This window comes from Streptomyces sp. NPDC045022 (assembly GCF_056432605.1).
The window spans coordinates 1-40990 of record NZ_JBWKIR010000044.1 but is presented as its reverse complement, the minus strand read 5'-3'; the positions used below and the strand labels follow the sequence as shown (position 1 = coordinate 40990).

Below are 40990 nucleotides of genomic sequence, written 5' to 3'. Positions count from 1 at the left end.
CGATCCACGCAACTACCTGGCCTTTCTCGGCCTCGCCGCCGCCCTGTGCTGCTACAAGCGACTTATCCGGCTCACGACATAGGACACGGTCTTAGCAGCCTCGTGCAGCTCATTCAATGCAAACTCGCAGGTCAGACCACGTGAATGGGTGCACCGAGTAGTGAAGTCTGGCAGCGCATCACCGGCCGCTGCCGAAAATTCGCGAGAGCTCGCACCGGCACGATCAGCGGTCCACTCTTCTCCGTGTCCCGGGAGGCGCCCCCCCGGGGCGGATCGGGGCTTGCGCGGCTATCAGCCCTGCAGGCCAGAGTTCGACCGCCCGTCCACGTGTGACTCCGTCACGCCCGAATCAAGGAACTGTCATGTCCCCAACATCCCCTCGGGGTGCCGCAAGCCCTGCCCAGGCACCGTGGAGGAAGCAGTGAGCCGTCCCCATCTCACAGCGCGGGTCACCGGCTTCATCGGGGGTGGCGCCGTCCTCGGCCTCTCGACGTTCGTCCATGCTCCGTGGTGGGTCTACCTCGGCGGGACACTCGTGGCGCTGGTGCCAGCGGCGCTGCCGCAGGAGTCCGAGCACCGACGCGACTTCTACCGCGACTACTTCCGGCACCGCGAGCAGATGGTGCGGATCCGGCGGAAGTCCCTGCGAAAGCCGGTGAGCCTCCCCACTCGTAGCAAGGAGTCGGACAGACCCGAGCCGCCGGCAGAACGCATGCCCGACGGGTAACCGCGAGGGTGATGCGCCGGTACACGGAGCGGCGCTTCCTGCGGCAGCACATCGGCCGCTGACGGGTGCCCCGGCGGCGGAGTATCGACCGGACGAAGGGCGGACCGTCGGGCGGTCCAGTCTCTCCCACGGCCGACTCGGCCCGGCGGTGCGCGCGCACATAAAGGGGGGTCCAGAAATCCAGCCGTCTCCCCGAACGGGCCGGGCCCGGTGCGCGACAATCGCGGCGTGCAGACGTCGAAGTTCCCCTCGGTTCGCGCGCTCGACCAGCTCCTCGACGGCCTGGGCACCAGCGTGGCCCGTCGGCGTCAACTAGACATGTTGCGCGGGGAGGTGGAGCGGGCGCTGGACCGGGGCGCTCTGCCGGTCCCGGCTCGGCGCAGCCTGCAGCGGCTCCTGGAAGAAGGGGCGATCCGCCCGTACGTGCGGATCGCGGAGTCCGGGGCCCTACGGCACCGGCGGGTGGATGGCGGTTTCCCGCCCACGTCGGAGGCGACCAACGAGATCCGCCGTAAGTGCATCGACCTGCTGCGCGAGGCGCTGGGGATGATGCCGCTACGCCTGGGCTGCGGCGGGGAGATCCCGCTGCAGCCCGCACCGGAGGCGGCCACACTGTCCGCGCTGGCCCGTCAGCTCGACCGGTACCTGGGCGGTGCGAAGTCCCCGGCACAGACCCGGTTGACGGCCCTGCTCGCCGTCGAGCTGGACACCGCGGCACGCAGTGGTGAGCTGGTCGAGCTGCGCACCACAGACCTGGGCGAGGACAACGCCGCGGTGTAGGTCGAGCGGCGCCCCCAGGGCGGCGGCACTGGCGAGGGGGAGTGGGTCGAGACCTCGGCGCTGACCCAGGCCGCGCTGGAGCGCTGGCTGGACGTGCGCAAGGACCTGGTGCAGCGGGCCCACGGGACCTCGAAGTTGTGGGTGTCGCTCTGGATGAACCACGACGGCGTCCTCGACGAGGAAGGGCGCACGGTGATCCGTCCGCCCGGGATGCCGCTGGAGGAGAACGGGCTGATCACCTCGTACCGGGTCGGCCGACTGCGGTACGACGGACTGCGCCAGCTGCTGCCACTCAAGTTGGAGGCCCTGCGGCGCACGGTGGAGGCCGAGCGTCGGCGGACTGCCGCGTAAGTCCTTCTCCCCGACAGCTGTGGGAATTTGACGCTCAGAAATTAAGCGAGGGTGCTACATTAGCGGTCGTTCGGTAAGCGCCTAGCCCCTTGGGGGGAATCATGGCTGGTGAGGTCACGCCGTCACGGTGGGCCGCCGAGCAATTCGGTGAGCATGCCGCAGAAGTGATGCGGCATGTGGTCACGGGTTTGGATCGTGGTCAGAAGGCGGCACGTCTGGTTCAGGTGGCGGCGGAAGGCGTCGGGGCCAAGGACAAGCGTCCTTACGGCAGCATGTGGGCCACGCGCTACCACCTCGTCGTCTCGCAGTTCGACTTGGCTTCGCTGCCCGGCTACGAGCCCCACAAGCCCAAAGGCGCCTCGTACAGCCTGGCGGTGGTCAACGGACGGGTACTGATCCCCTTCCGGCATGCCACCTCGCTGGCAGAGCCGATCTCCCGGGCGAAGGTGAGCACGAAGATCCCTCATCAGGTGTCCCGTGACAATGGCGTCGATCCCGCACCGACTCTGTTCGACACTCCCGAGGCTGCCGGCGCGGAGGCAGACCCGACGGTGGCCGAAGCCGCCGCGGCGGCCACCGCGGAGAAGCTGACAGTGATCTACGTCGCGTATGTGGCCAACGCTGACAGCGATGAGATTCTGGCCGCCTGGTGGGGCACGCCCCATTCGCTCGAAGACGACGGCACCATGCTGTGGGAGCCCGAGCGGCTCGACATGAGCATCGCCACCGCGCAGGACTCCGGTGGCTCTCGCCGCGATCTGCACGATTCGGGCGCCGCTATCCCCACGCAGAGATGGGCCGGGGGCGAGGTGCCTTCGCTGGATGTTGCGCCGCGCATCGAGCCCGTCAAGGACCCGTCCGCCGAACAGGAACCGACAATCCCCGAGATCGAAGACGGCAATGAGTAGAGAAACCCAGCCATCGCTGTTCACCGCGCCCGGCAGTCGCAGCGCTCGCAAAGGCCGCGCGGGTTTGGAACAACCTTCCCCAGCCGCAGTGCACGAAGTGTTCGATCCCGCCCGGCTGGCCCAGGCGCGCTGTCTGCTGGGGATGACGAAGAGGCGTCTGGCCGACGAACTGGGAGTGACCCCGGCCGCAGTGAGTCAGTACGAGATGGGGACCAACCGGCCCCGCCCTGAACTCCTCCCGCGGCTGGCAGAAGTTCTGGAGGTGCCGTTGGCGTACTTCTTGTCAGGGCGCCCCCACGCACGGCTGGATCCCTCGGCCGCGCATTTCCGCAGCCTGCGCAGCACGCGGTCCTACCAGCGCGCCAAAGCCATCGCGTTCACCGAACAGGTCTGGGAGCTGACTTACGCACTGGAGAAGCGTGTCCGGCTCCCGCTGGTCGACCTGCCCGGCTTCGCCGGTGGGGAGGTCCTCTCGGGTACCGAACTGCCCAGCGACCCGGCTGCTGCCGCCCGAGCGCTGCGTATCGAGTGGGGCCTAGGTGCCGGCCCGGTCACGCACCTGATCCGACGGTTGGAAGCACGCGGAATCGTGGTGATCACCCCCCAGCGCGACGAGGATCTGCGATCCGTCGACGCCTTCTCCACATCGCTACTTCCCCGGCCGCTGATCGTGTTGACTCCGAATAGGACCGACGACGTCTACCGGCACCGCTTCAGCGCGGCCCACGAGCTGGGCCATCTGGTCCTGCACGGTGACGCCAGCCCTGGTGACGTCGCCCAGGAGCGTGAAGCCGACACCTTCGCAGCGGAGTTCCTCACCCCCCGCGAGTCGATCCTGTCCGAACTGCCCGCACGAGCCGACCTGCACAAGCTGTCGCAGCTGCGCGACGTGTGGGGGGTGTCGGTGCACTCCCTGCTGTACCGCTGCCGAGAACTCGGTCTCCTGTCGGACTCTGCGGCAAGCCGCGCCTATCAGCGCCTGCACGGCCTTAAGGGGCAGCCCGGCTTCGCTCCTGACCCGCTGGCTGGCTACCCCGGCGAGCAACCCGCTTTGCTCTCCCAGGCGTTCGCCCTTGCCTGTGATCACGGGCTGACGATCACAGAACTTGCACGTGAACTGGCCTGGAGCGTGCCCCAGGTCCGTCGGATGCTCGGCGCTGAGGAGGACCGGCCGGCTCTCCGGCTGGTTGGAAGCGCCCCCTAAGTGCTGTCCTGGACCTATGGGCTTGTTATCAGCAGATAAAGGCAATTGCGACTGTACTGGCAGCCCTCCAGGCCGGCGGCGTGGACCAGGCCCGCAGGACTGGATCACCTCCTCGCTGAGGCTGCCGACGGCCCCGAAGGACCGCGAAGTACTCCGCGAGGTGCTGCGAGGCTCGATGCTGTAGCCCTCTGCGTCAACGCCTCAATGCCATATGGACGGAGCGGCAGCGCCAGGCGTTACACCTGAGGCGAAAGATGTTCCAGGTCACGGCAAAGCCCCGCTCATCCGCCACGGGGGGGGGAGCGGACGGGCGGGGCCGACTGGGGGCCGGCCGGTGGGCCGTGCGGCTACTACCAGCCGTGCTGTGTCAGGGCGCCGGTCGGGCCGAGGCAGCCGAGCAGGCCTGCACCGGGGTACTCGATGATGTCCTCGGGGAGGTCATGGTCGGCGAACCACTGGAGCGTGAGGCACTTGTCGGGCTCCTTGTTGGTGGGCGTGCCCTTCCACTGGGTGGCCTCGAAGAAGAAGCCGATGCGGTCGGAGCCATCTTCCTGCCGGTGGTGTACGACGTGCCGGAGCTCCAGGTGCTCGGGGTCGACGTGGACATCGGTCTCCTCGAACAGTTCGCGGGCCGCCCCCACGGTGAGGGGTTCGCCCTGGTCGAGCTTGCCGGAGGGCAGGTGCCATCGCCCGTAGCCGTACGGTCCACCTCTCTGCGAGAGGAGAATCTTCTCGCCGTCGCGGAGAAGGACGTGGGTGTCGATGGTGGGCTGTGCCGGCTGTCCGCTCATGATTCCTGGGGGGTCGGGGTGGTCGCTGAAGTATCTGACGGTAGTGGGACGGAGGGGAGCGCGTCGGCGATTCGGCGCGCGACCTCCGAAGGTGGGATGGCGGTGCTGTCGACCACGAGCACCTTCGATTGAAGGTCTTCGATGATGTTCGCGGCGTCGCGGTACAGCTCGACTTCCCGGGCGGGTGCGTCGGGGTCGGCTCGGAAGCGGTGCGTGATGCCGGCCCGGGTGATGCGGTCGGCGATCGTGTCGGGGGCGGCGGTCAGGATCACGGCCAGATCGGGCTTGGGGGCGTGGTCGTTGAGCATCAGCAGGAAGTCCAGCGGTACGCCGTCGAGTCGCTGGAGCACGAGCGTTGATGCCAGGTACCGGTCTGATACGAGCAGGTGGCCGGCGCTGAGCGCGGGGTTGATGGTGGTCTCGATGTGCCGGTAGCGGGCGGCTGCGACGAGGCAGGCCAGTGCCAGGCAGTGCAGTTGTCCGCCGTGGGTGCGGGTGAAGTCGCCGAGGAAGTCCCCGCGGGGCGGCTCGACGGTCCACTGAGCGGGGACACCCCGCGCGGCGAGAAGACCTTGCAGCTCCCGGATCGTGGTGGACTTGCCCACACCGCTCGGCCCGTCGATCGAGACGAAGAAGCCTCTGCGGTGCTCGCTCATGCGGCCGCCCCCATACCGGTCTGGTTCCGCTCGTGCTGTTCCCGGGTGAGCATCGCGAGCGTGGACCGGACCTCGGTCAGGGGCACGTCGCCGAACTGGATGCCGACGGAGAAGTTGAACTCATCGCGCTGGCGCATGGACTCGTCGGCGCCGTCCTGGGTGAGGTCGACGTCCCCGTAGGCGAGGAGGTCATCCGGGTTGTAGCCGCCCTCGTCGGTGAGGGTCTTCCACACGGGCGTGCCCGGGTAGGGGCGGAACTCGAAGACGCTGGCGCGGACGTCGCCGGGGTGCTGGTCGGAGATGGCCCACAGGTTCCGGATGTGCTGCACGGTGGCGTCCAGGTCGGTCTTGGTCTCGCCGGGGAACCCGAGAATGAAGTAGCCCTTGACGCCGATGCCGTGGGCGACCAGGCGGCGGGCGACGCGCTCCGTCATCTCGGCGTCGATCCGCTTGTCCATCGCGGCCAGGATGCGGTCACTGCCAGACTCGATGCCGAGGGCGACCTCGCGCAGCCCGTTGGTGACGAGACGGTCCAGGTCGGCGTCCGTGAGCCGGTTGAGGACGTTGATCCGGCCGGTGGCGTCCCACACGTACCGCTCCCCGATTTTGTGCCGGGTGAAGGCCTCCATCTGCTCCTCGATGACCCGTCCCGCGCCAAGGAACAGGTCGTCCACGAACCGGAAGGCGGTCACGCCGTGGCGCTCGTGGAGCTGGTCGAGCTCGCCGATGATGTTCTCGGGGGAGCGCACGCGGATCGAGACGTCGGGGTTCGCGGAGACGGCTGCGCCGCAGAACGTGCAGTTGTAGGGGCACCCACGGCTGCCGACGATGTTGGCCTCCCAGTGCCCGGCGGGGCTGAGCCCGGCGAGCCATGGCCGTTGGCCGGCCAGGCGGCGGTCTGTCGCGGTCGGCGCGGCCTGGTAGGGGTCCTGGGGGAGGAACGCGCGGTTCACGTACGGCAGGCTGTTGATGTCGGGGCCGATCAGCGCCGCGCTGCGCTTCGGGTCCGGGATGCCGGCGGCCCGGGTGTCGAGCAGGGGATCGCGCCACAGGACGCCGGGCAGGGTGCGCCGGTTCTGCTCGTCCTGCAGGAGGGCGGCGACGCGCAGCTCTCCCTCGCCGAGGACCAGGGCGCGCAGGTGGCGCATGCGGGGGTCGGCGAGGACTCGGTCCGGCATGGCCTTGGCGTGGTGTCCGCCGACCATGAGGGCGATGCCCGGGTCGAGCTGGGCGGCGATCCGCGCGGACATCTCGTAGGTGGGCGCGAGCAGGTTCATAGCGGCCCAGCGGGGCGCGGCCTCGTTGACGATCCGGGCGGCCTCCTCGATGCCCAGCCCGTGGGCTTCGGCGTCGAGGGCACCGACGTTGAAGCCGTGTTGCTGGGCGTAGGTGGCGATGTACGCCATGCCGAGCACGGGCAGGGTGTAGTCGTTCGTGCGGGGCCGCGCGGTGTAGTCACGCAGCGGAGCGTTGATGAACAGGGCGTCGAGTGTGTGACGGTCGTCGGCGCCCGCGATCAGCGGTAACGGCTGCATGGGTCCTCCATGTCATCTGGCATGCGCCCCCCAGGTGAGGGTCGCCAGGGTGAGGGTGTGCAGAGCGGTGCGGTCGCCCTTGGCCCAGCCGGTCCACAGGGGACCGAACGCCTTGTCTTTCTTGGGGGGCCAGGCGTAGTCAGGGGCGATCTTGGCGGCCCAGGTGCGCACGGCCAGGTCGTCGTGCGGGTAGGCGCTGAAGTCGCCGGTGTAGTCCGCCGCGGCGGCCGCGGCGGTCCACGGACCGACGCGGGGGATACGGGTGAGCCCGATGGCCAGGTGGGCGGCGTGCAAGACTTCCCAGTCGCGGTGGATGCGCTCGTACTCCTCCGCGGCCGCAAGCAGGGTCGTGCGGTGGAACTTCGCTCCGACGGCGGCGAACTTCTCGTCGGGCAGGTCGAGGACCACGTCCGGCGCGGGCGCGACGGAGAGCGGACCGTGCGGGCCTTCAACGGTGGTGCCGTAGGCGCTGCACCAGGCGCGGTACACCTTGCGGGCCTGGTCGGCTCGGATGACCTGCCGCAGGATCGCCGTTGTGATCGCGTCCCACAGCCACGGGTTCGCGAGCCGCTGGGTGACGCCGAGCTCGGTGAGGCCGTCCAGGAGGGTTTCCGGGACGCAGGGAAGGTGCGCGGGGTCGGTGGCGACGAACTCGGGCTTGCTGTCCTCGGTGCCGTCCACGCACTTCAGGTGCAGGCCGTCCCGGTCGTGGGAGGCGATCCAGATGCCGGAGGCTGTGCGGACGGCACGCGCGCGTGTGCCGTCCTCGTACGCCTGCCAGGCGGGGTGATCGGTGGTCAGAACGTTGCTCATCGGTTCTCCTCGGTGTGCCGGTAGTGCTTGCCGTAGCCTCTCGCGTCACCGCTGTGCGACGCGCCGCGACCACGGAACGACGCGGCTGATGAGGAGCAGGGGTCATGGGGTGGGCTCAGGCTCAGCCGGGAGGTAGGCCAGGAACACCCCGCGCTGGTGAAGGCGCTCCAGCACGCTCGCGTAGGAGTCGTTGTCGGTGGTGGTGGCAGGCCGGGCGATGGCGACGATGCCGTGGGCAAAGCCCTGCGCCGCGTACCGGCAGGCCGCCACGAACCCGGGCCGCTGGGCGAGGGGGAGCGGCTGCCCCAGGTCGGCGAACGTGCTCCGCGTGACCTGCCAGCCCATCTCTGCGGCTTAGCGGGCGATCAGCTCGACGTCCGCAGCACGCTCGCGGCCAGGCTGCGCGAGCACGTACGGGGCGACGCGCAGCGGGCGGCCTTGCCGGACTGCGGTGGCGGTGATCTGGCCCATGTACTCCCTGCGCAGCACTTCGAGCCGGGCGGCACGGGCCTGGGGTCTGAGAGGAGTCAACACGTCGAGTCCTTGAAGGTGGTGGCCGCGTGTGGCGCGAGCTCGGGAGGTGTAAATGCGCGCAGCACGCGGAGATCAAGAGATCGTGCCGAGCATGGATCCGAGGAGCATTTCGTGCGGTGCGGGGCCCGGCCGGAACTGGTCCAGGAGCTGGCGCAGCGCCGTCGGCGGGACGAGCCGGTCACCGCGGCAGGGGCGCAGCCAGTACGGGCCGGGCGGCTCCGTCATCGTCATCGGCGGCAGCGCTATGTGGTACGGCCGGCCGAGGCACAGGGCGTCGCGGTGCGCCGCCCACTGATCGCTGGTGCCGGGCGGGACGAGCCAGATGAGCCAGGACCGTTGCGGGTCCTCGATGACCGGGCCGCACGCGTCGGGCTGGTCCGGTCGGGTCTGCTGGATGCCGTCCATGACCTTGACGGCGGCGTAGGCCTGCGGGCCGCTGGCCGTGACCACGATGTCGAAGAATTGCCCGCCGAGCGGGAGCTTCAGCACGTCCCGTCGCTGGAGTGCCATCAGTTGTCGCACGCGGGCGGCGAGGTCGGCCATGTCGGGGGCGACGCGCTGCGGGTCGACGGCCACGCTGGTCTGGGTGAAGCCGACCGGGGCCGCGTCCGGCAGGTCCCGGTTGGGGGCGACTTCGCGGCGGGGCAGCTGCTCGGTGGCGTTCACGCCGACTCCCTCCAGCCGACAGGCTTCATCACCGCGGTGACCGTCTTGCCCACCACCCGCCCGTCGTCGTCCCGTTTCAAGTCCCACGAGAGACGGCCGCCGTAGTTCTGCACCCACCACAGGCCGCGGCCGTGCGGGTGGGAGCCGGACACGATGGCGTCGAAGTCGGGGAAGGCGGCTTCAGCGTCGTCCACCTCGATGCAGAGCTCTTCCGTCTCGTTGAGCACCGTCAGCTGCACGATTACGCAGCCGTCGCTGAACGGCTTGCCGTGCCGGGCCGCGTTGTCCACGAGCTTGTCGATGATCTGCCCGGCGAGGTCGACATCCCCGGACCAGCGGGCCACGGTGAGGCGGGAGCGCGCTCTGAACCGGGCGTTGGGGCCGGATGCCTCGTTGGCCAGGAGCTTGGTGTTCCAGTAGAAGCGGGGCGTCTCGGGTTCCGTCATCAGCGGTAACAGGGCAACCGTGGCGCTGACCGGGTGCGGTTGGGTGCGCTCGTCACCCGTCTCGGGCGCCGAGACGTCGGCGTCCGACGGAGTGGGGCACTGCTGCGTTGGGGGCGCGTTCACGGGGGGACTCCCTGGTTTCTGTGCTCGGTCACGCACTCTCGGCTTCGACGGTGGTGCGCTGGTCACCTTTGTGCTCAAGGCCTGGAGCGGCGCCTTGACTCGTAAGAGGTAACCGCGCGGTCACTGTCCGCGGGTACCGTTGATAAGAGGTGGGACCGTGAACACCGTGAACGCCATGGAGCTGTCGGGAGTTGAGAACATGGCCACGAAAAAACGCACGCCCAACCCTGCCCTAGACAGGCTGCTTGAGCAGGCACGATGGACGCGCACGCAACTAGCCCAGCAGGTGAACAGGCTCGGTCCGCAGGCCGGGCTGCAACTGACGTACGACCGAACGGCCGTTTCGCACTGGATCGCCGGTACGCCGCCAAAGCCCGAGGTAAGGCCCCTCATTCTTGAGGCGTTGTCCGCTCGGTTAGGGCGGCCGGTGACTCACGCGGAAGCTGGCCTTCAACCCGCGGTGTCCTCCGATGGCTCCGAACCGGTCGACACTGTTGAGGAGTTGATCGACCTAGGAAGGGCGGATATGGACCCATCCCGTCGTGCCGTCGTGGCCGCGACCCTCTTCTCCGCTGCACTTTCGGTTCCCGCGTTCCAGCAAGCCGCGCGTGCCGCCAGTGACCCGATCACGCCCGGTAAGGCCACAACCCGAATCGGTGCCTCACAAGTCGCCTCTGTACGCTCCATGACGGCAAGGATCGCCGACATTCTGGACGAGTTCGGCGCAGGCCACGCGCGCCCCATGGCGGCCGCGTTCCTCGTCAACACCGTCGGCCCATGGCTCAAGGCGCAGGCCTCCGAGTCGGTGAAGCTGGATATGCTCGCCGCCGCGTCGGACCTTACGTATCTGACGGGCTGGATGGCGATGTACGAGAAGGCTCACGGCCTGGGACAGAAGTACTACGTGAGGGCGCTCAAGCTCGCCGACGAAGCGAACGACCACGTCACGTACTGCCGCACGCTGCGCGGCATGTCCCTGCAGGCGGCAAACCTCCGACAGGGGCGCATGGCTCTGGAGCTGGCAGATTCCGCGGCCGAGGCGGCACCGTCTGCCGGCCCCCGTCTGGTGGCGTTCCTGCGGGGTCAACAGGCTCATGCGGCGTCGATGGTCGGTGACCGCCGCCAGGCCCACGCCCGGCTTCGCGAGGCGGAGGTGGCACTCTCAAAGGCCGACAATCGGCGTGACGCGATCGGCGGCTACGACCAGACCGCCTACCTCTTTCACGTCTCCCACGTGCTGATGGAGGAAGGCAATCTCGCGGGCAGTATCGAAGCAATGAAGCAATCCATTCGGGTTCAGCCGGCCAACGAACGGCAAGGCCGCGTGCATGCTCACGCGGTGCTGGCGCAGCGTCAACTGCGATACGGGCACCTGGACGCGTCGTGCGAGTCGTGGGGGCGGTTCCTGGACGAGTACGAGCATGTCTCGTCCGTCCGCGGTGACGACCACTTCGCCACGATGCGCGCTGAACTTGCCCCGTACGCGGGCTCCCGCTCGGTGCGGGAGCTGTCCGGCCGGGCGCGTGAGGTCGCAGCGGCCAAGGCCTGAAAAAGGGGCGCCTCCGGGGGAGCTGTCGGCATACCCCGGAGGCGCCATCCACGATACGGCTATCACGACCCGCACGGACAAGACAGGCCGAGATTGACCTCTCAGCTCTCGGTCGGTTTGGTGCCACCCGCCTGGGCGCGGGCATGCGCCACCGCGGTGGCGGCGGCCCCGCCGTACAGCGGCACTGCGGCGAGCGGGTCACGCTGCCCGACGCCGTGGGTGCGGTCGTAGACGGTGTCGGCGGTGGTGGAACCTTCCGCCCACCGGCCGGCCTGGTTGCGCTCCTGGAGGGAGACGCCCGCCTTGATCATGTCGGTGTTCGCCCCGGCCCGCCAGGAGTGAGAGGTGACCTTCTTGCCGTCGATGTAGGGCACGCCCGCACGAGCGGCGAGCATCTGAAGCCGCTCGTTGAGGGAGCCCTGACGCATCTTCGTCCCACGCTTGCGGTCCTCGGGGTACTTCCGCAGCTTTCCCTTCTTCGTGAGGGCGCGGAACAGTGGGTCGTCGGGGCCGTCCGCGCCGAGCTCGCGCAGGACGCCGAGCCACGCCCGGGCGCGGCGCACGAGTTGGAGGTCTTCCCGGTCCTGGATGAACCGGCCGGCCCCCTTGCCCGTCTGGTCGGTCTTGGACATGGCCGTCTTCACGAACAGGCCGGTGGGGTGGACCGTCAGGCGCTTGACGAGCTGGTCGGCGAGCTCCATCTCGCGGTGCAGGTTCACGTAGGCCAGGGCCGCGAGGAACGCGTCCCGCTTGCCGATGTTCGTCGTCTCGTCAATCGCGTCGATGATCCGCAGGTTGTAGCCGATGGTGACGGCCGGGGCCCGCTTCACCTCACCGCCGGCCGCCACCCAGTCCCTGCGCCAGGCGCGCAGGCGGGCCTTGAAGTGGCTGGGGTCGGGGCGCAGGTCGACCGGCTGCCAGTTCCAGATCCGGGACATGTACTTGCCGACGCTGTCCGGCACGTACTTCCCCGCCTTGCCCTGGCGGATCAGGTGCAGGCCGTAGCGGGTGTAGGTGTTCGTGGTGCACGGGTGCGGCAGGGGCGGCGGCTTCTGCTGCGCGCACCATGCCTTGAAGGCGCGCACCGTGGAGTCCCGGTTGATGACGGTGTTCTCGGCGAGATCCGGCTCGTCCAGGTCGGCCATGTCCTCGTCGGTCAGCCGGAAGTCGTGGTCACCCCATGCCGGGCGTTCGTCGGCGCGCGGCGGGAGCTCCCCGGGCCTGAGCATGGTGTGCTGGGTGACCAGGTAGCGCACCGGCGCCGCGGTGTCGGCGGCGGGCAGCAACTCGCCGTCGTAGACGACCAGGTCGGCCGCGCCCTCTTTCTCGGGCTCCGGTCGCTCCAGTCGCTCCACGTCCCTGGCGGGCTGCTCACTCTCTCTCACAAGGTGCCTCTCCGGTGGTGTTGTGCCCAGTCAGAAGTTCTTGGAGGCGGTGTCGACGCAGTCTCCGCACAAGCTCTGTTCTGAGTCGGTGCTCAGTACGTTCCCGCAGCCGCCTTCGCAATCGCGCAGGCCGTCAAAGTGCGTTCCACAGCCGAAGCACAGCGGCTGGGCGGCAGGCTTCGAAGCGGCTGTGATGGCGTCGAGTACCAGGGCTGTGTCCCCGCATTCAGGGCACTCGCGCACCGGCGGTTGCCCGCCGTTGGCCACCTCAAGCCACTCCAACTGCCCTAGCACCATGAAGGCGTAGTTCGCCGCGGCGCTGGTAGGTCCGCCCCATACCTGATGGCAGAACCGGCAGGTGGGGCCGTCCTTTGCGCCGTCGGCGACCATGGCCCACTGACGGCAGTCTGGGCACTCCACCGTGGTCTCGCGGTGGGGGTCGAGTTCGGCCCTCAGTGATTTCATCCGTGCGGTGACCAGGGACTGGATGGCCACGAGCTTGAGCCGCAGAGTGTCCATCGTCCGCTCGACGCCCAGCTGCTGGGCCTCTTCGAGTTGTGGCACGAGGTGGAGATGGATGAAGGGCAGCAGGAAGTTCAGGACCCGGGCCGCGCCCGCTTCAATGGCGTAGGCCGTCTGGGTCAGCCCGAAGTGTTGGAGGGCGTTGCGCGCTTCGGCGAGCTTCCTGATGTCTTTCTTGTCGCGCTCGCTGACGATGATGCCCGCGATGTTCTCCAGACGCTCGATCGCCTCCGTTGTGGTGCAACTGACGAAGGTGCCCTTCTCCCATGCCTCGCGGGTGGCCTTGGCCGGGTCAGCGAAGACGAGACTGAAGTGCTCGACCACGAGACGGGCCTTGAGTAGTACCTCGGTCGCCGCTTGAAGGTGGAGGACGGTGTACTTGAGGTCCCGGGGTCCGGGCGGGACAGATCCCTCGGTGAGGTGCTTGAAGACGCTCACCAGGTAGTCCATGCCGTTGTCGACGGGCGGGAAGGCGACGTCGGGCCGCGGTGAGCGGCGGGAGGCCGGCGGCGGGGTGGTGCTCTGCGCCGGCACCTTCGCCGCGTCGTCCGCGCCCGCCGTCACGCTGTCTGGTTCCCTCGGCCCTTCTTCTTCGTCATCCGGCGTGCTTCCAGTTTGCTCGTCGTTCACGGCATCGCCCGTCCATCACCCGTAGTTACCGGCTATTCCAAGGGACAATTAGGCCTGAACCTCCTGACGACCGATGACGACCCCGACGATGCCTCGAACAGGAAAGGAAAGGGTCTGATGCAGGTTCGGGTGACAGGTTCGGTCACGCGGCCTGGAGGGTCGGCGTGGTCATGACGGGCCTCGAATCCGATGGGGGCCAGCCGGCCGAGTGAGGCTTGTCTGCGGCGTCGGTGGTAGGTCCGCTCGATCCAGGTCACGATCGTGATCCGGAGTTCTTCGCGGGTGGCCCAGACACGGCGGTCGAGGACGTTCTTCTGCAGCAGGCTGGAGAAGGACTCCATGGCCGCGTTGTCGCCGGCAGCTCCGACCCTCCCTATCGATCCGGCCATCCGGTGGCGGTCGAGTGCCCGGACGAACCTCCGGGAGCGGAACTGCGACCCGCGATCGCTGTGCAGAATGCACCCGTCGACGTCTCCACGCCGGGCCACGGCGTTGTCCAGGGCGGCCACGGCCAGGCGGGACTTCATCCGCTCGTCGATGGAGTAGCCCACGAACCTGTTGCTGAAGGCGTCCTTGATCGCGCAGAGATGGAGCTTGCCTTCGCCGGTGGCGTGCTCGGTGATGTCGGCGAGCCACAGCCGGTTCGCGCAGGTCGCGGTGAAGTCACGGTGGACCAGGTCGTCGTGCACTGGTGGGCCGGCCTTCTTGCCCTTGCCGCGCTTCTTGCCGAACACGCTCCACCAGCGGTTGTCCCGGCAGATCCGCCATGCAGTCCGGTCCGCCATCACGGCCCCGGCGCCGCGCGCTTCGTCGGCCAGGAAGCGGTAGCCGAACTCCGGGTCGTCACGGTGCGCGTCGAACAGCGCGTTCGCGCGATACGCCTCCTCCAGCATGGCATCGGTCACCGGCTGGTCCAGCCAGCGGTAATAGGGCTGTCTGGCGAGCTTCAGCACCCGGCACGCAACCGTGACGGGCACCCCGTCCACGGCCAGCTCCCTCACGAGCGGGTAGATCCTTTTCCCGGCAGATGAGCCTGCGACAGATAGGCCGCGGCACGGCGCAAGACCTCGTTCTCCTGCTCCAGCAACTTGATCCGCCGACGGGCTTCCCGCAGTTGTGCGCTCTCCTGGCTGGTCGCCCCGGCCTTGGACCCGTCATCGACGTCCGCTCGACGCATCCACTTCCACAACGTCATCGGGTGGACCCCGAAATCGGTGGCCACCTGCTCGACCGTCACACCCGGCCCGCGGTTCCTCGCGACCCGCACGACGTCCTGGCGGAACTCCTCCGGATAAGGCTTGGGCACAGCGACATCCGTCCCATCCGCCCCACAGGGCAAGCCAGTTCAGATGTCACCCGATCGTGCAGCAGACCCCTGCCCCCACACCGAGGATGTGCGCCGCTACGTCGCTGCTGGCCACCGGCTGCGCTGCCTTCGCGTGCGCCTTGAACCGGGCGACGGCTACATAGTCCCACGGAACTTCTGCCACACGATGGATCCAGGCTCGCATGGATTGGAAACGTAGTCGCTGACGCCTCCAGGCGGTGATGGTTGCGGCAGGTTGCGAAATACCGTGCGATCAGGCGCTGAGAGGCCCGGTGAGTTGTGCACGCGGTCGGCGCTGGTGAGGGCGTCGCACAGTGCTTCGGCCCGTGTCTATACCAGCCCGGCGTGCGAGAGATAAGCGCCAAAGCCGCCAGTTGTTGATCTTGAAGCCCTGAAAGGTGAGGGAGTTGGCTGTCCGGCGGAGCAGCGGATAAGTTCTGCGGCACGACCAGATGCGGGTATGCCGGTATCTCCAGGCAGATCGCGCGTCGGTGAGAGGAGCGTGCCGCCCGGGGTGACGTACGAACGGCTCGTCGGGGAACCTTGCCGACAGGAGCCGGACGACGGTACATGGCACGAGGGGGAGGCGCCCGTCTGATGAGCAGCTCGCCAACGCCTGCGTTCGAGCCGGGCGGTGCCGACCGCGCACCGCTGCCCCGCTCCGAAACAGAGCCGCCTGCACACAACTTGCAGACACGCCAGGCAGCCAAAGCGCCCTTGCCGCCCCCGACGTACGCGCGCGACCTGCCGGGCTGGCAGCACATCGGTACCGCTCTGCGGCGGACCCCCGCCTCGGTGTGGAACGACAACGTGACCGACTTCGCTGCCGCCCTCACCTATTACGCGGTGCTCGCGCTCTTCCCGACGCTCCTTGTCACGGTCTCACTGTTGGGAATCGTCGGCGCTTCGACCACGGACAACCTGATCGGTAACGTGATCGCTGTCGTGCCGGCCGAGTCCCGCCCCGTCATGCAGAGCACGTTGCAGGGCATGGCGGAGCAGCACACAGCTGCTTGGACGCTGGCCGTCTTCGGCATGATCGGCGCTCTGTGGTCCGCCTCCAGCTATCTGGGGGTCTTCCGCCGGGCCCTGCACGTCATGCACGGCGTTGAGGATCTGCGCCCGGCGTGGAGGACGGCACCACGGCTGGTGATGACCGCCGTGGTGCTGCTGATGCTTCTGGTTTCCAGTGCCCTGGTGCTCATCCTGACCGGCGAAGCGGCCCACACCGTCGGCCGGCTCGTAGGCATGGGCAGCATGGCCGGCACCGCATGGAACGCGCTGAAATGGCCGCTCCTGCTGTGCCTGGTCGCCATCATGGTGCTGGTGCTGTTCCGCTCGGGCCCGGCTGGGACACGTGGGGTGCGGCAGAGGCTTGTGGGAGACGCTCTGGCCGTGGCCCTGTGGCTCGTCGCCTCCGCCAGCTTCGCTCTCTACGTCTCGCACGTCGGCACGTACAATCGGCTGTACGGATCGCTCGCCGGGATCATCGTCTTCCTGGTGTGGCTGTGGCTGTCCAACCTGGCCCTCCTCACCGGGGCCCAGTTCAACGCCGAACTGGCCAAACTCCGCCGTCGATGACCGACAGGGCATAAGCTGCCCAGCTCTCGTCGCGATCGGCCAGCCACTCCATTCCCTGGCCCCCAGGCACCCCCCCGGCCGGCAAAGCGACGACCAGTACGCCAGGCACCGTAGCCAGTGCCGCTGACATCAACCGCTGCCCGGTCGCGTCACGTCGCATGCCACAGAAGACCCGCGTCGGCACTCGTGAGGGTGGAAAAGGCTGAGAGCGTGACACACTCGACCGGTCCGTCGGCGGCCAGTTGCCCGCCCCGGTCGCTGAGGAGCCTGACGACGCGTTGCTGAGTCGCATGCTCATCCAACTGCCTCTGGGCACGACGACATCTTCGGACCGGACCGAACCCCGCGCAGCGCCTGCCGCTTCACGACGCGGGTATCGGAACGTCCAAGCAAACCAATGTGGCTAGGAGCTTGTAATGGCGCGGATGGTCCTTCGTGACAAGACCGCGACGGAACCCGGGGACCGGGTTCCCGGAAAACCTCCCCTGTCCGTGCTCGGCCGGGTACTGGCCATGCTGCTGGCCTTCGCGGCGATGGTGGGATTCGCGGTGGTACTGGCCCGGCTCACGCTGGAACCGTCGGCGGCATCCGTGCCGTTGACGCACAGTAATCTGCGCCCTGGTGACTCCATCCGTGCCTATCTCGCTCAGCCCGCGTCCCTTGACACGGTCAAGCAGCTCGGCGGCAATATCGTGATGGGTGTGCCGTTCGGTGTGCTGCTGCCGGTGCTGGTGCCCCGAACGCGAGGGCTGGTCCGGGTAGCGGTGGTCACCGCTCTCGTGATGCTCCTCGTGGAACTCGTCCAAGGCGCCCTGATCATCGGGCGTACCTTCGACATCGATGACGTTCTGCTCAACACCACAGGTGCTCTTCTGGGTTATCTGCTGCTCGGCCTCCGGCTGGGCTGTGCAGTGCATCCTCGGCGCCGTCACTGGTGGCACCGATTCACCAAACGTCCGGTGACTGCTACGGATCCGACATAACTCTTTTGAAGCACACCCGGCACCCCTGGGCGGGTCAACCATACGGAGGGCTCACCATATCCCGCAGAACAACGTAGGGAGCCTTTTCAGCCGCCCCTCCGGTGGGTGAGGTATCGCGCGGTGTTGACGAGGTCGGCGAGCAGGGCGGCCACGACAGTGCTGGTCCGAGCTGCCATCCATGACGTCAGTGGTGATGCTGGAGCCGCCCGGGCCGCCGGACCCGCCGCCGGTCGATGAGGCGGCGGTTCCGGCGGCCCGGGCTCGGGCTGCGGCCGAGGCCCTGGGGCGGCAGAGGAAGGTTTCCGGGGCAGTCGGCGCGATGGTGATTCCTTCGCAGCGCGGGGGTGCTGGTGGCGGTCGGCGGCGTCGACGGGGAGCTGTACGTCAACGGCCAGGTTATGTCCGAAGGGTGGGCGGCCCGGCTGCGCGAGGAGCTGCCCGAGCTCGCCTCGGACGTGACCAGGCTCCAGGAGAGGCGGGCGCAATGGCAGGACGCGCCGCCGGCGGACCGCTCCTTCGAGCTGGGTGGGTGCACCGATTGGGTCCACTGACCTCGCGCGCCTCGGCGACGGGGTGGCCCTCCCGTCGGCGGACGGTGTACGGGGGCCATGTCGGACGCGGCTGCGTCCGGACGGGGCGTTGGGGGAACCGGTTTCGGGGCACCCTTCACGGGGTGAGCGAAGACGATCGGAACAGGCAGGACGTCGAGGGCCCGGCCGCTGCGGCGGCGGGGCCAGAGGATGTGGGCAGGCTGCCGTAGCCAGCTCACCGAAGCGATCACCGCGATCCGTTCCCAGGGGGCCATGCTGATGGGCTGACGCCTGCCCGTGCCGGCAAGGGCGAGGGTGACGAGGCTGTGCTGACCGAACCAGATGACAGAGCAGAGTGAGACGGACAGACCATGATCCATGCAGCCGATATCCGTGAGTGGCGCAACCGCAGCGTCGTCGACCCCAAGGGCCGCAAGATCGGCGTGCTCGAAGCCATCTACGTAGACACCACCACCGACGAACCGGCCATGGCCACGGTCCGTATCGGACTTCCCACCCGTCACCAGCTGGCCTTCGTGCCCCTCGACGAGGCGATCCTGGGACCGGACTACGTCAAGGTCTCCTACGACAAGGCGCTGGTGAAGAAGGCGCCCACGGTCGGCATGGACGACATCCTGCCCGCCGAGGCCGAGGAAGCGATCTTCCAGCACTATGACCTGACCTACCAGCCGGGCGCGGGCGGCGAGAGGCAACTCGCGCGCCGCTGACCGTCGCGTGCTCATTCCGAAGGAGGTGTTCGTGTCATGGCTCTGTTCCTGTTTCTCGTTCTGGTCGCCGTCGTGCTGGGAATCGTCGGCGTGGTGGTGGAGGGGCTGGGCTATCTGCTGATCATCGGCATCGTGGTCCTCGTGGCCGCTGTGGCCTTCATCGCGGTGCGCTGGTCCCGGCGCTCCGGCCGCCGACCCATCCGATAACGCCAGATAGCCCAGGATCCCAACCGCTACGGCGTTCACCGTGTTTGAGGTCGTTCTCTTTCCGAACCTCGTGTGCGGTTTCTACTGTTCAGGCATGGGATGGCAGCTGTCACGGAAGTCTTGGGCCGTACTGGCCGAGATGTTGTGGGGGAGGCGGATGCCGCCGATGCGGGCGGTTTTGGAAGCACGGCAGAAGGCTGCAGCAGTGCGGGTGGAGGAACTCGGAGCCGAGTTGGAGCGGGTGCAGGCGTCTCTGGCTGATGCGGAAGAGGTGCTCAGCCGCCGGGTGATCGGCTTGGAGCAGTATCTGGAGGCGCTGGCCGAGGCGGACGTGGCCGCCGCGTTGGCCGGCGGGTTGAAGCAGATGAAGGCGGTGGGGCCGCGCCGGGCGGTGCCTGCGCGGGACAGTGCGGTCGGGGTCGAGGGTTTGTCGATGGACTACCAGGCGTTGATGGACGCTGCTGTGGAGGCCGGCGCCGAAGGGCTCGGCGCTCGGCGGGCGGCCGTGGTGCTGGGCTGGGACAGCGCGTCCGCCTCCCGCGTCGAGGGAGCGAGGGCACGGCTGAAGCGGCTGGTGGAGCGGGGCTGGCTGGTCGAGGAGAAACCGGGCCGGTTCACGCTGCCCGCGCCGGAACAGGTCGGGGGTGGGCGGCCAGGCGGCGTCTCGCACGAGCCGCGCCATGTGAGCGTCGGCTTCTGCCTCCGCCACATGAGTAAGACGCGAACTGGTTCAAGTCGCAGCTGCGTCGCGCATACCTGAAAGCGGTCGAACGGGGGGAGGCGCCCCCCTTGCCCCCCGGTGACCTGGAAAGACTCAGCTCTGCCGACTTGGCCTTGGCCGTCGACCGTCTAGCAATTCGGGAATTGGAGGTACAGCGCTCCAGCACCCTCGAGGAGTGATGATCCGGACATTTCGCCCGGGGTGTCGTTACGTACTCGGGGGGAGCGCCGTCGCGGGCGAGCCCATCGACGCGGACCACTCCAGTTCATCCCTCCCCTTCAGCGACCGGGTCCGGCTACCGTGGGGGCATGGCCAGGGAAATCCGCATCGAGATCGATGACGAGCAGTACGAGCAGCTGAAGCGCGAGGCGCACCAGCGGCACGAGGATCCGGATGTGTACGCCGGCCGCGTCCTGGCCGACGGCCTGAACAAGGCGCGGTTCCTTCAGGGCTGCGCTGAGTTCCTGGCCACGCCGGGAATGCGCGAGGAGTTCGCCAGCCGGTTCGGCCCGCAGCCCGGGCCCAGCGCAACCGCTGCGTGAGGGTGGACCTGCCGCAGTGGACCTGACCATTGATCTTCCGTGGCTGCTGGAGCTTGCCCGCACTCAGCTGGGCGACCCGGACGTGACGGATTGGGGAGCCCTGGAGGCTGCCCGCGCCCGGCACTGTTTCCGTGTGATGGACGGCCTTGTCTACGACCAGCCCCACCACCGCGCCGCCGCGCTTTTCCACTCGCTGTGCCGCGTCCCGGCGCTGGAACACAGCAACGCCCTGTTCGGCATCACCGTCGCGGCTGGCTACCTGCACGCGAGCGGCCGGCTGGCACGGTTTACGGCCAAGGAGGCGGCTGACCTGGCCGAGCAGGTGACGGCCGGGGACGTGGACATACGGGCCCTCGCCGACACGCTCAGGGAGTGGACCGAGCGGGCCTGAACTCAGGCTCGGTCCGGGAGAGACAATGGGATCTCCGCCCGGGGCAGGAGTGATGCCACCGCTTCGGGCAGCTGGCCCGGCTTGGTCTCCACGATCTGCACGTCGCTGCATCCAGCGTCTTCGAGTCCTTGCTTGCGTCTGCCGGCGCTCGGCTTGTCATAGGCGACGGCGGAGGAGCGCGGGGTGCCGTCCGGGTCGGTCCAGGTGAGCGCAAAGTTCTGCATCGTGATCGTCATGCGGCCATCATCGCCGTCGGCACTGACAACGCCCCGCTCGCGCCCTCTCTATCACCGCTGACGACCGTGAGCCCCAGGAGACCGTTCTCCTAGGGGCCCGGGGCCGGGTGGGCGGGGTCAGCCAAGCAGGCGCAGCAGCGCGGCCGACATCGCGATCATCGTCTCCGCCTCGGTGCGGCTGTACGTGAACGTCTTGGTGACGGCGTCCTTGTGGAGCGCGCCGCTCGCCTGGTCCTCGAGCGCGGCCCGGATCCAGGCCCAGCGTTCGTCCGGGGTGCGTTCGCGGGCCGGTTTGCTGCCGGGCCAGGACCAGCCGCTGTTGACCTTGATGTACTCCAGCGTGCGACGTGCTTCGAGCATGGCGCCGTCGATGTCGTCGTCCCGCAGTCGGCGCTGGGCCTCCCGCAGGTAGCCGACGGCTTCCTGGCGCCCTTCGTCGTCCGCGGGGAAGGGCACGGACATCTCGACGGCGAGGGACGGACCGAGGCCCTCCATCTGTTGGCGCCAGCGGCTCTCGGCGACTGAGATGTACAGCGTCGCCGAGGCACCCGGGTACGAGGTCGCCTGGGACAGGGTGGTGCGGACCTCGATCTCCAGGCGCAGGTCGCCAGAGCGGTGTTCGTCCAGGGCCCGCACCTGGGCGCTGGTGAGCATGTAGCGCAGCTCCGGGCGCTCGACGGAGTCGGGGCCGGAACGCAACGGTGGCTGTGGCGGTGCCGAGCATGCCCCGCTGTCCGTTGCCGAACGGCGCCCACAAGACGGTGTCCAGGATGAGCACGCGACCGGCCTCGACGGCCGCCGGGGTTTTCACCTCCAGTTGCAGGCGCAGGCTGTGTGCCCCGAGCTCCTTGAGGAGCATCAGGATGTTGTCCCGGTGGCCGATGGCCATGGTCCCGACGGGCGCGTCGAAACGCAGTTCGTCCATCGTGCGGCGCCTTCCTGGTGGTTCGTGTGCTGCGCCGATTGTGGGGCCTGGACTCGGCACGGTGCCCGGCATTTACGTATCGGGCTCCCTGCGCCCCAAGCGAGGCCGGGCAGCCTCACGCGCACACGAAGCGGAGCTTAGGCTCCGTCCGGTGGAAACGTTCTGGATCACCGCGATGGCCGTCCTGTGGGGTGCAGGAGTGGGCTTGCTCATACCGCGCGCCGCGTACCGGCTCTCCGTGCCGCCCGATGAGCCGTGGCGGGCAGCGTGCCCTGCCGGACATCCCCTTGCCGGGATCGCGGGCGGTTGGCTGGGGCGGGCCCGGTGCGCCGACGGCGACTCTTACGGTCCCAGCGCTCCCATCGTCGCCGCCGTCTCAGCCGTGGCCTGCGCTGTTCTGTCGGCCGCCACCGGGGCTCGCCCCGAGCTGCTGGTCTGGCTGCTGCTGGTCCCCGTCGGGGTGCTGCTCGCCGTCGTCGACTTCGCGTCGCATCGGCTGCCCGACGTGCTCACCCTGCCACTTGCCGCGGCAGCACTCGTGCTGCTGGGTGTTGCCGCGTTGCTGTCCGGTGCCGGTGGAAGCTGGACGTCTGCGCTGCTCGGCGCCCTCATTCTGGGGGCCTGCTACTTTGCGCTCTTTCTCATCAGCAAGGGCTTCGGGTTCGGCGATGTGAAACTCGCCCTCGTCCTGGGCGCTGTCCTGGGCTGGTACGGCTGGGCCATCGTCCTGGTCGGGACCTTCGTCGGGTACCTGCTCGGCGCGCTGTACGGCATCGCCCTCATGCTCGCGGGCCGGGCAGGCCGGGAGACCAGGATCCCGTTCGGTCCGTTTCTTCTCGCCGGGGCGTTCGCCGGGGTGCTCCTGGGCTCCTACACCCCGTGAACCCGGCCGACGGAGTCGGTGAGGACGCTGGGCCGGTGTCTGTACTGATGACGCACCGGGTCGGCTTCGTGCTGGCTAGCCTGGGATTCGGTGCGCCCGTACGGGCGGCTGCACGACGAGAGGGAGTCGATGACCGATCAGGCGACCAGGCCCCAGGCGAAGGCCGATCCCAGCACTCTGACGGTGGATTTCCGGCATGTCCACCGCCTGATCGATCCCGCCGCCGAGGGCGTCCAGACCTGGCAGATTTCTCTCCTCGCGGACGACGAGACGGTGGGCAGTCTGCGCGCCACCCGTGGCCTGTACTGGAAGGCCCACAACCTTCGCCAGCGCATGGCCGACGAGCAGACCTTCCCTGCCGTGGTGTCGGAGCAGCTCCTCGACTCCACGGGGCAATTCCGCCCGGAGTTCGAAGAGTTCGTTGATCTGCCGGGCAGCGTCCTCGTGGTCGACGAACTCCACATCGCCGCGCCCTGGGCCGATCCCTGGGTCGTCGCCGGGCTGACGTCCAGCGTCATCGACCGGCTGACTGACAACCAGTTCGCTGTGGTCCTCCCTCGAGTCTCCGGTGACACGGAGGCGGCTCTCCTCACGGAGGCGGGCGTCCTGCTGAGCGCCGAACCGTTCTCCGACGAGCTGCTGATCATCGACACGTCACTCGCCGCCCCCGAGGAGGCCGCGCACCGTGTGCGCGAGCACCTGCGCTCCCGCGCCCGCTACGGCGGAGCCGACCCCTGGAGCGACGACTGGGACGAGGAAGACGAAGAAGAGGCCGAGGTGCTCACCCCGCGCACGCGAGCAGTTCTGAACCTGGCCCTTCAAGAGCTGTCGGACCAGGCGTGGCAGGAGCTGCCCACGCTGGGCGACCGGCCACTCGAGCGGGAAGCCAGCGGGCTCTTCGGCTCACTCCCGCGGTTGACGTGGCACCAAAACGGCCAGTGGAGACGGCAGATGGCGCGGGCCTTCGACGATCTGGCCAGCGACTGTTCGTCCACCGTCGACGTCGAACCGCGCAGCACCGCCGAGGAGATGGCCCTGCACCTCGGTATCGCCCGCGCCCAGGACCTGACACGCAACCGGCCGCGGCTCGTGTCCGAAGCCGTGGCGGCCCTGCCCGAAGACCGCCGGGATTTCGACTGGGATGCCTGCTCCGATGACCTCTTCCAGGACCACGACGTGCTGATGCTGTTCGACCACTCCCTCGACGGCATCGAGCAACCTGCTCGGCAAACCCGCCGACGACTCAACCGGCCTGGCCCACGTCGACGCTCGCGAATACGACCCCATCACGGCCCAGTTCATCAGCGTCGACCCGATCCTCGCGACAGACCAACACCAGTCCCTGAACGGGTACAGCTACGCCGGAAACTCACCAATCACCCAGTCGGACCCCACCGGTTTGTGCTTCGCTGACGCATGCGGAGTGGGGGTACCCAAGGGTCGCGTGATTTTCGATGATGACAAGGCCGGTGAAACCATCACGGACGGCCCGATCGACCCGGGTAATCCCAGCGCAGGAAGCTGCCACTACGGCAGTTGCGGCAAGATTCACTACAATGCGACGGGCACCTCGCATACCAGTAATTCAGGCAATACCACGAGTCATGCAGTTAGTGGCCCCGGTGACGAAAGCGTCGCCCAAGTAGCCCTTGGTTGGGGGCATGCAATTGCGCAGGTCGGCGAGTGGGGCATGAAAGCCGGATACCCGCTCTGCTGGTTCGGAGCGGAGGATTGCGAAGTAGCCGATTCCTACGATGAATGGGCCGCATCGCAGGGAGCCGATCCGGCTAGCTCCACTTACCAGCAGGGTACGTCTGACGTCTACAACAACCTTCTTGCTGCCATAGGTGCCAGAGGCGGTGCCGCAAGCGAAGGCCTGGTGGCCGAGGGTGCAGGCGCTTGGAGCCCGGGGCGCAGTACCATCCTTGGCGGCACATACTACACTCCTCAAACAGGCCTCAAAGGTCTAATAAACCCGCAGGGCGGGACAACTAATTGTCGAGCATGCGTGGTCTCCCTGGATCTTATGCTCGCCGATGGTACTCGCTCTAACGCCCTACCTAGGATCAAGCGCGGCGACGTTAATGTGATCGAAAACCTGAATGGTCGCAAGTTTCGGAATAGGAGCTTTTCGAATATCGTAGCCGATATGCAGAAAGCTGGAAACGGTGCCAGAGGGATCGTTCACGGTATGGACTCGCAAGGTGGTCACGTTTTCAACGTGATTAATATCCGTGGGCGCGTTACCTTCCTTGACGGTCAAATCGGCAGTGCCAGTCACGCTGCAGGCTGGGACTCCTACAAGTTCATGAGGACAAACTGATGATTTCAGAGAAAGAGGCTCGCGAAATCGCGGACTCCTTCCTGCAAGCTAGTCGGGACGCCGACGAGCCAGATTTGGCGATCGACTGGGCGCAAGTTCGGGTGAAGGAGAGGTTTCTCATTGCCCCTTATAATTCCGTCCGCTTTCTAGAGACTCGTGACTCTAGTGTCCAGCTCCTGGACTGCTGGCCGATTTTGGTGGACATGAGTACCGGACAGGCAAGATTCAGCCTTCTGGAAGAGCGGGAGTTTTGGAGGAACCGCTAGGCGGATCGCAGCGAGGAGCTGTCGCGACGTAGCAGGGTGGCCGCGTTCTTGCCACGATCAAGCGGTCGACGACGTCCACCGTCCTGTTGAGCCCGGTAGCAAACAGACATGCGTTAGGGCTGGTTCCCACCCGGACCAGCCCTCTGGCGTGGGTTCGGGATACTCGGCATCGGCTCCGGCAGCGTCTACGTCAGACCGGGTTCCTGCCACCAGGAGCTGTCACACGTCGGACTACTGCCCATTGGCCAACTGGCTGGCGGTTTCTCGATCCATGGCACCGTCCGCTCGACTCCGCCCCGCTATCCGGGCCCCGCGCTGTCGTACCGACCTGGTCGTTACGACGCGGCCGTGGTCACCGCTGTCGCGACACGTGATGTCGGCGGCCGCGGGAGTACGACGCCGCGTGCTGCTGTCGGAACTCGCCCACGACGCTCCCCTGGCTTTGTTCACGAGTTGCGTCGTCAGTTGTTCACGGGTTTGGGAGGCACCCAGATCCACGGTCGGGTGATGTTCACGAGTTTTGACGGCACTGGGGTCCTTGCCACGGGAGCATCGGGGTGTTCCTGGCGAAAGGCCCTGGTCATGCCGCAGATGTCGAAGGTCGAGCTGTACGCCGCGATCCGGCGCGACCACCGCGGCGGCATGACGATGCGGGAGATCGAGCGCAAGTACAACGTGTCGTGGCGGACGGTCCGCAGGGCCGTGGACTCGGTCTGGCCGGAGCCTCGGAAGAAGCTGCCACCGCGCCCGACCGCGCTGGATCCGTACAAGGCGGTGATCGACGAGATCCTGCGGGCGGACCTGGATGCGCCGCGCAAGCAGCGGCACACGGTCACGCGGCTCTTCCACCGCCTGATCGAGGAGCACGGCGCCGACGTGTCTTACCAGATGGTCCGACGTTACGTCGCGGACCGGAAGCCTCGGATCCTGGTGGAGTCGGGCAAGGCACCCATCGAGGCATTCGTCCCGCAGACCCACCAGCCCGGCATGGAGGCCGAGGTCGACTTCGGCGACGTGAGCGTGCGCCTCGCCGGCGAACTGGTCACCTGCTACCTGTTCTCCTTCCGTCTGTCGTACTCGGGCAAGGCCGTCCACCGACCCGTTGACCGCACTACCGGCGTGTCCTGCGTGTTGGTGTCGTGAGGGGCGAGGAGTCTCCGTTCGGAATGTGCCCGATGAGACGGAGATGCGATGGATCACCATGCAGCAATGCCCGAGCTCGATGTGTCCCGCCTGGTGGTGGCGCGGGCTGGCAGTGTGGAGGCGACCACCACCGCGACGCTTCCTTGGGTGGTGCTCGATGGTGCGGGGCGGCCGATCGTACCGGTCAGCGATTTCCTTCGGGAACTGCTGGCCTGCGGCAACACCCCGGCCTCCTGCCGCTCCTACGCCTTTGACCTCCTGCGCTGGTTCCGGTTCCTGGCCGCAGTGGACGTTGAGTGGCGCCGTGCGAAGCGGGTGGACGTGCGCGACTTCGTCATGTGGCTGCGGACGTGCCACAACCCGGCGCGGGACCGGCGGCGCCCGGACGCGCCGGCACCAGGGTCGCTGAACGCGCGCACCGGCAAGCCGTACCTGAAGTCGGGCTATGCCCCGGCGACGATCAACCACGCGGTGTCGGTGCTGGCGGCGTTCTACGACCATCACCTGCAGACTGGGCAGGGCCCGCTGGTCTCGCCGGTGCCGCCACAGTCACGTGATGGGCGCCGGCTCGAAGCGCATCACAACCCGCTGGAGCCCTTCCGGCTGCACCGCCGGGGCGCCTACCGGCAGAAGCAGGTCGACCGCGAGCCCCGCACGGTCCCCGACGATGTCGTCGAGGACCTGTTCAACTCGCTGGACTGCCACCGGAACCGTGCACTGTTCTCCATGTTCCTGTCCAGTGGCGCGCGGGCCGCCGAGATGCTGGGCATGACGATCAGCGACGTCCACCCGGGCGAGGGGCGGATCTACGTGCAGACCAAGGGCCTGGGCGGCGCCAAAGAGGCGTGCCCGGCCTCCCCGGAAGCCTTCGCCTGGCTGGCGCTCTACCTCGGCGAACTGGCCCAGGACGGACACCGGCCCGCCCCGGACGAGCCGGTGTGGTGGACCCTGCGCGGGCCGACACGTCCACTGACCTACACAGCGCTGCGGGCGGTGCTGAACAGGATCAACGCACGGATCGGGGCGAACATCACGCTGCACGACCGGCGGCACACTCTGTGTCTGCGCTTGATCGAGGACCCGGGCATCACCCTGGTCGACGCCCAGCAGGTGATGCGCCACCGGCGCATCACCACGACCAGCACCTATCTGCGGCCGAGGATCGACGAAGTAATCGCCAAGGTCCACGAGCACTATACGCGTCCCAAACCGGTACGGCAGCCGCTGACCGGCTGGACCTACGACCCGGACGACCTCGCCGACGTGTTCGGGAACAGCTGATGGCCGCCCGGCACGGCCGCACCGCGCGCACTACGGTCAGCCCCCGCGACCCCGCCCTGCTCGCCGACGCCCGGCTACCTGGGCCGAGACCATCTGCCGCCGCCAACGAACGGGCGAGTACGCCGCGGGAGGAGCTCGCACGACTGGCCGAGAGCCTGCTCAGTGAGCCGACCGACCGCAATGTGTGGCGCCAGCAGCTCTCGCTGACCCGAGTGTTCGACTGGCTGGAGGGATTCCCCGCCGACACCTGGCAGGACCGCTGGCTGCTGAGCGATTCCGACGACCGGGGCTCGGCCTGGGGGCCGCAGAATCTGAGCGTCGGCACGCGCTCGCGGTTCACTACAGGCCTGGGCATCCTGATCGTCCTTCAGGCGGTCCGGCCCTCCTACAGGTGGCTATTCGGCAGTCGGCTGCTGGGCGTCTACGACGCCTACCGGCGCCATAACCAGACAGCCGTGTTCGCCGAGCTCCAGCAGCGCGCTGGCGGCCGCGAGGGCTGCGACGAGCACGCGACCGAGGCCCTGAACGTGCTCACGCGCATGAGCATCGTCACCGGCAAGGACCTGCTCGACTTCGCCCTCGGAGATCTCACCGACTACGCTCAGGCCCGCCGGGCGACCGGCCGCACCGTGGCGTCCCTGCCATTCGCCTACGAGATCCTGCACGCCGTCGGCGGCCTCAAGGACTCTCCGCCGACATTGCGACAGGCCCAGGCCCGCGGCCAGCTCACCCCAGCCGAGCTGGTCGATCGCCACCCGATCGCCAACCACGCGGTCCGTGACGTGCTCGTCCACTACATCGCGGAACGGTCCGCCGTCCTGGACTACGGCTCCCTGGTCAACCAGGCCCAGATGCTGGCCGACCTGTTCTGGGGCGACCTGGAACGCCACCATCCCGAGATCTCCTCGCTGAACCTGCCCGACACGGTGGCCCACGCATGGAAGCAACGCGTCCGTGTTCTGCCCAACGGACGTCCCCGCCGCACCTCCCACAGCGTGTTCCTGGCCGTCCGCTCCTTCTACCTGGACCTGCTCCAGTGGTCGATGGAAGACCCGGCCCGCTGGGCCCAATGGGCCGCACCCTGCCCGATCAGCGAAGCCGACATCCGCGGCTACATCAAGGAGACCCGGCACCGGCAAGCGCGGATGCAGCAACGCACCCGCACCCTGGTCCCCGTGCTCCCACAGCTCGTCCGCGCCGCCGAGACCCGGCTGCACCACGCAACGCTCCTCATGGAGGCGGCCCGAACCGCGAAGCCAGGCGAGGAGTTCACCATCGAGGACCGTCGGTATCGACGCACCGGCCGGGAAAGCAGCAACTGGCGGCTCACCGCGCGGTTCATCACCCCGGCCGACGAGCCCGGCCCACGGTTCGACGCCGAATGCGAGGAGAACAACGCCTTCTGGACATGGGTCAGCATCGAAGTCCTGCGACGCACCGGTGCCCGGATCGAGGAACTGCTGGAGCTCACCCACTTGAGCCTGCGCCAGTACCAGGCGCCGACCGGCGAGACGGTGCCGCTGCTGCAGGTCAGCCCGTCCAAGACGGACCGCGAGCGCGTCATCCCCGCCGACCCGGACTTGGTCGCGGTGCTCGCCAGGATTATCCGCCGCATCAAGGGCTCCGACGGGCGAGTCCCGCTGCTGAACCGGTACGACGGCTACGAGCGGGTCTTCGGCCCGCCGCTGCCGCACCTGTTCCAGTGCCCCTCCCAGCATCGGCTGCAGGTCATCTCCGCCAACCGCATCCGCGAGTTCCTCACCGATCTCGCACTGCGGGCCGGCATCGTAGATGTCGACGGGACACCGCTGAGGTTTACGCCTCACGACTTCCGCAGGATCTTCTCCACGGAGACCGTCAACGGCGGCCTGCCGATCCACATCGCCGCGAAGGTACTCGGCCACCTCGATCTCAACACGACACAGGCGTACGTCGCGGTCTATCCCGAGGAGGTTATCCGCCACTACCGGCAGTTCATCGACCAGCGTCGGACCCACCGTCCCAGCGATGAGTACCGCGAACCGAGCGACACCGAGTGGCAGGAATTCCGTGACCACTTCAGTCTCCGCAAAGTCGCCCTCGGCACCTGCGACCGCCCCTACGGGACCCCCTGCCAGCATGAGAACGCTTGCGTCAGATGCCCCATGCTCCGCCTGGACCTGGCCCAGGAACCTCGGCTGTTGGAGATCGAGACCAACACTCGCAAGCGCCTCGGGGAAGCCCAGCGGATGCAGTGGCTCGGCGAAGTCGCCGGACTGCAGGAGAGCCTGCGGCACATCGCCGCCAAGAAACAGCAGGCCGAACGGCTACGAGCCCAAGCTGACCGCGGCGAAGCCCGAGAAGATGTGCTCGGGTAACTACGCATCTCCGTGTCTCTCGCCCGCCCTTTGTCTCCACTGCTCAGCTGCGACGCTGTTCTGCTGGGCGGCCCAGCAATCGAAGTCCTCTACCAGGTATGCCGACTCGACCGGCTTGAGCCGAATCTGTGCCCGCTGATCCATCCACCAGATCTCGAAGTCGGCCACAGTCCCCTCGGCCGGCCATCGGGCCGGGTCGCGCGGCAGAAGGAGAACATCGACGAAGCCGCCTACGCAAAGCCCTAGATCAACGAAGATCCCGATGGCGCCGGGCTTGGGAACGCGCACGACGGTACCGGTCAGGCATTCGCCGATCTGCAGTCGAGATCGCAATTGCTCCCATGGTTCATCGACAGGCATTCAGCCATCCTGCCTCATTCAGGGCCGATTGGATCTATGGCTGGAGATCCTCATGGAGTCCGTCGATCCTGCGGCCCAGCCCCGTGTGGGCTCCGCCGACCTCCACCAGGCTCCAGGTGGGGCTTTCCTCCGGGGCTTCGGGATCCCGGCCCTCGTCGAGGCACCCGAGCACAGCAAAGGCCGTTTCGTGAACAGTCACCCGGACCAGTTCAAGCAGGTCACTCTGGTCAGCACCAGCGACCAGAAGCCGTTGAACTGCTGGAACGCTAGCCAACGCTCCTGAACGCTCCCATGAGTCGACCGCCTCCCGGCGGATTGCTCGCAGAATGAGGAAGCGCGCCAGCTGCGGGATGTTCTCGCTGATCTCCGAGCGGGCCCAGCCCTCCGGATCCTCAGCCCCCAGCTCCTGAAACTGATTCCGTAGCACAACTGCCGCGTCCTGCCCCTCCTTGGGCAAGGTGGCCAACCACTCATCCCACGCATCAGTCATTGCGGCAGCATCTCATCACTGCCGAGCGCATCGACGTCTGGGGGATCCCTCCCGACGCAGGGTTCCGTTAGTACAGAGAAGCGTCTTCGCCTCCTGCGGCCAGGAAGCCTTCTTCGAAGGGCACGTGCACGCGCTGCGGACGCTGGGCGGCGTGCCACGGAGCAAGGTCCGCTACGACAACTTGAAGGCCGCCGTCACCCGCGTGCTGGGGCTGAGCCGAGCGAGGGTGGAGACCGACCGGTGGATCGCCTTCAAGTCGCACTTCGGGATCGAGAGCTTCTACTGTCGGCCCGGCATCGACGGCGCTCACGAGAAGGGCGGGGTCGAGGGACAGATCGGCTATTTCCGGCGCAACCACTTCACCCCGGTTCCCGAGGTCGCCTCGTTGTCGGAGCTGAACGAGCTGGTCGAGCAGTGGGACCACCACGACGGCCAGCGCCGGATCGGGTCCCGGTCGCGAACGATCGACGAGTACTTCGAGGTCGAGCGGCCGCTGCTGATGCCGCTGCCCGAGGAGCCGTTCGAGACCGGACGGGTGTTCACGCCTCGCGTCGACCGCTACAGCCAGATCGCGGTCCGCACCAACCGCTACTCGGTGCCAGTGAGGTTGATCGGCAAGCGAGTCAGGGTGATGCTGCATGCCTCTCACCTGGTGGTTTACGACAAGAATGTGGAAGTGGCCCGCCACGAGCGGCTGATCGCCAAGGGCAGTTGCCGCCTGGAACTGGACCACTACCTCGAAGCCCTGATCCGCAAGCCAGGCGCCTTCCCCGGCGCGACCGCACTTGAGCAGGCCCGCTCCGCCGGCAAGTTCACCCCTATCCATGACGCCTGGTGGGCCGCAGCGGTCAAGGCACACGGCGACACCGAGGGCACCCGCGCCTTGATCGAGGTGCTCCTGATGGCCCGGCACATCCCGCACGAGCACCTGGTCGCCGGTCTGGCGACAGCGTTGCGGGCCGGGGCCTTGACCGCGGACGCGGTCGCCCTGGAGGCCCGCAAAGCCGCCCAGACGGAGGACGAACCCGCTCCAGCCACCTCGTCTGCGCTGGCCACCGGGCAGCCGTCGGCGACCGTGACGTTCCTGCACGAGTGGAAGCTGAACCACCTGCCGCCGGACACCAGGCCACTGCCCTCGGTGACGCCCTACGACCAGTTGCTCCGACGTCGCGCCAGCGGCGGTGACCACCGAGAGGGAGAAGCACAGTGACCCTGCCCCGCCAACGAGGGCTGACCGAGCAAGCCGCCACCACCGCCATCGACACCGCCTGCCGTCTGCTGCGGCTGCCGTCAATTCGCAACGAGTTCGCCGACATCGCCGACCGGGCCGCCAAGGACCAGATGACCTACCGCGGGTTCCTCGCCGAGCTGCTGATGGCGGAGTGCGACGACCGGGCCCGCCGACGCTCGGAACGGCGGATCAAGGCAGCCGGGTTCCCGAGGGAGAAGTCACTGCGGACCTTTGACTACGACGCCAACCCCAACATCGACGCGGCCACCGTCAACACCCTCGCCAGCTGCGAGTGGATCAAGAAGAGCCAGCCGCTCTGCCTGATCGGCGACTCCGGCACCGGCAAGTCCCACATGCTCATCGCTTCGGGGACCGAGGCCGCCATGAAGGGCTACCGCGTCCGCTACACGCTCGCTACCAAGCTGGTGAACGAGCTGGTCGAAGCCGCCGACGAGAAGCAGCTGAACAAGACCATCGCCCGCTACGGTCGCGTCGACCTTTTGTACATCGACGAGCTCGGCTACATGGAACTGGACCGGCACGGCGCCGAGCTGCTGTTCCAGGTTCTGACCGAGCGGGAGGAGAAGAACAGCGTCGCCATCGCCTCAAACGAGTCGTTCGGAGGCTGGACGAAGACCTTCACCGACCCCCGTCTCTGCGCCGCCATCGTCGACCGGCTCACCTTCAACGGCACCATTATCGAGACCGGAACCGACTCCTACCGCCTGGCCAGCACCCGAGCCCGTGTCGAACACGCAGAAGCGTGCTGATCAACCGCTTTACCGCCTGGCCGGCAACCGCTGAAGGCCGGCCAGGCCGACATCATCCGAGCGGGACAGGCCCTACAACCCGGGGACCAGCGTCCAGATGGGCTGCGATGCGCGTAATCGTCCGTGCGTTGTCCTCGAACAAATGCGCCTGCATGCCCGCTGCCTGAGCAGCCTCAACATTGACTGCGAAATCGTCGATGAACAGACAGCTCTCCGGCCGCACCTCCAGGCTGGCGCATACGGCCTCGAAGGCACGCGGGTCCGGCTTCTCGACGCCGATCTCGTGCGAGTACACGATTTGCTCGACCAGTTCGTCGAAGTGATACAGCGCCGTCTCCCGCTCCCGGGCGCCGACGAAGCTGTTGCTCAGAATGCCCAGGCTGCAGCTTCCTCGCAGCCCACGCACATAAGCGATGAGCTCCTCGTTAGGCGTTCCCAAGTACTCCGCCCAGAGACCAGCCATGAAGGCTTCAACCTGGAGCGCGTCGAGCCCCAAGCGTGCTGCCACCTGCTCGTGGACCTCTCGTTCACTGATACTCCCGACGCTCCCGGCTTGCCACACGTCGCGCATCCGCTCATGCACAGTGCCGAGCGGCAGCTCCAGCCGCTCCTCCCACCGCTGCACCCACCCCGTTTCCGGCGTGATCTCCAACACGCCACCGATATCGAGAATGACGGCCGTCACTCGAACTCCCCCTCTTCGTCCTGCCCGGCTGGCGAGCGCACACCGCTCGCTTATGTGATCTACGGAGACACTGTCGCCCTTCCCTCTGGGGCTAGGTCAAGCGATCTTGAAACCTTGTGGCAGCCCTGTTGCGAGCCGCCGACACGACTCCGCTACATCGGGCAGCTGCCTTCAAAACTCGTGACGAACCGCAGAGTCCTCGGCCGGGCGACGACGTCAGAACTCGTCAACAAACGCTGTCGCAAGAAGTGATCGAAGCCATGCAGGAGTGGCTGATGAACGGCCGTCCCGCCGGTGCGAGCATGTTCAACGTGCGGGTGGTCGGCACGATCGCACGAGACAGCCGCACCATCGACTTCCAGTACTACTTCACCGACTTCGAGACGACCGGTGAAACAGGCGCGTTGTCAATGCCGATCACCACCAAGGGAACGGTCCCGAAGACCTGGCCGTCCGGTGCCCGATTCACCCGTGGCGGGAACGCGCCCGGCACCAAGACCTGGGCTCAGCTGGAAGCTTTGCGCACGTTCCACGAGACGGTGAACGCCAAGCCCGGTCAGGGCAGTGGACGATCCGATCTGCTTGCCGCGGTCTACGAACCCCTGGTCAGCTTCAAGCCTCCGGCCCCGTGGAAGCTCAGTGGGGCCACGCAAGGCACCCTGTTCATGCTCGCACCGCGGTGGGACGCCGCTTCTTACCTGCCGAACTCAACCGGTGGCCGTAACCCCGCGACGAAGGGTGCGGCGACCTTCAGCTACATCACGGCGATGGTCCTCAGCGCGAGGGCCGGTGCCGAAGGACGCGCCGAAGCCCAGCACATCAAAACGGCCTTCACGCACCCCGAAGACACCAAGCCGTACGTGTCGGCGAAGAAAGTCCCGGGCCAGAACGTGGAGGACCCTCTGCACCGCACCGTGAACGCCAAGCGGAACGACGACAACCGCAACGCGGCAAAGAAGCAGTGCAGACGCTACTGGGGCGCCGGCTACTCCCACGGCAACACCCGGGACTGCGACGAATACCCCTTCGCAAGCACCTACGAAGGAGCAGCCGAGCACGACTACGATCCGGAAGTCCGCAAGTTCAACTTCTCCGTCAAGCCCATCGCCAAGGAAGACAACCAGGCCGGGGGTCTCATCCTGAAAAGCTTCTACTCCAAGAACCGCATCCTCGATGGCCAAGACGACGCCTTCATCGTCGAGATCAGCGGCTGACCACTCAAGGCGGGAGCACCCCGGCTGCTCCCGCCGCATCGGCGGGCTACGGCCGGGTAGGCCAGAACTGCACCAGGTACCGCTCCACGCCCTTGATGCTCTCCTCACTCTCGCCGAGAGCCTCGACGGCGGCACGGCCGGTGGAACAGACGCGCACGCGCCATGATCCGGCAGTGTTGCTCAAGGTGATCAGGTCCTCGGACCGACCGAGGCTCATCGACCACACAGCCACCTGACCGCTCACCGACTCGAAGTCCGCCTCCGCCTGCTCCTCCCAGGCAGCCGCCTCCTGCGCCGCGCAGGGCCGTCCCACACCTCGACCGTCAACAATGCAGTGTGGGTATGACCGGCACTGGTGATGTCGAGGCGACCGGGGTGGGTGCTGAGGAACGCGCCGAAGTCGAACTCGTCCGGGAACAGCAACTCCAGTACAGCGTCGTCGGATTCCTGCAGACCGAAGGCGTGGTAGCCCACGAACACGTCAAGTTGTTGCTGACGGAGAAGCTGTGCCATGTCGTGCCCCCGGTAAGTCGCAGACGGCTGGCTATCGGCAGCAATCGTAGGCGGGCGTCCACGTGCCTGGGCCACCTCCGGCCACACCTGGACCCGGGCGTGGCCGGAGGACGTCGGTCGTCCTCGGCGGGCCCGCTTTCCATGGGCCGTCCGACCGCGCTGGTGGCTTTGCTGGAATGCTTCCCGCGGACGGACCGGTCGGCGAGGTACGCGGCGAGGACGGCCTGGCCCACGTCGGTGGGTTTCGCGTCGTGGTTTGAAGGACATGTCGGCGCTGGTGGCTCATCGTCATCCCTTCGCCCAAGCTTGCCTTTTACGGCCGTGTACGGTGATCACCGGCGTCGGCAAGGGGACGGGGCATTGGTGGATCTGCGGCATCAGACGGAGAACTTCGTCAACGCGTCATGGTCGATGGTGGGGCTGCGTGATCTGGTCTACGACATGGTGGGCCTGCTGTTCACGGAACTGAGTGCCCATGGCGGTATGGCGGGCGACGGTGCGGCTGGCAGAGCCTTTGCCAAGGTGTACACCGCAGCCGTCAAGTCGGTCTTCGACCAGTCCGGGTTCGCCCACCAGGTGATGGCCAACGGCGCGGGCGCCCTGCTCAGCGCCTCCGAGGAACTCCTCAAGCGTGACGACAAAGTCGCAGCCAAGCTGTTGGAGCAGAGCCCGTTCACGCCCGGGATCGGCTCTCAGCCGGCCGGCCCCGATTGCAGCCCGCGCGCCAGCCACAACGCCGAGGACCTGCCGAACGTCGTCGGCGAGACCAGCGGCATCGATCAGTACCTCTTCAACGAGCGATTCCTCGGCCAGCCGGACAAGCTGCGGGCCGTCGCCACAACCTGGCGCAGCGCGGCCAAGATCCTCCACGACACCTACTGGGACTCCCGCGACGCATGGAAGACAGCCACCCTCGATCAGGCGGGCCATACCGCTGACGCGGTCGAGAGCTTCTTCGAGAAGTTCGTCGGCAAGACACCACCACCCAGCGAAGTGGGCGACCACGACACTCTCCTGGCGAACCTCCCCACGGCCTGCACAATGCTCGCCAACGCCTGCGACGCCTACGCCGACCACGTCGAAACCGCCAAACAATGCCTTCCCATGGAGAACAGCGAACTCGACGGTGACTTCCTGTGGCCCTGGCAACAGCCACGCTTCGGAGGCGACGGCCACGACGGCGGCCTGCACGACCTCATAGCCAGCGACACGCGCATCACCTCGCTCGGCAACATCCCTCACGCACTGGACAGCTCCCAGTCCCGAGTCAAGATGCCGCAGCCGGACAACGGCGGCCTCTTTCCCAACCTCCCGCCGCTCCTCGGCCCCCTGATCCGCGTCCCGACACTCGTCCCAGCCGCTTACCGCCCCCTGCCCTCCAACACTCCGCACATTCAGCCGATCCCTCCGGCGATTCCTCCCGACCCGCGGTTCCCACAGCTCACGCCCAGCCAGGGGCAGAACTTCCAGACCTGGCTCGACTCTCTGAACAAGGGCGACATCTCCGGAGGCAAGCCGGCCGAGGTCGCCTACCAGAAGCGGGTGGCGGGCTTCCCCGAGTTCGAGGTCCCCATCCCGGCAGGGCACGGCAAGTCAAACACGCTGATGGTAGACGGATTCCGCAACGTCGACGGGATGGCCATCGAGGCAAAGTACGTCAACAAGCCGAACCAGCGGTGCTACCGCTCGCTGGAAGACCTCCGCCAGAACCACGAGAACGGCAACAAGGACTTCCTCTACGACAAAGACCGCGCGGAGCTGCGAAAGTACGCCGCCGCACTCAACGACCCGCGCAACAAGGAGATGCGCGGCGTCGAGACGGTCACCAACAACCAGGAAGCCGCCCAGTACTGGCGCATCATGATGGCCGCATGGGGCGTCAAGGGTCACGCCCGCTACGTCCCCTGACCACCGTCGCCGGCACGCACAGGAAGCACCACAATGGAACCGGAACAGATCGCAGAACTCCGCACCATGTTCGTGTTCACCCCACCCCACGGGCAGAGTTGGGGCCTGACCTTCGACGGACTGGCAGCACGGCTACGAGAGCGGAACCCGGACGAATTCATCCGTGTCGATGACAGCGGCGGACCCATCCGCGGAGCATCGATGAGCTTCGGAATCACTCTCGATGACGAGGACCTGGAAGGGCTGGCCAGTCTAGTCCCGGAAGGCGTGTCCGTCCTGGACTGCAACGCCCACTTGGCAGCACGGTTTGCCCTGTGGCTTAGGAACAACGTGGTACCAGCCGATGTCCCCGTCATGTTCAACACGGAATGGGGAATCGAGGAAGACCTCGATGACACACTCGTCCCCGATGCCACACGCCCCCGGATCGTGGCGGCCTTCGTCAGACACATCGAAGAGACCGGCGGCCTCGACTGACAGTGGCCCCCAATGCGGTTGCCGCAGACGCGCCCACCACTGCCAATCGCCGCCGGCGCCATGGCGTGGCTGCTTCTGGTACGCCCGAGGACAGGGCGGTCGCCCTGGAGTGCCGCTGTAGCTGACCGGTAAGCGCGTGATTGTCAACTCAGAAGCAGTGATGGTGCTCTTGCTGTCACTCTGGCACCCGTCAGGATCTATCCCTCGGGAGCACCGCGATGACGGGCACGTCGCCGCCCACGTCCGCGCAGCAGCGGCGTGTGCAGTGGAAGACCATTGACAAGGCACTGGCGCCTTACTCGACCGAGTCGCTGCTGCCGTTGCTGGAAGCGGCGTTGACGGCGCCAACCTGCTCCTGCTTCCATGACCATCTGCTGTTGGTGTGGACCCGCGTCGTGCGCGGCGGGCGCCGCTCCGGTGCAGTGGCCACGGCCGACGTCCTGCCGGTACTCGTCGACGCCGTGGTACGCGCTGCCCCAGGCCGTGCCGTTCTCACCGAGGGCGTACCGAACGACGTACGAGCTGGCGTGTGCTTCGCCGGGATGCTGCTGCACCCGGGGGACCTGGATCACCCGCTGCTGGTCCTGCGCAGCCTGCAGCTGACCGCACGTGCTGTCGACGACCACCTCGTTGGTTCCGTCGGATTCGGCATAGGTGACGTCATCGAGCTTGCCATGCGCTACACCGACCGCCGCATCAGGGAGTCCGCGCATGCCTGGCCGGCGCCGGAAGAAGACGAGGACGACGAGACGATCTCGTGCTGGCTCACCCAGGCCTGCGTGGATGCTGTCATGGCAGCAGAGCGCGACTGCCTTGACGACATCGTTGCTGCCTGCGAGCAGCCGGAGCGAGCGGGCCGGGCCCTGGCCTGGCTGACGGCGGACATCGGGAAGCTGAAGCTGAAGTACGACCCGACGCGGCAGCTGCTCGGCCCAGTGCTGGCCGTACGAGCCCACGGCCGGAGGATCCCCGTCCCGGCCAGCGAAGCGCTCCAAGCCGTCGTGGCGGCTGCTGAGCAGCTCCTGCAGCGCCTGGAAGGCAGCCAGGAGGCGGCCCAGCGCCTTCAGGACCTGGCCGTCATCCGGGTCGCCGACGTGTTGCGGCTGGACAGCGTGCCCCGCCCTGACGCGGTGGCCCGGATCAGCGCTCCCCAGCTTCGCCTGGAGATCGCGGTCGTCAGCGCGCTTCTCGACGGGGAACTCGGTCCGCGGGTGGAGGTCGCCCGAAAAGCCCTGCTGGAGCAGACGGAACCACAGCAGGGCCGACTGGTGGTGTACGCGGGCCCGCGGTTCCTCGTGCGTGAAGTGGTCACGGACACCCTCATAGTGCACGTCGAAGAGCTCGCCGAGATGGCAACCGACGCCAATGCGGATCCCGCCACACTGGCCCTGTTCGTGCTGGAAATGACCCAGCACCCGGGCGTGGACGCGATCGCCTACCTGCATCTGCTCGACGCGTGGAGCAGCTGGCGACGCAAAGGGACACTCCTCCTGCCGGCCGAACACGCACCCAAGGTAGCCGTCGTCCCCTGGAGCGGCCGGGACCTGTCCTGGGACCGGGCTGCCGCCTGGGCCCCCATCGACAAAGTTCTGACGGATGCCGGCCTGCCCCCTTCCGCGCAGTGGACAGCCGGCAAGATCGCCGATCTTCCCGAGGGAGCCGAGGGGCTGCATGCGGACTTGCACCACTACGCAACACCTCGCGCCGCTGTTGCCGTCAGCACCCACCCGCCACTCGCCGTGGTTGTCCCCCTGGACCCGCCCATCGAGGCACCGCTGGACCTTTCGGCCCTGCCCGACGCGGTCCGCACCACTATCACCGCTCACCCGGAGATCGCCCGACACTTCACTCTCCCCGACCAGACCCCGATCACCCTGCATCTGACCTCGGCACTGCCAGACGCGGCACAGCAGCCCGACGACGCAGCCGATGCCCAGGCTCCCGTCGACGGCCTGCGCCTGCTTGTTGCGGTCGACCCGGCCAGCGCTGCCGTCCGGCTCGTCCTTGAGCCTGACCTCCTCGGGGCGTTCATGGGTGACGGACAGGAAGGACACCGCGCTCTCGGCCATGCCCTCCACCACTGCGTCGCTCGGATCCGTGAACGACATGACGCCGGCAAAGGCACCGATGTCCGAACCTTCATCGAGGCATGGAGCCAGGCCCACCCGGTCCTGCTCTTCAACGCCTTCGAGAACCACTGGCCCGCCCAGGCGTGTGCGTACTCCGTGCCGGAGGGCCGCCACGTTCGAGTCCGCGCCCTGCGCTCCGCAGCCGCGGCCGTTCGCGAAGCCCAGGTCCCCGCCGGCCAGTGGCGCGGGCGGGAGGCTATGCGCCCGGCCGAGCAGGTCCTCCACGCGCTCGAGGCACTGCTCGCTGCGGAGATCCGCCCCTTCGAGCCCGCCCTCACCATCGAACTGGCTCGCCACCTCAACGCCGCCTGGTGCGCCCGGACCCGCCGCCACCATGAGCTCCTGTTCAATCTGGCCGCACCTTGGGCCGACAACTGGGTCGATGAGGCGCAGCACCGCACCCGAGACGACACGATGGCCACGTCCGCGCTGACATTGCTCTTGCAGGAGGCACTGGCCACTCCACCCGAAGGAGACCGCGCCGCCGACCTCCTGGCCGTGGCCGACCTGGTCGCCCTCGCCGAACTGATCTTGCACAGCGGAATCACAGCCGTCGCCGGCGCCCGGGGACTACACGGCCTGGAACTCCACGTCCACGACACCGGCGTCTTCACCATCAACCAGCCCGACGACGACCCGACCGCAACCGCCACGCACCTCGGACTGGACCACAACGCCTGGATGCGAGCGCGCCACGACCACTGGCTGACCCAAAGCCGGCAAATCACTCTTGTCGATCTACCCGCCCCGCCCCCCGGCGGTCCCGACCTGGGCAGGACGCCAGCGGCCTTCACTGCCCTCCGCCTGCTCCCAGGCTCCTCCCTCGCGCGCGCGGATCAGGAGCTGCGCCAAGCGTGGGGCTTCGGATTCGACGCCCTTTCCGCCGTGCTCGGCACGGCCGTGGACTGGCCGACCGGCCCCGAAGGGTACGCCGTTATCACGTCCGAGGAGCTCGCGGGCGAGGCAGCCGCCTGGTCCAAACTGCCCGAGCCGGAAACTCGCGCCGCGATCGGCCGACTCATCCTCGACCGCCACAACGCTGACGATCCCCGTGAACACCGCTACACCGAGGTGGTGAATCGCTCCGGGTCTGATGGAGGCTCGATTCCCTGAGAGGATCGAGTCATGGCACGTCCGTCCCCATACCCTGCTGAGCTTCGTGAACGTGC

41 protein-coding genes and 3 pseudogenes are annotated in these 40990 nt (G+C 67.5%); 27 read left to right on the top strand and 17 right to left on the bottom strand.

The features are described from left to right. Positions 1-421 precede the first annotated feature (421 nt). From AC07C1_RS38630 to AC07C1_RS38610, 5 genes are all read left to right on the top strand, one after another. Complete coding sequence (locus AC07C1_RS38630; protein ID WP_478946809.1) at positions 422-727, top strand: hypothetical protein; 306 nt, start codon at positions 422-424, stop codon at positions 725-727. 228 nt (positions 728-955) lie between these two features. Continuing rightward, the gene (locus tag AC07C1_RS38625; RefSeq protein WP_478946808.1) at positions 956-1507 is read left to right on the top strand and encodes a hypothetical protein; all 552 of its coding nucleotides are present in this window, start codon (positions 956-958) and stop codon (positions 1505-1507) included. A 93-nt stretch (positions 1508-1600) separates the two neighbouring features. Beyond that, complete coding sequence (locus AC07C1_RS38620; protein ID WP_478946807.1) at positions 1601-1858, top strand: hypothetical protein; 258 nt, start codon at positions 1601-1603, stop codon at positions 1856-1858. Positions 1859-1959: 101 nt separating this feature from the next. Next, positions 1960-2766, top strand: coding sequence for a hypothetical protein (locus tag AC07C1_RS38615; RefSeq protein WP_478946806.1), 807 nt, complete (start codon positions 1960-1962; stop codon positions 2764-2766). Next, positions 2759-3970 carry a helix-turn-helix domain-containing protein gene (locus AC07C1_RS38610; protein WP_478946805.1) on the top strand — a complete coding sequence of 404 codons (1212 nt, stop codon included), beginning with the start codon at positions 2759-2761 and terminating at the stop codon, positions 3968-3970. The genes AC07C1_RS38615 and AC07C1_RS38610 overlap by 8 nt, the downstream gene beginning before the upstream one ends. Before the next feature lie 350 nt (positions 3971-4320). Here the strand turns inward: AC07C1_RS38610 and AC07C1_RS38605 are convergent, their stop codons facing one another. The 8 genes from AC07C1_RS38605 to AC07C1_RS38570 all read right to left on the bottom strand — a co-directional run bounded on the left by AC07C1_RS38605 (position 4321) and on the right by AC07C1_RS38570 (position 9534). After that, entirely contained in the window at positions 4321-4761 is a 441-nt protein-coding gene (locus AC07C1_RS38605; RefSeq protein WP_478946804.1) for an NUDIX hydrolase, read from the bottom strand. After that, the gene (locus AC07C1_RS38600; protein ID WP_478946803.1) at positions 4758-5417 is read right to left on the bottom strand and encodes a dTMP kinase; all 660 of its coding nucleotides are present in this window, start codon (positions 5415-5417) and stop codon (positions 4758-4760) included. The genes AC07C1_RS38605 and AC07C1_RS38600 overlap by 4 nt, the downstream gene beginning before the upstream one ends. Then, positions 5414-6952 (bottom strand): B12-binding domain-containing radical SAM protein, encoded by a 1539-nt coding sequence (locus AC07C1_RS38595; protein ID WP_478946802.1) that lies wholly within the window; start codon positions 6950-6952, stop codon positions 5414-5416. Before AC07C1_RS38595 ends, AC07C1_RS38600 begins: the two co-directional genes overlap by 4 nt. 12 nt (positions 6953-6964) lie before the next feature. After that, a complete protein-coding gene (locus AC07C1_RS38590; protein WP_478946801.1) occupies positions 6965-7765 on the bottom strand; it encodes a DNA glycosylase family protein in 801 nt (266 codons plus the stop codon). A 102-nt stretch (positions 7766-7867) separates the two neighbouring features. Further along, positions 7868-8110: a hypothetical protein gene (locus AC07C1_RS38585; RefSeq protein WP_478946800.1), complete on the bottom strand. Its 243-nt coding sequence runs from the start codon at positions 8108-8110 to the stop codon at positions 7868-7870. A gap of 9 nt (positions 8111-8119) precedes the next feature. Beyond that, on the bottom strand, positions 8120-8296 hold the full coding sequence (locus AC07C1_RS38580) for a hypothetical protein (protein WP_478946799.1): 177 nt from the start codon (positions 8294-8296) through the stop codon (positions 8120-8122). A 75-nt stretch (positions 8297-8371) separates the two neighbouring features. Then, entirely contained in the window at positions 8372-8965 is a 594-nt protein-coding gene (locus AC07C1_RS38575) for a hypothetical protein (protein ID WP_478946798.1), read from the bottom strand. Further along, positions 8962-9534, bottom strand: a complete 573-nt coding sequence (locus tag AC07C1_RS38570) for a hypothetical protein (RefSeq protein ID WP_478946797.1) — start codon at positions 9532-9534, stop codon at positions 8962-8964. The genes AC07C1_RS38575 and AC07C1_RS38570 overlap by 4 nt, the downstream gene beginning before the upstream one ends. 199 nt (positions 9535-9733) lie before the next feature. On the opposite strand from AC07C1_RS38570, the gene AC07C1_RS38565 reads away from it, so the two are divergent. After that, the gene (locus tag AC07C1_RS38565; protein WP_478946811.1) at positions 9734-11083 is read left to right on the top strand and encodes a hypothetical protein; all 1350 of its coding nucleotides are present in this window, start codon (positions 9734-9736) and stop codon (positions 11081-11083) included. 101 nt (positions 11084-11184) lie between these two features. Here the strand turns inward: AC07C1_RS38565 and AC07C1_RS38560 are convergent, their stop codons facing one another. The 3 genes and pseudogenes from AC07C1_RS38560 to AC07C1_RS38550 all read right to left on the bottom strand — a co-directional run. Beyond that, the gene (locus AC07C1_RS38560) at positions 11185-12468 is read right to left on the bottom strand and encodes a site-specific integrase (RefSeq protein ID WP_478946796.1); all 1284 of its coding nucleotides are present in this window, start codon (positions 12466-12468) and stop codon (positions 11185-11187) included. Between the two features lie 30 nt (positions 12469-12498). After that, positions 12499-13620, bottom strand: a complete 1122-nt coding sequence (locus AC07C1_RS38555; RefSeq protein WP_478946795.1) for a hypothetical protein — start codon at positions 13618-13620, stop codon at positions 12499-12501. Positions 13621-13796: 176 nt separating this feature from the next. Further along, a pseudogene (locus tag AC07C1_RS38550) lies at positions 13797-14926 on the bottom strand (IS3 family transposase); the annotation flags it as partial. A gap of 738 nt (positions 14927-15664) precedes the next feature. Here AC07C1_RS38550 and AC07C1_RS38545 point away from each other — a divergent pair. The 8 genes and pseudogenes from AC07C1_RS38545 to AC07C1_RS38510 all read left to right on the top strand — a co-directional run bounded on the left by AC07C1_RS38545 (position 15665) and on the right by AC07C1_RS38510 (position 20630). Further along, the gene (locus AC07C1_RS38545; protein ID WP_478946794.1) at positions 15665-16528 is read left to right on the top strand and encodes a YihY/virulence factor BrkB family protein; all 864 of its coding nucleotides are present in this window, start codon (positions 15665-15667) and stop codon (positions 16526-16528) included. 416 nt (positions 16529-16944) lie between these two features. Next, positions 16945-17511, top strand: a complete 567-nt coding sequence (locus AC07C1_RS38540) for a VanZ family protein (RefSeq protein ID WP_478946793.1) — start codon at positions 16945-16947, stop codon at positions 17509-17511. Between the two features lie 344 nt (positions 17512-17855). Then, complete coding sequence (locus tag AC07C1_RS38535; protein WP_478946792.1) at positions 17856-18062, top strand: hypothetical protein; 207 nt, start codon at positions 17856-17858, stop codon at positions 18060-18062. Between the two features lie 350 nt (positions 18063-18412). Beyond that, positions 18413-18769 carry a PRC-barrel domain-containing protein gene (locus AC07C1_RS38530; protein ID WP_478946791.1) on the top strand — a complete coding sequence of 119 codons (357 nt, stop codon included), beginning with the start codon at positions 18413-18415 and terminating at the stop codon, positions 18767-18769. A 36-nt stretch (positions 18770-18805) separates the two neighbouring features. Continuing rightward, entirely contained in the window at positions 18806-18976 is a 171-nt protein-coding gene (locus tag AC07C1_RS38525) for a hypothetical protein (RefSeq protein ID WP_279552442.1), read from the top strand. A 166-nt stretch (positions 18977-19142) separates the two neighbouring features. Beyond that, positions 19143-19643, top strand: a pseudogene (locus AC07C1_RS38520) (hypothetical protein); the annotation flags it as partial. Positions 19644-20005: 362 nt separating this feature from the next. Then, positions 20006-20239, top strand: a complete 234-nt coding sequence (locus AC07C1_RS38515) for a hypothetical protein (protein WP_240871176.1) — start codon at positions 20006-20008, stop codon at positions 20237-20239. Between the two features lie 16 nt (positions 20240-20255). After that, positions 20256-20630: a fic family toxin-antitoxin system, toxin component gene (locus AC07C1_RS38510; RefSeq protein ID WP_478946790.1), complete on the top strand. Its 375-nt coding sequence runs from the start codon at positions 20256-20258 to the stop codon at positions 20628-20630. 2 nt (positions 20631-20632) lie between these two features. Here AC07C1_RS38510 and AC07C1_RS38505 read toward each other — a convergent pair whose 3' ends face one another. After that, the gene (locus AC07C1_RS38505; protein WP_478946789.1) at positions 20633-20866 is read right to left on the bottom strand and encodes a hypothetical protein; all 234 of its coding nucleotides are present in this window, start codon (positions 20864-20866) and stop codon (positions 20633-20635) included. A gap of 117 nt (positions 20867-20983) precedes the next feature. After that, positions 20984-21565, bottom strand: a complete 582-nt coding sequence (locus AC07C1_RS38500) for a hypothetical protein (protein ID WP_478946788.1) — start codon at positions 21563-21565, stop codon at positions 20984-20986. A gap of 401 nt (positions 21566-21966) precedes the next feature. On the opposite strand from AC07C1_RS38500, the gene AC07C1_RS38495 reads away from it, so the two are divergent. From AC07C1_RS38495 to AC07C1_RS38465, 7 genes and pseudogenes are all read left to right on the top strand, one after another. Then, complete coding sequence (locus AC07C1_RS38495) at positions 21967-22674, top strand: prepilin peptidase (RefSeq protein ID WP_478946810.1); 708 nt, start codon at positions 21967-21969, stop codon at positions 22672-22674. 1219 nt (positions 22675-23893) lie between these two features. Further along, positions 23894-24016 (top strand): annotated as a pseudogene (locus AC07C1_RS38490) (RHS repeat-associated core domain-containing protein); the annotation flags it as partial. A 102-nt stretch (positions 24017-24118) separates the two neighbouring features. Further along, on the top strand, positions 24119-24997 hold the full coding sequence (locus tag AC07C1_RS38485; protein ID WP_478946787.1) for a toxin glutamine deamidase domain-containing protein: 879 nt from the start codon (positions 24119-24121) through the stop codon (positions 24995-24997). Further along, positions 24997-25263: a YrhB domain-containing protein gene (locus tag AC07C1_RS38480; RefSeq protein WP_478946786.1), complete on the top strand. Its 267-nt coding sequence runs from the start codon at positions 24997-24999 to the stop codon at positions 25261-25263. Before AC07C1_RS38485 ends, AC07C1_RS38480 begins: the two co-directional genes overlap by 1 nt. Before the next feature lie 582 nt (positions 25264-25845). Then, a complete protein-coding gene (locus tag AC07C1_RS38475; protein ID WP_478946785.1) occupies positions 25846-26406 on the top strand; it encodes a hypothetical protein in 561 nt (186 codons plus the stop codon). 66 nt (positions 26407-26472) lie between these two features. Further along, positions 26473-27687: a tyrosine-type recombinase/integrase gene (locus AC07C1_RS38470; protein ID WP_478946784.1), complete on the top strand. Its 1215-nt coding sequence runs from the start codon at positions 26473-26475 to the stop codon at positions 27685-27687. After that, positions 27687-30044, top strand: coding sequence for a tyrosine-type recombinase/integrase (locus tag AC07C1_RS38465; RefSeq protein ID WP_478946783.1), 2358 nt, complete (start codon positions 27687-27689; stop codon positions 30042-30044). Before AC07C1_RS38470 ends, AC07C1_RS38465 begins: the two co-directional genes overlap by 1 nt. Here the strand turns inward: AC07C1_RS38465 and AC07C1_RS38460 are convergent, their stop codons facing one another. After that, positions 30045-30404 (bottom strand): hypothetical protein, encoded by a 360-nt coding sequence (locus AC07C1_RS38460; RefSeq protein ID WP_478946782.1) that lies wholly within the window; start codon positions 30402-30404, stop codon positions 30045-30047. 34 nt (positions 30405-30438) lie between these two features. Then, positions 30439-30894: a hypothetical protein gene (locus tag AC07C1_RS38455; protein ID WP_478946781.1), complete on the bottom strand. Its 456-nt coding sequence runs from the start codon at positions 30892-30894 to the stop codon at positions 30439-30441. 151 nt (positions 30895-31045) lie between these two features. Here AC07C1_RS38455 and AC07C1_RS38450 point away from each other — a divergent pair, with 151 nt between their 5' ends. Together AC07C1_RS38450 and istB are read left to right on the top strand one after the other, a co-directional pair. Then, positions 31046-32104 carry a Mu transposase domain-containing protein gene (locus AC07C1_RS38450; protein ID WP_478946780.1) on the top strand — a complete coding sequence of 353 codons (1059 nt, stop codon included), beginning with the start codon at positions 31046-31048 and terminating at the stop codon, positions 32102-32104. Then, the gene (gene istB / locus AC07C1_RS38445; RefSeq protein ID WP_478946779.1) at positions 32101-32895 is read left to right on the top strand and encodes an IS21-like element helper ATPase IstB; all 795 of its coding nucleotides are present in this window, start codon (positions 32101-32103) and stop codon (positions 32893-32895) included. The genes AC07C1_RS38450 and istB overlap by 4 nt, the downstream gene beginning before the upstream one ends. A 52-nt stretch (positions 32896-32947) precedes the next feature. Here istB and AC07C1_RS38440 read toward each other — a convergent pair whose 3' ends face one another. Then, positions 32948-33580: an HAD family hydrolase gene (locus AC07C1_RS38440; protein ID WP_478946778.1), complete on the bottom strand. Its 633-nt coding sequence runs from the start codon at positions 33578-33580 to the stop codon at positions 32948-32950. Positions 33581-33840: 260 nt separating this feature from the next. Here AC07C1_RS38440 and AC07C1_RS38435 point away from each other — a divergent pair, with 260 nt between their 5' ends. Continuing rightward, positions 33841-34794, top strand: coding sequence for a NucA/NucB deoxyribonuclease domain-containing protein (locus AC07C1_RS38435; RefSeq protein ID WP_478946777.1), 954 nt, complete (start codon positions 33841-33843; stop codon positions 34792-34794). 46 nt (positions 34795-34840) lie between these two features. Here the strand turns inward: AC07C1_RS38435 and AC07C1_RS38430 are convergent, their stop codons facing one another. After that, a complete protein-coding gene (locus AC07C1_RS38430) occupies positions 34841-35107 on the bottom strand; it encodes a hypothetical protein (protein ID WP_478946776.1) in 267 nt (88 codons plus the stop codon). A gap of 29 nt (positions 35108-35136) precedes the next feature. Here AC07C1_RS38430 and AC07C1_RS38425 point away from each other — a divergent pair, with 29 nt between their 5' ends. The 3 genes from AC07C1_RS38425 (at position 35137) to AC07C1_RS38415 (ending at position 40934) form a co-directional block, all read left to right on the top strand. Then, positions 35137-37215 carry a restriction endonuclease fold toxin-2 domain-containing protein gene (locus tag AC07C1_RS38425; RefSeq protein WP_478946775.1) on the top strand — a complete coding sequence of 693 codons (2079 nt, stop codon included), beginning with the start codon at positions 35137-35139 and terminating at the stop codon, positions 37213-37215. Positions 37216-37248: 33 nt separating this feature from the next. Beyond that, positions 37249-37692: a hypothetical protein gene (locus AC07C1_RS38420; RefSeq protein ID WP_402070781.1), complete on the top strand. Its 444-nt coding sequence runs from the start codon at positions 37249-37251 to the stop codon at positions 37690-37692. Between the two features lie 218 nt (positions 37693-37910). Next, positions 37911-40934 (top strand): hypothetical protein, encoded by a 3024-nt coding sequence (locus tag AC07C1_RS38415; RefSeq protein WP_478946774.1) that lies wholly within the window; start codon positions 37911-37913, stop codon positions 40932-40934. Positions 40935-40990: the final 56 nt, after the last annotated feature.

Coding starts and splice junctions, on each gene's coding strand:
- AC07C1_RS38615 (WP_478946806.1), top strand. CDS start 1,960: ATGGCTGGTGAGGTCACGCCGTCACGGTGGGCCGCCGAGCAATTCGGT.
- AC07C1_RS38610 (WP_478946805.1), top strand. CDS start 2,759: ATGAGTAGAGAAACCCAGCCATCGCTGTTCACCGCGCCCGGCAGTCGC.
- AC07C1_RS38605 (WP_478946804.1), bottom strand. CDS start 4,761: ATGAGCGGACAGCCGGCACAGCCCACCATCGACACCCACGTCCTTCTC.
- AC07C1_RS38600 (WP_478946803.1), bottom strand. CDS start 5,417: ATGAGCGAGCACCGCAGAGGCTTCTTCGTCTCGATCGACGGGCCGAGC.
- AC07C1_RS38595 (WP_478946802.1), bottom strand. CDS start 6,952: ATGCAGCCGTTACCGCTGATCGCGGGCGCCGACGACCGTCACACACTC.
- AC07C1_RS38590 (WP_478946801.1), bottom strand. CDS start 7,765: ATGAGCAACGTTCTGACCACCGATCACCCCGCCTGGCAGGCGTACGAG.
- AC07C1_RS38585 (WP_478946800.1), bottom strand. CDS start 8,110: ATGGGCTGGCAGGTCACGCGGAGCACGTTCGCCGACCTGGGGCAGCCG.
- AC07C1_RS38565 (WP_478946811.1), top strand. CDS start 9,734: ATGGCCACGAAAAAACGCACGCCCAACCCTGCCCTAGACAGGCTGCTT.
- AC07C1_RS38540 (WP_478946793.1), top strand. CDS start 16,945: ATGGCGCGGATGGTCCTTCGTGACAAGACCGCGACGGAACCCGGGGAC.
- AC07C1_RS38530 (WP_478946791.1), top strand. CDS start 18,413: ATGATCCATGCAGCCGATATCCGTGAGTGGCGCAACCGCAGCGTCGTC.
- AC07C1_RS38525 (WP_279552442.1), top strand. CDS start 18,806: ATGGCTCTGTTCCTGTTTCTCGTTCTGGTCGCCGTCGTGCTGGGAATC.
- AC07C1_RS38515 (WP_240871176.1), top strand. CDS start 20,006: ATGGCCAGGGAAATCCGCATCGAGATCGATGACGAGCAGTACGAGCAG.
- AC07C1_RS38505 (WP_478946789.1), bottom strand. CDS start 20,866: ATGACGATCACGATGCAGAACTTTGCGCTCACCTGGACCGACCCGGAC.
- AC07C1_RS38495 (WP_478946810.1), top strand. CDS start 21,967: ATGGCCGTCCTGTGGGGTGCAGGAGTGGGCTTGCTCATACCGCGCGCC.
- AC07C1_RS38480 (WP_478946786.1), top strand. CDS start 24,997: ATGATTTCAGAGAAAGAGGCTCGCGAAATCGCGGACTCCTTCCTGCAA.
- AC07C1_RS38475 (WP_478946785.1), top strand. CDS start 25,846: ATGCCGCAGATGTCGAAGGTCGAGCTGTACGCCGCGATCCGGCGCGAC.
- AC07C1_RS38470 (WP_478946784.1), top strand. CDS start 26,473: ATGCCCGAGCTCGATGTGTCCCGCCTGGTGGTGGCGCGGGCTGGCAGT.
- AC07C1_RS38465 (WP_478946783.1), top strand. CDS start 27,687: ATGGCCGCCCGGCACGGCCGCACCGCGCGCACTACGGTCAGCCCCCGC.
- AC07C1_RS38460 (WP_478946782.1), bottom strand. CDS start 30,404: ATGCCTGTCGATGAACCATGGGAGCAATTGCGATCTCGACTGCAGATC.
- AC07C1_RS38455 (WP_478946781.1), bottom strand. CDS start 30,894: ATGACTGATGCGTGGGATGAGTGGTTGGCCACCTTGCCCAAGGAGGGG.
- AC07C1_RS38435 (WP_478946777.1), top strand. CDS start 33,841: ATGCAGGAGTGGCTGATGAACGGCCGTCCCGCCGGTGCGAGCATGTTC.
- AC07C1_RS38425 (WP_478946775.1), top strand. CDS start 35,137: ATGACCGGCACTGGTGATGTCGAGGCGACCGGGGTGGGTGCTGAGGAA.
- AC07C1_RS38420 (WP_402070781.1), top strand. CDS start 37,249: ATGGAACCGGAACAGATCGCAGAACTCCGCACCATGTTCGTGTTCACC.
- AC07C1_RS38415 (WP_478946774.1), top strand. CDS start 37,911: ATGACGGGCACGTCGCCGCCCACGTCCGCGCAGCAGCGGCGTGTGCAG.